This is a genomic window from Marinobacter sp. CH_CUG1437-1, assembly GCF_037029655.1.
Taxonomy (GTDB): domain Bacteria; phylum Pseudomonadota; class Gammaproteobacteria; order Pseudomonadales; family Oleiphilaceae; genus Marinobacter; species Marinobacter salsuginis.
Window position 1 is genome coordinate 1 of the sequence record NZ_JAYMEW010000004.1, and the last position, 57,671, is coordinate 57,671.

Here is a 57,671-nt window from a genome sequence, read left to right on the forward strand (position 1 = left end):
AAAGTTACAAGCTAGACTATGAAAGGTGGGTCAATTTTATTGGCCAAAGGTGGGTCAAAATAAATGGCCATTGACACCATAGTTGAACTGGTGCACGGGGCGGGCACCAGTCTCATGTAGAATTTCTTTCCAGCCCGCCCTGTGAGGCTGAGTCCAATCGGCGTAAACCCTCTGTATAGCTACGTCACCATTTTTCTCTACTTCCCGGACGACCCCTTTAAAGTCCTTAGGGCTAATGTTTTCGCCGTCAACAAGTACTGCAAAAGTTTTACTTTTCATTGTCGTCGTCCTTGCATCAGTGGTCTGCTTCAAAACAAAGGCGGAAGCCTATTTTTATGTGTTTGGCTTTTCCGGTGCTACTGGCTGGAACAAGATCTCGATTCAATGAATCTGATCCATAGATAGAAACTAGAGATTTCGAACGGACGGCTGCTGCCATTTTTCCGTTCGGGTTTTCATATAGCCACTCTGCGAAGTTGTCCGAATTCACAAAATGTAGCCCTTGTTGATTGCTAACGAGCTCGGGTTGATTTCTAAACCTACACTGTAGATTCTGGAAAGATGTCTCATTCATATAGGGAGGGTGCGCACCGTAATTCCGGCCGGATGATTCGTCAAAAAACTCCAAAAGCTCGTTGGACCTTGAGTCAGGTGCACCCGCTAAGCCCCTTGGCACTCGTCCAGAAGTTGGACTGCGAAGTTCTAAATACTCAGCGATTTTCAGCAGTCTTACAGGAAGCTGATAGACGTCTTCAAAGTACTTTGCGTAAGCACAAGCATCAAACCATGTCACGGTTGCCGGGGCTTCGAGTTGGTCCACATTCATACTGACAAGCCTGTCCATCTTGAATGCATTTTCCAGGCGTTCCCGCGCGCTGAAATAGTCGGACCTCTGGTTTGAAAACTTAGCGAGCTCTGAAATGGGAACGAGATTGGAGACGTAAAGACGTTTGCCGTCGAGCTGGACGATATTAAAGGCCAGAGGGCAGTCTTTTTTTACTTCTGATCGTGCTGAGGGCGGATGATAAAGTTTGCGCTTTAAGAGGGAGGCTCGAAGTATTTCAAGTTCGCCCGGATAGTCAGCTAGCGAGCCGCCACCGGCATAATAATCTTGCTCAGCGAGATGCTCGGCCTGCTCACGCCATCCGCTGAATTCGAAATAGTACCAGCGCAGGAAATGATAAGCTTCATTCATCTGTGCGGGAACATCTGATCTCTTTAGAAACGGGTCGTAAATCTGATGCTCGAAGGCCGCTGAGCGTAGGCCTGGAACGACAAAATCGTACTTTCCATCTGCTCCTTTAAGAAACACCAAGCGATCATTAAATGGAATGACTTCGACCCAGCCTCGTTCGCTACTTTCTATTTCTTCGCGAAAAAGGTCCGCCAGTTTAACTGTTCCTTGGTATTCCTCCGCGAAGCAATCAGGATCATAACTTTGAGGACAATACAGCTTTGGTAAAGAGCTGTTATCCGAGGCTGGCTCTACTAGAAAGTCTCCTAGCAGATTAAAGCTCGGATAAATGCACTCAAAATAGAAACCACTGACTACCATATCCCTGGTTCGCCTAGAGGAGTCGCCAAAATTAGAGTCGGGACCTTGCTTTGCCTTCCCTATTAACTCATAAAATCTGGTAGAGCCAATTGACGGGATCCCGCCGAATTGGCGATACATAGTCCTATTGAACGTCCATTTTCCATCATCATAATGAGCGTGATAGTCAAAGTTATGACCGGTAAATAGCTTTTTGGGAAGAGGCGACCCCGATTGAAATAGCCGCCCGCAAACCTGCTCGACTGTTAGTTTAAGCGGGACCATTGCGTCGGCGGGCTTTCCGGCTGGATGCAACAGATCAGCCCTGAAATGCAGGCCGTTATGCTCCATGAAAGGCTTTATGGAATCAGAGTAAATTTCGCGATATTCCGAAAACCCGCCTTTAAAGCCGAGCTCTTTGACTACGAGGTTGAGCAACGAATTGTGTTTGATTTTTTCGCGATCTCTCAAACAGTTCTTTGCTGAATTCTTGAGTTCTTCAGGGGAAAGTCCGCGCAGCGGCAGAATATGAAACTTCTTAGTGGGTAAATAACGAACGACGTTAGACATTTCTCATTCTCATTGTGATGCTCCCAGCATTGTTGAAAGCTGGAGTGCCTGAGCAAAATAGAAACGAGAACAAGTGAATCTGAGGAGCAAGAGAATGTTGCTTTTCAGAGGAGGGCTTTTGTTTGATGAGACACTAACACCAACCGCAGGGAACCCTATACCTTTCGAAGGATACTATCGGCGTTGATTGTGCTGGTCAACCCTTTGACGCTTCAGCGGAAGATAATCATAGTGGACTTCCCCCGATACGCGTGACACACCCTAGCCTCAAAAGGAGGACTTCGGAATCGGATCTGAATGTTCGCTTTGCGACCTTAGCAAACATTCACGGTCCGCGGGTATCCACCCTATCATGAGCACATTCTGGCTCAAGAAACTGATCAACCGGTACCGGTACTAAACGCTATCAGCGAGAGAATGAAAGGCTGATTTTCTGAGTGAAAATTAGCGCTTTGGTATGGCAAAAAGGGAGGGATTATTCGGGCCTTTGGCCCTCACCCCTTCGGGGCCGTCGTCGCTTTGCTCCGACGTTCCTCAGCCTGCTTTGCAGGCTTCGGTCGAACCCGCGAGGGTTCTTTCTACCCTGCCGATCAGCCAATAAAAAACCCCAGCATTTCTGCTGGGGTTTTGTATTGGCGGAGAGGGAGGGATTCGAACCCTCGAAACGCTATTAACGTTTACACACTTTCCAGGCGTGCGCCTTCAGCCACTCGGCCACCTCTCCAATAAACTGTTTCAAATCAGCGACGTCGTCGCTCATTTGAGGGCGCAAACTTTAATGGTTTTATGGGCGGTTGGCAACTCCCTGGCGGAAAATCGTCGAAAAAATTACTGCCTGGGCGGTTTTGTGTTTACCGGTTGAACAGATTCAGGGCTATCGTTAACACAATGCCGACAGGAATCATCAAAGCAATCGGGAGATAATAAAAATGCTGATGAAAGCCGAGCAATCGACACTGGTGCTCATCGATGTTCAGGAGAAGCTGATGCCCGCCATCAGCCACGGTGATGAAGTGGTGGACCGGTGCATCGTTCTGGCCACCATTGCCGGGCTTATGGAGGTTCCTGTGTTGGGAACCGAGCAATTGCCTGACAAGCTTGGGCATAACGTTGAAGCCATTCGGGAACTGTGTAACACGACTCTGGCCAAGCACCATTTTGATGCCTGCCCGGATGGTCTCGTTGATCAGCTACCCGAGGGCCGACAGCACATTGTCATAGGCGGTTGCGAGACCCATGTCTGTATGATGCAGACCGCTCTGAGCCTGATTGATGCGGGTTACAAGGTCTGGGTGGTGGCGGATGCGACCGGGTCCCGTAACGAGTTTGATCGCGATGTTGCGCTGGACCGCCTCAGCGAGAGCGGCGCCAGGATCGTAACGCTTGAAATGGTGGCGTTCGAATGGATGCGCCATTGCAAGCATCCGCAGTTCCGGAACATCCAGGCCCTGATCAAATAGAGGCATCCACTGTGCGGCCGCATTCGTAGACAATCGCTTCAGTCACAGGTGGTTTCGAGGTTCACAATGCTCAATATGGACTTTTCCAGGAAGGTTGTCGTTCGCACCACCGAGGAGGATTGGGTTCCCAGCCCCGCCGGAGGTGTTCTGAGAAAGCCCCTGGCCCGTGAGGAGGCCGAACGTGGGCATGCCACCAGCGTCGTCCGATACGAGCCCGGAGCCTCCTTCAAGCGACACGAGCACCCCCTGGGCGAGGAGATCCTGGTGCTGGAAGGCGTCTTTTCCGACGAGACCGGGGACTATCCGGCCGGCACCTATTTGCGCAATCCGCCCGGCAGCGGACACGCCCCGTTCAGCAAGGAAGGTTGCACCCTCTTGGTCAAACTTCATCAGTTCAATGAGCGTGACCAATCGACGGTGCGCATCGACACCCGCAATACTCCGTGGCTCCCGGGTATCGGAGGGCTAGAGGTAATGCCTCTACACGAGTTCGAGCACGAGCACGTCGCCCTGGTGAAGTGGCCGGCCAAGGAGATCTTTCAGCCCCATCGACACTTCGGCGGTGAGGAAATTTTTGTGCTGTCCGGAGAATTCTGTGACGAGCATGGGCGCTACCCCGCCGGCACCTGGATTCGCAGCCCGCATATGAGTCAGCACCACCCGTTCGTGGATGAGGAAACGATTATCTGGGTAAAAACCGGTCATCTACCGATCGAAGCGCATTAAAAAAGGGCCCCGGAGGGCCCTGAAGAGGCTAAGAGATCGCTGTGCGTTGCCAGTTGTGCCTGCTGAATGCGTCGTTGCTTGCGCCCTCTGACATCGGGCTGAAGAGTGCCTCTTCGTCCGCAGGGACCGCAAACACGTGATACGCCTCAGGGCCAAATGGATCCAGAGCGGTGTCGACATACTCGAAACTGTCTGGCACGGGTTCACCCGAGAAAGCGACACGGAACTGGCGATCCAGGGTCGGTGTGGTCACGCTCAGGGGCTGCTCTACCCAAAGGTAAACGGCCTTGTGGGGCACGATGTATTCGCTGCGCACCACCCTGTAACCCTCTTTGAGCGTGAGCGTGGTCGGCTCCTTGCCCGGTTCCAGACGGAATTTGTGGATGGTTTTCATAGCTGCTGCTCCTCTTCGGGTTGCTGCCTTTCACAACTCCATCATGGACAGGAACAGGAATCGATAAAATAAGCTTTTGTGAGCTTTTAACTTCGACATTTTCGATGTACTTAGGCTTCTCTGCTGTCAGCATGCGCCTCAACGATCGCCCTAACACCTTCGTGGGCAGTTTTTCGGCCCCGGGTGATGGCAAACAACTCATCCATTACCTCATCGATTGAGGCAATCTGCTCTACCTCATACTGACGACACACCTCCTCACGGATTGATGTTGGTGCGGCAAAAACGCCATAGCCCTGGCTGCCAAAAACTTTGATCAGGGCGCTATCGTCGACACGGGCAACGAGTTTCATGCGGACCCCGTTCAGGGAGAACCAGTTCATCAACCGCTCGAAGTAAGGGGCGTCGGTGGCGTTGGCCAGCAGCGGCTGCCCATTGAGGGATTCCGGAAACCCTTTCCTCAGCTTTTTCGCGAGCTTCGGTGCGGCATAGAGACTCATGCTGGACCCCGAAAGGGGATGCACTGTGAGGTTGCCATCTTCTTGCAGTTTCGGCATGCGGTCAGTCAGCACAAGGTCCAGCTCCTTGCGTTTCAGGCTCAGCACCAGGTCCTCGGTCCGGCCCGTCTGGCATTCAAGCTGAACGGAGCGCTCACCTGCCATGGCCGGTTGCAGCAGGTAATAGGCAATCAATTTGTGAATGGAAGCCGATACGCCGGCGCGCAGGGTCAAGGGACGCTCGGAAGGATCAAGCCGGAGGGTCTCAGCAAGCTCGCCAGTCAGGGCGAAAATATCATCGGCGTAGCCGAGAATCAGCCGGCCAAGGTCCGTGAGAATAAGCTTGCGTCTCTCCCGGGAAAACAGGCGACCACCCACCGACGCCTCAAACGTCGCCAACTGACCGCTGAGCGTCTGCGGAGCCAGCTCCAGGACCTCGCTGGCGCGCGCGATCGACCCTTCCCTACTGATTACCCAGAAATAATACAGGTGGCGAAGATTCAACTGTTCCATGGATCTGCCCTGTCAGCGTCAGGAGGGCCGCGGAATTTTGAGAATCTCACCGAAGGTGACATATTCGCTCCCACCCAGGCGGCCAATGGGATCAATCGCAGCGCCGTCGAAGGTCAGACGGTTCTTGTCATCGTAACGGGCCGCAGCATCCGATACCCAGACCCGGGTAACCTTCCCGAATACCAGCGACTGCGGCGCTGCACCAATTTCCTTGATGTCATAAAGCTCGCAGGCAAAGGCGACGTGACAGTCCTTGAGCCGGGGCAAGCCTGTACCCTCGAAATCCACCAGCTCCAGATCAAGATTTTTGAGCTCCGATTCGCCATGGGGCAGCGTTCGTGAGGATTCCGTAACTGCCTCTGCGAGATCCCGATGGGCGATGTGAACCACAAAATGCGTTCTTGCCTCAATGTTGACCCGGGTGTCCTTGGAAACACCCTCCGCCGGCTTTTTACCAACCGAAATCATCAGCAGGGGTGGATTGCTGGTAATAGGCGTGAAAAAAGAGAACGGCGCCAGATTGAAGTCGCCGTCCGGATTTTCACTCAGCACCCAGGCCACCGGTCGGGGGATAACCGTCTGGGTCAGGATGTGGTAGGCGTCCTTCGGATCCATACCCTCGAAATCTATCAGCATTATTCTCTCCCTTTGACGGCGGCTTCGGGCGCTCGTTCGCGCAACAGCCACAGAGTCATCAACAATCCGTGAATTATGAGGAATGGCACTGCAACCATAACCAGGCCGCCCCACCCCAGCCAGCTCAGAATAGCGCCGGCAGACAGCGCAGCGGTGGCCTGGGAGCCAAAGACCATCATGTCGTTCAGACCCTGAACCCGGAAACGTTCGGCATCCCGGTACCCCCGGGGCAGCAGCGTTGTGCCGCCAACAAAAAGAAAATTCCAACCGACACCCAGTAACAGAAGGGCTGAAAGATAATGATGAAAACTAACGCCACTGGCCGCCAGGCCGATGCAGCCCAAATACGCCAGCAATCCCGCAGCCATCATCAGCGGTATGCCCACGACACGGGTCAGCCAGCCGCTGATCAGCGAGGGTAAATACATGGCCATGATATGAAGCTGGATCACGCGCTTGGCGTCATCCAGATCATGCCCGGCCATCTCGGTCATACTCAGCGGCGTTGCTGTCATTATGAAACTCATCACCGCATAGCCAATGGCGGCCGCACTGATGGCAGCCCAGACCAGTGGGTTGCCGAGAATTTCCCGCAGGGGGCGCCCGCCGCCGGGTTTTGATTCCTGAACACGCTCGGCGCCGGCCCGGTAGCCAGCGCCAAGAATCAACAGGGCTGCGGCCTGAACCACGGCGAGCCCAACCCAACTGATCAGAAATGGATACTGCTCGGCTGCGCCGCTTCCCAGCCCTGCCACTTCCGGCCCGAGCCAGGCCGCAACCAGACCACCCAGCAGCACACGGGCGGCGGCAGAGCCGGCCATACCCGGTGCCACGGATTCCATGGCGGCAAACCGGTATTGGTGAACAACCGCAAGGCCGGTACCACCGACCACAGCCGCCAGACACAGCAGTGAAAAAAGACCAGACCAGGAGGCCAACGCTCCGAGAAGACCGGCGACGATGCCCATGACCGCACCGAGCAGCATCACGCGCTTGCGCCCCATGCGTTCCATCAACCAGGTTGCCGGTTTGATGGCCAGTACAGTACCGACCACCACCAGACCGACGGGCAGCGTTGCATATTCAGGCGCCGGAGCCAGCAATCGTCCCTGGATGCTGCCGATAAACACAATAAAAGGCGCGGTGCACATGGCGAGCGCCTGGGCAGCAACCAGGACCCAGACATTAAGGGGCATGGGCTACTTTTTCCTGTAGATGATTCCGGGATGGCACTGCACCATCTCGTAGAGGTGAGGCAAACCGTTCAGCGATTCGGAGGCACCCAGAACAAGGTAGCCGCCGGGATTCAGGGTGGCGTGCATCCGGGTAAGGATGTCCTTCTTGAGATCTGCGGAAAAATAGATCAAAACATTCCGGCACATCACGATGTCGAACTTGCCGAGCATGTAGCGCTCAAGCAGGTTCAATTCCTTGAACTCCACCATACTCCGGATTTGCGGCTTGATTTGCCAGCCGCCGTTCAGGGACGGGGTGAAGAACTGCTTTTGTCGCTCCGGTGACAGGCCCCGGCCAATGGCGATCATCTCGTATTCACCCTTGCGGGCGACTTCCAGAACGCTTTTGGAGATATCCGTGGCCGTGATTTTCACGTCGCGAAGCTTCCCGGGCCTCGCACGCCGGAATTCTTCCACGATCATGGCGATGGAGTAGGGTTCCTGACCTGTTGAGCAGGCCGCCGACCAGATACGAAGGGGTTGGGCGGTTTTGCGCTCAGCGAACTCGGGAAGCAGTTTTTCCTGGAGAATCCGGAAAGGGTGATTGTCGCGGAACCACAGGGTTTCATTGGTGGTCATCGCATCGATGACCACCTCCTTCAGGCCGCCCCGCCCGGGACGCTTGAGGCGATCAAGGAGTTCACCCAGGGTATTCAGACTGTTCTCTTCGAGAATCCTGCGCAGCCTGCTTTTTACCAGGTACTGTTTGTTCTCGCCGAGTAAAATCCCACAGGCATCCTGCAGGAACGATTTGAAGGCTTCATATTCCTGTGGCGTTATTTCCGCTTTCATTGGATCTCTGTTCTGAGTGAATCTTCGAGCGGCGCCATCAACCCTGGTCGATGATCTCCATTACCCGCTCCGCCAGCTCGTCCGGACTGAACTTTGCCATAAAGTCGTCGGCCCCGACCTTCTTCACCATCGCCTGATTGAACACACCACTGAGGGAGGTGTGGAGCATGACAAACATGTCTGCAAGGGCCGGGTCACCTTTCACCTTGGTGACCAGGGTATAACCATCCATTTCCGGCATCTCGACATCGGAGATAATCAAAGAGAAATGATCCCGCGCCTTTGAACCGTCAGAAGTCACCTCCTTCAGGTATTCGAACGCCTGCTTGCCGTCGTTCTTTGTGATGACTTCCATCCCGATGGCCGTCAGGCAGCGCTCGATCTGCCGGCGGGCCACTGAGGAGTCGTCCACGACCAGCACCGGGAGATGCCCCGGGACGCGCTCGGCACTCTTGCTCAGAACCGCCTCGGTGACATCCTCACCAAGCGGAGAAACTTCTGCAAGAATCTTCTCTACATCAATGATTTCGACCAGCTTATCATCAATTTTGGTAACAGCGGTAAGGTACACATCGCGCCCTGCTCCCTTGGGCGGAGGCAGAATGTCTTCCCAGTTCATGTTCATGATCCGGTCGACGCCGGTGACCAGGAAACCCTGTGTCTTGCGATTGTACTCGGTAATGATGACAAAGCTGGTAGCCAGCTCTTCCTGGGGAATGCCGGGCAAGCCAATGGCCATGCTCAGGTCAATGATGGGGATGGTCTCACCGCGGCTGTGAGCGACGCCACGAACAACAGGCCGACTGTTGGGCAGTGACGACAGTTTCGGACACTGCAGTACTTCTTTCACCTTGAAGACGTTGATCCCATAGATCTGCCTCCCCCTTAAGCGGAAAAGAAGGAGCTCCAGGCGATTCTGCCCTACCAACTGGGTTCGCTGGTTAACACTGTCCAATACCCCTGCCATTTCGATTCTCCTGGCCTGCCGGAATTACAACGGCATATATCTTGCTGGTCACTGAATAATAGCGTGATTGACGGAAAGCCGTCATATCAGCGGCGGATTAGCCCGTTTAACGGCCACTGCCATCGAATCCTTAGCCTGATTCGGGCTTTTCTGCCTTGTTGTTGACAGCATAGGACAAACTGCTACGTATGCGCACCACCAAATTCGCTCTGATACTGCTAATGTCTTGCTTGAGCGCCCCGCTGCTGGCTGACACAACCGCTGAACAGATTCGCCAGGCGACACTGGAATTTCTTGACGGCTTTGCCAGAGAACAGGCCGCAGAAGGCTACACCGTATCCTTTGAACCGGGCTCCATCGACGACCGACTTGCACTCGCGGAATGCGAGAAGCCCTTGAGTGTCGAATTCAGTGGAGATCCCTGGAAAAGCACCAGCCCTTCGATGCAGGTGGCCTGCGAAGGATCAAGGCCCTGGCGGATGTTTGTGACGGCTCCCGTTTCCATCCACGGGCCGGCCCTTGTGGCGGCAAGACCGCTGACACGGGGAGAACGGGTAACCGAAGGCCTCCTCGCCAAGCAGTCCGTTGAAATCAATGCCTCCCGGCGCGGCGTCATTACCGACGCGAAACAGGCCATTGGCATGGAAGTGCGCCGGTCGGTCAACGCAGGCTCGCTGATCACGCCGGATATGCTCTCTGCGCCAAATGCCGTGGAACGGGGCGACCATGTTATCATCACCGCCAAAACGGGCGGATTCTCAGTGCGTTCGCGCGGGAAGGCCCTTGCCAGCGCAGGGGTTGGCGAACAGGTTCTGGTTGAGAATCTGCGATCCTCCCGCACGATCAAGGCCAGCGTTGTTGCGCCAGGTCATGTCGAAATCCCGATGTAAGCCCGCCTCGGCATGAGCTTGCCGGTGCGGCAAATCCCTGCCGGAAACCCGGTAGAAAAAAAGAGACGAAAAAACTACTGAAAATTACTAAAGGTTTTCGCGGCCCCGCCGTTAAGAAGACATAAACTCGAGTAAGCGCTGCATTCACGTGGCGCGACAGGCAAGCAGGTACAGATATGTCAGTTGACTTAAATGGAATTGGCCCCGGCCAGGTCAACACCCAGAGAACCACGGCCGACAAGAGCGCCGGCACCCAGAATACCCAGCCGGCGACCAACGAACAGGCGAAAACCCAGGCCCAGGGTGCCCGGGGCGAGAACGTCAGCCTGAGCAATCAGGCCAAGAATCTCAAACAGCTTGAACAGAAGCTTGGCGATTATCCGGAAATGGATGACGACCGCATCGAACAGATCCGCTCCGCCCTGGAGAACGGAACCTACAAGATTGACGCCGAGAAACTGGCCCAGAAAATGCTTGAGATGGATGAAAGCATTTTCGGGTGAGTAAACCATGGCCGCAATCGATGATCTGAAGACCCTTCTTTCCCAGGATGTCAGTCAGCTGGAGACGCTGGCTGATATTCTCGAAAAAGAAAAGACATGCCTTGCCAGTTCTGACCTCCGCCAGCTGGAAACTCTGACCAAAGAGAAAAACGAGCTTCTGGGTGCCGTTCGCGAACGCGCCAAACAGAAAATCCGGACATTGGTCCAGATGGGATACCGCCCGGAAAGCGGCGAGCCTTCCCGCTTTATCCGCAGCGCCGGTTTTTCTGAGCTGTTCCAGCTCTGGCAGGAAGCGGACCAGAAACTCCGGGCCTGTCAGACGCTGAACCAGACCAACGGTCGGGTGATCAGCCATCTGCAAAAACGCCTGTCACGGCTCACCGACATATTCCGTGGCGCCACCGGTCAGCAAAAGCTGTACGGTGCCCAGGGGCAGCAGACCACAGTTTCCAGCAGCACAGTGCTTGCCAGCGCCTGAGCAGGGCCCTGGCAAGCAACGCTTTTTACTTCATCGGGTATAGATTGTCATCTGGGAGTCCGGATGGAAACGGATGTCGTGGATACTCACGTTACCCATTGAGGTACCCTGGCTACCGCTGACCCGGATATTGTCCATGCGGATTTCCTCGATGCGCTCGGGGAATGCAAGCATCAAGGCGCCATCATCCCTAATCCGATAGCGAGGCTCACCGTCGCGGTAGTGGACACCGGAAATTGTCAGGTCCGAGTCGAGAAAGTTGAGGACCGGTACAAAAATATTGGCGGTAAGTTTCAGCCCCTCGATGACATCTGGGGATCCGTCTGCGCCCTGTTCGCCGTCACCCGCCGGATTCTCAACCATATCGCGTACAATACCGATACGCTCCAGCAGGTTCGGGTCTCCCTGACCTGAGACGGCCGCCAGCTCGGTCTCGCTCAGTGGAGCGAGGTTACCGCGCTCATACAATTCACCAGCCTCCAGCGATGCCTGGGACGCTTCGGCCGAATTGCTCGCCGCAAAGGTGACCAGGGGCTGGAATGGCAGCGTTACCGCTGTGACGAGCGCCGCAGCGTTGCGATACCGGGACTGGTGCTTTAGGACCCGGTGAAGTTCTTTTTCGCTGATCCAGCCAGCCTGGATGAACACCTCACCCAGGCGCTGTCCGGTTTCGCGCTGGAGCTTCAGGCCCTCATCCAGTTGTTTCTCGGACAGGTAGCCGCGATTAACAAGCAGCCGCCCGAGGCGTGACTTTTCTTCAAATCCCTGACGGATTCTCACCCAGTGTCTCCTCTTGAACAGTGAAAACCGTACAACCCGGCCCGGCCAATGTGATCCATGATTTCCGATACCCGGAATGTTAGACGATCACAGCGCAATGTGCGTGGATACAGTCACCGTTTTACCATCCCCTTCTGGTAAGATCTGGCACCTGATAACAGAATTCGCTGAATTGTCGCAGCTAAAACGCCTGCGCATAACAAAGAGAGCGGTTGCAAATGACAAACTTGGTAAAACCCCTGAAAACTGTGACACCCGTACTGATGATGGCTCTCGCCTTGCTGGTGCCGGCCTCCTGGGCAATGGCCCAGAGCAATGAGCAGCCCGCCAACGAGCCACTACCAATGGTTCGCATGGTGACCAGCGAGGGCGTAATCGAGCTCCAGCTGCGACCGGATGTCGCCCCGGATACGGTTGCCAATTTCCTGCAGTACGCCCGGGAAGGTTTCTTCGACGGCACCATTTTTCACCGCGTTATCCCCGGATTCATGATCCAGGGCGGCGGGTTTACCGAGGAGCTGTCCCGGAAATCGACCCGCGCCCCGATCCGCAATGAAGCCACAAAAACCCTGCCGAACCTTCGTGGAACCATTGCCATGGCGCGAACCAGTGCGCCCGATTCTGCAACGTCACAGTTCTTTATCAATCTTACGGACAACGGGTTTCTGAATGCCGGCGTCCGCGGCCCGGGCTATGCGGTTTTTGGCAAGGTCACCCAGGGCATGGGTGTTGTCGATGCCATCGCCCGCAAACAGACCACCCGGAAACAGGGCATGGCCGACGTGCCGGTGGAACCTGTGACCATCGAAACCGTCACCGTGGTTGAATCCGAAGGCTGACACCGTGAACCGGCCATTGCAGCCCCCTGCGATCGAGCCAGCTGAACTGGTCTGGCACGACGGGGTCCCGGAATCAAAGCGGTTTGGCGATGTTTACTTCAGCCGGGACAACGGCCTGGAGGAAACCCGCCACGTTTTTCTGCAGCATAACCAGTTGCCGGAGCGCTTCTCGCAGATTCCCCGGGGCGGGAGCTTTGCTATTGCCGAAAGCGGTTTCGGAACCGGCCTGAACTTTCTGGCAGCCTGGCAGGCCTGGCGCCACCATGCGCCAACCCATGCTGCTACCCTGCATTTTGTCTCGGTGGAACGTTTCCCACTCACTCGGGAAGACCTGACCCGCTCCCTCGCCTTGTGGCCCGAGTTAAAGGTGCTCGCTGACGAACTGCTTCTGCATTACCCACCTCTGGTGCGAGGGGTTCACCGACTGGTTCTCGACGGAGGGCGGGTTCGACTGACGTTGTTTTTCGGCGACATCAATGACGCCTGGGAAGCCCTGGATTTTAAAGCCGACGCCTGGTTTCTGGACGGCTTTGCTCCGGCCCGCAATCCGGACATGTGGCTGGAGAACACCATCCGCCTGGTTCGCGCGCATAGCAAGCCGGGCACAACGCTGGCTACCTTCACTTCCGTCGGTCGGATCCGTCGGGCTTTCCTCGAAGCCGGATTCCACATGGAGAAAACCTCCGGATACGGCCGCAAGCGGGAAATGCTGAAGGGAGTGCTTGAGGCGTCGGCCCGGGCTGAACCCGAACAACACGGGACCATCGCCATCATTGGAGCGGGCATTGCAGGCTGTACGCTGGCACGAAACCTTGCAGAGCGGGGTTTGCCCGTCACACTCGTTGATTCCCATGGGCCGGGAAATGGCGCGTCCGGAAACGCCCAGGGCGCACTTTACGTAAAACTGGGAGTTGAGTTCAACGACCAGACCGAACTGGCCCTCACGGCCCTGACCTTTGCCCAGCGCTTTTACAACAACTGGCGCAACCAGTACTGGCATCCGACTGGGCTGCTGCAATTGGCCCACAGCCCCCAGGAAGAGGCCCGACAGGCGAAATTTCTCGATCGCAACGAATACCCCGGGGATATTCTATGGCCGGTGAACCGGGCTCAGGCCAGCGAACTTGCCGGCGTTCCGACGCAAACAGGCGGTCTCTGGTTTCCCGGCAGTGGCTGGCTGGAGCCGGGAAACCTCTGCAAAACACTGACTGACCACCCGCTGATATCGACCGCCTTCGGTACTACCGTTAGCGGGCTCCGGCCCTGCAACGGGCAATGGCACATATTCATGGAAGACGGATCGCCCATCGTGGCCGACCGGGTGGCCATCTGCTCAGGTCATCTCAGCCCGGAACTCATTCCGACAGAGGGACGCTTTCGCCTGAAAGCAATACGGGGCCAGGTTTCACACCTTCCGGCACCAGCCATTATCAGCCCCAAGGCCGTTATCTGTGGTAACCGGTACCTGAATCCGACGCTCGGTGAGATCGCCGTGACTGGAGCCACCTTTGATCTTCGCGACAACAACCCGTTGCCGACGATCGAAAGCCATAACGAAAACTTGCAGGAACTCGGCTCAATGCTGCCGTCCCTGTTTTCTTCCACAAGCGAAAAACCCGGTGGCGCGGATCTGGACGGCCGGGTCGCCTTTCGATGCACCACCCACGATTACCAGCCCGTCGCCGGCCCGGTATACGATGGCGAAAGCGCTTCTCTGGATGGTCTCTTTCTCTTCACCGGCCTCGGCAGCAAAGGCCTGACCTACGCTCCGCTGCTGGCCGAGTATCTGGCGGACCAACTGACCGGGCAGCCTGCCTGCCTCCCGGCGAACCTGGTCAGACGGCTGGAAACACGGCGTCTGTACCAGACTGATATGGCGGTTTCGTAATAAACTACCTCTGAAGTTTCCGGTCAGACTGCCGTTAACCGTGGAAAGAGTGGCATAGTCACGGAGAGAGCCCATGTCCATTTATGTCAGCGAACCCGGCCGACCGGTCGGCACCCGGCTACCGGAGACATTCCGGGCAAGGCCCGTGGGCGATGTCACGGAGCTGGCAGAAACCAAGGCGATCAATCCCGGCAGGAGCGAGGCAACAGACGCAGAGTTTCAGCAGGCGGCTAATGCCGGTCGGTACAAGGCTTTGGAAGAATATGGGGCAGCGGCAGCCGGCGAGCGTCGCGAAGACCGCGCTTACCTGCCCGTATCCCGTATTTCATCACCGGCACTTTACTCGGTGCAGGCTTCAGCAACCATTTCCGAAGCGCTGTCAGTGATGGATGAGCATCAGGTTCATCACCTGGTGATCATGGCGGAAAACAACGTGGCTGGCCTTGTTGATCTGCGCTGGCTCCTTGGTTGGCTGCACGAACACGACGCCAATGCCATGACCCAGAGCCTGGTTCACATTGAGCTTCCCGCCTTTCTGACGGCCTCTCCCGAAACCGATGCCCACCAACTCGCCAGGCTGATGCTGGCCCATCAGCTCAATGCCGCACTGGTGGTAGACGCCAGTGGCGCAGCCGCGGGCATCGTAACCAGTACAGACTACCTCAAGCTATACGCCAGCTCTGGGCGACACGAGGGGACAGTTTAGCGCCCCCGGCCAGCTAGTTCAGTGGCGTCAACAGCTGACCCTCGGGGCTGAACAGGAGCACGTACCAGTCACTGCCGGTTCTGCTGAGCGCGACGATCTCATCCTCCCGGTAATTCGTCAGAGCGAGGATTTCCGAGTTGTCCACGGCAAGCTGATAGCGCCAGTCGTTTCTGAACCCGGTGTCTTCACCCTCAGTCTCCGCTTCCGGAACCAGCGATACCCGGGCAACGATGCCCTGCTCCATACCCGACACAACGCCTTCACTGGCAAAATCTCCGTCCGTGGACCCTGCAACAACCAAGTCACCATCGAAACCGGTCAGGCCCTGAAGTGTTTCAGTAGCCTGGTCGTTCTCATCATTCAGGGAAAAGGCACGACTCACGAGGCCTGAGGAGGAGTAACCCAGAAGGAACCCTGCCGTACTGGAAAGCAGCTCCCGCTCCAATTCAGGGTCCTCTTCCTCCTGCTCCAGCACAGAGTACGCTCCGTCACTGGCACCTATCAGCCAGAGCGTGCTGCCCTGGAACAGGCCATTGGAGACCGGTTCATCCCCGGCAGTACCCACCTGTTTGACACTGAGCTCGCTGGTTGCACTGGACGCGGTGTAGAAGAAAGCATCAATGCCTCCTATTACCGGAACGCCTTCCACAGAGCCCGCCGCGGAACCAAATAACCCGGGGCTGATAGACTCGATACTGCCGCCTGCGACGCTGTCATCGGCAGCCGACCCCACCTGGCGGGTCCAGGCCACCGCGGGCTGCTGGGTATTGCCGTCAAGCTCCGTATCAATACGCTGCAAAAAGCTGTCCGTACCGCCCGCTGCCTGCTGCTGATCAAAAACACCATCGGTTTCACCTGCCAACACCACATAGCCGGTGTCCCGGTTTATTCCGGCCCAGCGCACCTGATCGTCGGCATCCGTCCCGGTCCGGGTCTTCCAGGTTGGAACGTATTCGCCACCGTTGGAGGCGGAATCAAACCAATACAGGGAGGTTACAACATCCTTGCCACCGAGTGCGGTGGTGCCCGCGACCGGTTGATCGGTGCTGTACGCGACGACAAATTCAAATCGGTCTACTCTGGTGCCACCCTCGGTCACCTTACGCTGTACCACGTTAATGACCGGTTTTGGCGAAATCAGGCTGTCACCGGCAGAGGAAATGGCCAACTGCTGTAACTGGGCACCGCGCTGGTCGAAAATCCGCACCAGTACCCTATTGTTATCCTGAGTGTCGAAGCCCGCGACAAACAGCCTGCCGTCGTGCCCCATGGCAAGGTCCGTGGCAACAAAGCCATTACCGCCGTTCAGCGCGAGGGGCGTTGTCAGCTCGTTGAGGCTGATACGGAGCAGGTTGTCAGATGCAGCCCGGGCGTAGTCCTCGCGGCCAGCCTGAAAGCTCTCATTGATACCAAGCAATATGAATCGGTCACTGAAGGCCGGATTGGCGTAGCTGCCCGCGGGCACCCGGATCCGGAATGGCACTTCGTCGGTTCCCTCGGGGAAAACCAGCTCGTCGTTCTCAACCCAGTTACCGCCTTCCAACCGCTCGATAACGAACTCGGAATCAAGCCTGGCCGTAGAGTCTTCGGTATGGCTGAGTTTGGCAAAAATATCCCGGTCTCTGTCGCCGGAAAGCTTGGCAACATACTCGCGCACATCACCCACGTTCAGGGTATCCCTGCCCCCACCTTTTACCGTTTCGAGGGACAGGACGGGCTCGTTATCCTGAATCGAAAGATTGGTGACGACGCCACCGTTACCGCTTCCGAGGCCCGCCAGACCGGAGCGCACTTCGGTGAGAGCGAGCCTGAGGGATTCAACCGGCTCAGCAAAACTGTCCTCGACCACTTCCAGCGGCAGATAACACTCGGTAATACCTGGCTCAAGGGTGATGACACCCCGGGTATAGAAGCCCTGGTCATCGAGCTCATAGTCGATGTAGTCGAGTTCATTCTCACCGATTTCGTCCAGCGAAACCGGACTGTTACTGCCCAATCCAACGATGTCCTTGCCCAGAATGGCATCACCAGCGTTGGAGGCACTGTAATCGCAATTCTGGTGTGGAGGCGAGAATCCGACGTCGCAGCTGGAGGCGTCATAATCGGACAGCAGCTCAAAGGCGACCGCAACCCGGGTAACCGACGGTTGATCGAGGATTACCTTGACGAAAACGCGGCGCGTCGGAAGTGTCAGATCTTTGGTGCCGGAGACCGAGCCGTCGTCGTTGTAGAGATTAATGGTAAAACTGTGCTCACCGCCGGTCTCCAGATCCGGCAAGGCGCATTGTTCGCGATTGCTTGCCGGAATCTCCGGGCTTTCGCCCTCCGTGAACGGCTCGGCATCCAGGGACATCACGTTGTATTTAACATCGATATCAAACGGTTGGGCGCCCGCCATGCGGCCATCGGTTGTTACCAGGTTGATATCTTCAGTTTTGCCCAGGTCTGCCTCTCCCCTGCTACCACCTGTAAGCCCAGGAACGCCACGCATTATGATGCCCTGCCGGGCTTTGTTACTGGTGTCTTCGAGCGCCAGCCAGGACGGCGCGTTGGTCAGGGAATAGTCAAGGATGTCCTCGCCACCGTAAGCCCCGAAGTTGTAGGAGTACTCAACGCCGAGATAGGCAAACACCGGGGGCACGCCGAGAATTGTGGGCTGATCGGGATCTTTTTCCGTCTTGCAGCCAGAGAGCCCGAGCGAAAGCAGGGCCAGAAAGACAAGTTGGCGAACGGGATGAATGCGGGAGTATAAATCGGCGCCCATGGAAAAATCCGTTTCAATCGTTGTTATTGTGGTAGCGACCGCCGGGTGAAGCAGAAACACCGGGCGGTTTACACACCGTTACAGAACAACGCCATGGTAGCCAATTTGTTACGCAGGGGATCTGCGCGAGTTCTCAGATTCGGTTAGCCCGCATCCACGCCATGTTCCTGCAGCAGAGCAACCAGGCCCGCCTCATCCAGGACAGGAACCTCCAACTGTTCGGCCTTCGCCAGCTTGGAACCCGCGGCCTCGCCCGCTACCACGCAGGCGGTCTTTTTGGAGACGCTTCCGGCCACCTTGGCTCCCAGAGACTCCAGCTTTTCTTTGGCTTCGTCACGAGTCATTCCGGAGAGCGTGCCCGTCAGCACCCAGGTCTGGCCTTTCAGGGGCTTATCCCCTTTCTGGATCTGCTCTTCCTGCCATTCCACGCCGGCGTCCCGCAGCGCATCCAGGGTTTCCCGGTTATGGGTCTGTTCGAAGAAGCTGCGGATATGACCAGCGACAATCGGCCCGACATCGGGAACTGACTGCAGGCTTTCTTCATCGGCGGCGGCAATGGCCTCGAGAGTCCCGAAGTGCGAAGCCAGGCCCTTGGCGGTGGCCTCCCCCACCTCGCGAATCCCAAGCGCGTATAGAAAACGCCATAGAACGGGTTTTCTGGCTTTATCGATGGCAGCGACCAGGTTGGCGGCCGACTTCTCCCCCATCCGCTCAAGTTTGACCAGATCATCGGTGGTCAGGTGATAAAGGTCGGCCACGGTTTTTACCATGCCCTGATCAACCATGATGTCGATCCATTTGTCACCCAGCCCTTCAATGTCCAGGGCTTTCCGGGAAGCATAGTGACGGATGGCTTCCTTGCGCTGAGCCGGACAGAACAGGCCGCCAGAGCATCGGGCTACCGCTTCCCCTTCAATCTGGATAACGTCGGAATCGCAGACCGGGCAATGGGCAGGCAATTTCACTTCCCTGGCGCCCGACGGACGCTTTTCGGGAACCACCTTGACCACCTGGGGTATCACATCACCGGCGCGACGGATAAACACGGTATCGCCGATGCGAACATCGAGCCGGCGGATTTCGTCCATGTTGTGGAGAGTGGCGTTGCTGACGGTCACGCCACCGACAAACACAGGCTTGAGACGGGCCACCGGGGTAACGGCACCCGTTCGCCCCACCTGGAACTCCACATCCTCAATAACGGTGAGCTCTTCCTGCGCCGGGAACTTGTGGGCAATCGCCCAGCGCGGCGCCCTCGAGACATAACCCAGGGCATTTTGCTGGTCAAGGCGGTTCACCTTGAACACTATGCCGTCAATTTCATATGGCAGCGTGTCCCGCTTGGCCATTAGCTCGCTGTAGGCCTCAAGGCACTCCTCCACGCCTTTCGCCTTGCGCATCTCGGGATTGATCCGGAAACCCCAACTCTGAACGCGCTGGAGGCCATCCCACTGGGTATCGGGCAACAGGCTCTCGTCCGTCACGGCAACACTGTAGGCGCACATTTCCAGCGGACGCTTCGCCGTGACCGTGGACTTTTTCTGCCTGAGACTGCCAGCCGCCGCGTTCCGGGGGTTTACGAAGGTTTTCTCCCCGCGCTCGGCCAGTCGACGATTCAGTTGCTCGAAACCGTCCTTGGGCATGTAAACTTCGCCACGGATCTCTACAAGATCCGGCACATCTTCGCCCCGCAGCTTCAATGGCACCGAAGGAATCGTTCGGATATTGGCGGTGATGTCCTCTCCGGAGTAACCATCACCCCGGGTGGCGGCAGTGGTGAGGGCGCCATTCTCGTAGTGCAGACTGACCGCCAGCCCATCGAGTTTGGGTTCGCACACGTATTCCACATCTTCGCTGATGCCCAGCCGGTCCCTCACCCTCCGATCGAATTCCCGCAGTTCATCCTCATTGAAGGCGTTGTCGAGCGACAGCATAGGCAGCCGGTGAACCACCTCCTCAAAACTGGTTTCCGCGGCACTGCCAACCCGCCGGGTGGGCGAGGTATCTGAGGCCAGCTCCGGATAATCGGCTTCCAGGGTCTGCAGCTCACGGAACAGCCTGTCGTATTCCGCATCGGGAATACGGGGATCGTCCAGCACGTAATACCGGTAGTTGTGATCATCAATAACCGAACGGAGTTCTTCTACACGCTGGGTAATATCGGGCGTGGCTTTGCTCATGGACTGGCACTCTCGTTTCTCAAAAAAATGCCCGGAGCGAACCGGGCATCGGGCCATCTGTTACCGCCTGGTTTCACACTTTCTGGGAACGTTGCTTACGCTCGAACTCGCGGATTCTCTGGCGGCAGTGCTCGATAGTTTGCGGGGTCATCACGCTTCGGCGCTCGTCTTTCAGTTCCCCGCCAAGGTTACGTACCACTGCCTGGGCGGTTTCGAGCATGAAGTCGAATGCCTGCAGCGCATTGGTGGGCCCCGGCATACTCATGAAAAAGCTGATCCCGGGCGTGGTGAGGGCCGGCATATCCCCGGGTTTGAATGTGCCGGGTTCCACGGCGTTGGCAACACTGAACTGAACGGGACTAGTGGTATCGGATTCTTCATGGCGATGGTATATGTCCATGTCTCCGTGCTCCAGACCGCACGCTTCGAACAGCTTCTTCAACGCCGGCCCCTTGAAGTCCTCGTCGCTCTTCGCCAACACGTTGATGACAATCACTTCTCTGGCCTCGGGGCGATTCGCGCCCGCCAGAGGTTGACCGGCCGACGGTCGGGAGGGCTCACGCCGCGCAGTGTCCTCTTCCACTTCGGTCGTGACCGTTGGCGGGACGGCTTCCGCCTCGTCTTCAATGGCGCCCCAGCCGGATTCGAGCTCGGTTTCCTCAGGCTCCTGACTGGAAAGTCCGAAATCGGGCTCCGACTCAACGGACTCTTCGTAGCGCTCAGCCGTCGGTTCGGTTTCCGTTTGTGGATCCGGTTCTGACGATTCGGGCTGCTCCGATTTGGCAGCGGCAGTGACAGGACGGGTCGGCTTGGGTTTCGGAGAACCGAATCGGCTGGGCTTTTCGCGCTTCACATAGCCCCGTTCTTCGAGGGTATCGCGGGAAATGGTTCTTGCTCCGCCATTGGGCAACTCGGGGTTGTACTCGTCGTCGAGTGGCGAATCCTCCAGCTCGTCGGCGCCCATACCGGATGAAATCGCCATGGATTCCTTCCGGGCGCGCCGCATCCGGCGCACGCCATCAATGACAATGCCGATTATAACCAGGGTACCGATGGCAATTAACCATTCCCTAAGTGACATAGTGCTGCTGTCCTGTTTGCAGATCCCGTAACGTTGCTACTCTAAGAAAAGCCCGTAATGAATACAACGCACACCCGGGCCAGATGGCGTTTTTGTCATGGTTGCCCGATTTCTGAACAGCCTCAAGCCTCCGCGAGAGCTTCGGCTTCGTCCACGTCCACCGATACCAGCCGCGAACATCCCGGTTCATGCATGGTGACCCCCATCAACTGATCCGCCATCTCCATCGCAATCTTGTTGTGGGTAATGTAGATGAACTGAACCTGCTTCGACATCTCCTTGACCATGTTGGCATAGCGACCCACGTTGGCATCATCCAACGGTGCATCCACCTCATCCAGCATACAGAAGGGTGCCGGGTTCAGCTGGAAAATCGAGAACACCAAAGCGATCGCCGTGAGGGCCTTTTCACCACCTGACAACAGATGGATGGTACTGTTCTTCTTGCCAGGTGGCCGGGCCATGATCGCAACGCCGGTTTCCAGAAGATCCTCGCCGGTAAGCTCCAGATAGGCATTACCACCTCCAAACACCTTCGGGAAGAGCGCCTGGAGGCCGCCGTTCACCTGATCAAAGGTTTCTTTGAAGCGTTGACGGGTCTCCCGGTCGATCTTCCGGATCGCATTGTCGAGTGTTTCCAGGGCTTCCATCAGATCTTCGTGCTGGGAATCCAGGTAGGTCTTGCGCTCGCTTTGTACCTGGTACTCCTCGATAGCCGCGAGGTTGATGGCGCCCAATCGTTGTATCCGGTTGCCGATGCGCTCCAGCTCGTCAGCCCAGTCTTTCTCATTCGCACCTTCAGGCAACTGCGACAGAATGTCCTGGAGTTTTACGTCCAGCTCCTTGAGCTGCTCGATATGATTGCCAGAGCGGATTTCCAGGGCCTGGGATTCCATCTTCAACTGTTCCAGCCTGGACCGGACTTCCTGGATGCGGTGATCGGTGCCGCTTCGGCCCTGCTCTTTCTCCCGGACCTCACGGTCGATCTCTTCCAGGGCGTCGCGCGCCGCGCCCAGCTTCTCCTCTTCCGCCAATCGGCGATCCAGCAGGCCTTCAAGCTGCATCTGCAGATCTTCAATGGGTTCCTCGGCGCTTTCCCGGGATTCCCTCAGAATCTCCAGTCGCTCATCGATACGCTCTTTCTGCAACTGCATCCGGTCAATCGTCTGCCTCAGACCGTCCCGCTGACTATGCAGAGTCTGGAGCTGCAGCTGCAACTGATGCGCGTGGTCACGGTCATGCCGGGCCTCCTGGCGCAGACTGTCGAGGTTCTCGCGCAGGCTGTCCCGCTGCTCGAGAAGCCGTTCTTTTTCTTCATCGCTGTCTTCACTGGACGCCAGCGCCAGTTGCCATTCTTCCCGGGCCTCCTGCAGGCTCTCTTTCTGGCCCTCCAGGTTTTCAGAGACATCCTCGATATCGTCCCGGATTCTCTGCAGACGGGCGTCAATCTGTTCGGCTCGGGCTCGCAGGCCGCTGACCCTGGACGACAGCGAGCTCAGCTCGCGGTCTGCCTCGCTCAAACGGGCCTGGGCCTCATCCCGGGCAGATTCGGAGCGCTCTGCACGCTCGTGCAATTCGTCCAGTTTCTCGCTGGCCGCCTCCAGTGCTTCCTCAGCCTCTGTCAGTTGCGAAGCCAATTCGGTAACTTTCTTTTGTCGTTCAATCACCCCGACCTGGCCTGCGTCGGAGTCCGGCATCAATACCCAATCCCGGGACACCCAGACGCCTTCCGGGGTCATCAGGCTCTGCCCTTGCTGGAGGCCGGCTCGCATACCCATGGCATCGGAAACGGTTTCCACCGCGTCAATGCCGTGAAGCAACGAGGCAATTCCGGGCACACCGGAAACCTTGGCCGCCAGGCCCGTTGTTCCAGCATTACCAGACGCCCCGGCTTCAACGAGTGCCAGGCCCCTTGGCGCTTCTCTCATCGCCGAGGAGAGCTGGTCGATGTCGGGAAGACACAGGCCCTGGGTAAAACGCCCGATAACCTGTTCAACCGCAAACTCCCAGCCATCGGCAATATCGAGCTGGCTGGCTACCCGGGGCATATCGCCCAAATCGTTCCGGGAAAGCCAGGATTGCAGGACATCATCTCCGGCCCCCATCTGTTCATCCAGAAGCGCCTGCTGAGACTCAAGAGAGGCGCGAAGGCTCTGGACCCGTTGGCGCTCCTCCGAGACGGCCTGCTCGGCGTCACGCTGATGCTGCCGGGCGTCGTAGAGCTCATCCTGGATCGCCGCAATGCGCTCAGCCGCTTCTTCCCGTTTAAGCTCCAGTGTTTCTTGCTGTTCCAGCAGCTCCTCAAGTTCCGCCCGATCCATCTGGCCTTCCAGCAATTCCTGCTCATCCTGCAGTTTGCGTTGCCGAGTGAGCAGTTGCTCAATGGCGTCTTCGAGCGAGCGAATCCTGGACTGGGCCAACTCGGCCTGGCGCCGGGCATCCGACGAGCGGGCGCTGAAATCTTCCCATTGGTGCTGCCAGTCGCTCATGGCGTCTTCGGCCTGCTGCAGTTTCTCGCCCGACTCTTCAGAGCGTATCGCCAACGCTTCCTGTTCGGGCTCCATCATGTCCAGCTCTTCCTGGATACCCGCCAGCTTGTCCTCGTCTTGCTCCAGTTCCCTGGCCAGTTCGCGCTGGTTGGCCATGGCCTGATCCAGTTCCGCGGCCATCTGCCGGCTCCGTTCGCGCTGGTGCTCAAGACTCTGTTCGATACGGGCGATATCCGCGCCGGCCTCGTAATAGCGTGCCTGGGCCCGATTGAAATGTTCGGTCCGTTCCTGATGATTGTCCCGGAGGGATTCGAGAGAGGTCTCAAGGCTGACGCGTTCGGTCAGGTATTTTTCGAGCTCAAGCTCGGTGTCCCGGATCTTGCCCCGCCAGGCCTGCAGGTCATTGTCGAGGGATTGCCAGCGCAGTACCGTCAGTTCGGCTTTCTTCTGGCGCTCTTCCTGCTTGTAAGCCTTGTACTTTTCCGCCGCTGCCGCCTGGCGCTCCAGGTGCTGCAGTTGTCGGCCCAGCTCCTCCCTGAGGTCGGTCAGCCGTTCCAGATTTTCCTGGGTCCGACGGATGCGATTCTCCGTTTCCCGGCGACGTTCCTTGTATTTTGAGATGCCGGCCGCTTCCTCAATGTAGATCCGGAGCTCTTCCGGTTTTGCCTCGATCAGGCGGGAGATCATGCCCTGCTCGATAATGGCGTAGCTCCGCGGGCCAAGGCCAGTCCCCAGGAACAGATCGGTAATGTCCCGACGCCGGCACTTGGAGCCGTTCAGGAAGTATTCGGATTGCCCTTCGCGAGAAACCCGGCGGCGAACAGAGATTTCGTTGAATTTCGCAAATTCACCCGGGGCCGAACCATCGCTGTTATCGAACACCAGTTCTATGGAGGCCTGACCTACCGGCTTTCTTGCGCTGGAGCCGTTGAAGATAACGTCTGTCATGGACTCGCCGCGCAGGTACTTGGCGGAGCTTTCCCCCATCACCCAGCGCACCGCGTCGATGATGTTGGACTTGCCACACCCATTTGGCCCGACCACGGCTGTCATGTTCGATGGGAACGGCACGGTGGTTGGATCAACGAAGGATTTGAAGCCAGCCAGTTTGATGGACTTCAGACGCATATCAGGCGCTCGCCTCCTGCCGGAGAATCGTCAACACCTGCTGCCGCTGGTGTTCGCCAAAGGCCTGTATGACCGCTTGCAATCGTTCCGCGTCGTCATCAACGGCAGCCTCGGCCAACTGCCGGAAGAAGGTCGCGGTTTCCCCAATTTCTTCCCGGAAGTGCTCCAGCGCCACAAAATAGGTTCGGCTGATGGCCGGCCGGAAGTTCTCGAGAGTCTCCTCAAGAAAAGGGTTCTCAACCAGCCCGTAGGCGTAGCGCATTACCCCGAATCCGGCGTCGATGACCTGCTCGGCAGCGTCTGCGCTGGTGGCGTTGAGGGCGTCAATGACCGCCTGCAGTTCACGGACCTGCCCCATGACACCGCCAAGCTCTTTGCCGGACCAACGTTCAAGTACCTTTCGTCCGAGCATACAGAGAAGATCGATGTAGATATCATAGAGGCTGTTGACGCTCTCCGGCGTCAGGCTGGAGACAACCGCGCCCCGCCTCGGGAAAATTTCGATCAGATGGCGGCGCTCCAGAATAAGTAGCGCTTCCCGCACAGAGCCTCGGCTGACATTCAGTTCACCCGACACTTTCAGTTCCTGAATGCGTTCGCCGGGTTTGAGATCTCGCGTGATGATTCTTTGCCCCAGATGCTGGGCAATTTGTTCAGACAGACTTTCCGGGGCCTGAAACCTCATAAAGTTGGTCACTCATTCCTGAAGACGGCACGATTTCAAACGCAGAAGTTTACCACAGGGAATCTATAGCCCCACCCCTTGTCTGACATTTTGAGCGGTCAGGAACGCATCCCGGCAAATCACTGCCGGTTTTTTGACAGCAATTCCTGAACTACCGCGGAAAAATCATAAATTGAGTGAAAAATAGTTCATTAGCATCTGTTTTTGTTGTTATTTTTTAAGTAGGCACGGTTTCTGCTTTTGACCCCGAAAGCACTGTAAATTTCTGCGACAGAGTGAACCGTAGTGAAAAACATACCGTCGATCCATCAGTCTCCTTCCCAGCCCCAGAAACTGGCTGCGCTGCGTCAGGCACATCAGGACTGGACCAATACGCCGGATGTGCTCGCAAGACTGACACGACGGCTCTCGACTACCCTGTCGCTGGAGCAACAGTTGGCCATCCTGGCCGAAGAACTGGTCGCCATTATCCCGTTCAGTTCCCTCAACTACCGCCACCGGATCGGTAAACAGGATTTCGTCTATGCCACCGGAATGGGCGGCCCGCACCGCTGCGAGTATCGTCTGAGCCTTGAGGGCGTCAATTACGGGACTCTTGTGCTGCAACGCCGTCAGAGGTTCACCGAACAGGAGCTTGAAGGCATCGAGATAATTCTGGGCGCTGCCATTTGTCCGATTCGTAACGCCTGCCAGTACGTCGCCATTGAGCAGGCGTCTCTGACCGATTCCCTGACCAGCATTCCCAACAAACGCGCCCTGGATGACGCGCTTCAGCGCTCCAGCCTGTTGTCGGAAAGACATGGCGAACCATATTCACTTGTGCTCTGCGACCTGGATCATTTCAAAACGATCAACGACACACATGGTCACGTGGTAGGCGACCATATCCTTCAGATCGCGGCGGCGAAAATCGAGAAGTCCATCCGCACATCTGATTCAGTGTATCGCTTTGGTGGCGAGGAATTTGCCATCCTGCTGCCGCATACCTCGGAGCAGGATGCAAAAGATGTGGCGGAGCGGGTTCGCAAAGCGATCGCGGCAATCCGGGTGGATGGCGGAGAAAAGGAGCTGAAAGTCACAACCAGCTGCGGCGTTGCTACGTTTCTGCCCCAGGAAGCCCCGCAGGCCTGGCTGGCCAGGGCTGACGAAGCGCTCTATCGTGCCAAACACCAGGGTCGTAACTGCACCCGGGTGTTTGCCACCATTTCGTGACGCTTAACCCCGCGGCGTCTTGCTTCGGGCTCTCTCTGGCCTGGGAGCACGCCCGGCGGGCCTGGCGGGCTTGGTGTCGCTGACCGCCCATTTATTCCCAGGAGTTTTCTTTCCGGACCGGCCAGGGCTCTTGCGCCTCTGGCGATCGTGGGCTGCCTTTTCGTTTGGCGTTTTCTGGGGAATCTCGACCGACTCGAGACCAACGGTTCGACTGAGGGTATCTACCGCCCGCTGATCCAGCTCTTCCCATTTTCCCACGGTCAGCCTGCTTGGCAGGAAGATCGGCCCGTAACGCACGCGTTTCAGCCGACTGACGCGAACGCCCTGGGATTCCCACAGGCGACGCACTTCCCGATTGCGCCCTTCCAGCAGGGTAACGTGGAACCAGCGATTCATACCGCTGCCACCGGCCGGAGAGATATCGGTGAACTTGGCCATGCCATCTTCCAGGAGAACGCCCTGAAGCAGTCGCTCGATCATGGCGTCGTCCACTTCCCCAAAGATACGTACCGCATATTCCCGGTCAATCTGGTTGGAAGGATGCATCAGCCGGTTTGCCAACTCTCCGTCTGTGGTAAAAAGCACCAGGCCAGTGGTGTTGATATCAAGCCGGCCAATGGAAATCCACCGATGCTCTTTAAGACGTGGCAAACGATCAAACACCGTCGGTCTGCCCTCAGGGTCTTTTCGGGTAGTGACCTCGCCCTCGGGCTTGTTATAAATCAGCACCCGGCGCATCACTTCAGCCGCGCCGGACACTTCCAGTCGTTTGCCATCGAGCTCGAAACGGTCCTCAACGGACGCCTTCTGCCCTGGTGCCACCGGTTGTCCATTGACCAGGAGACGACCGGCTTCCATCCAGCCCTCGATTTCCCGGCGCGAACCAACACCCGCCCGGGCGAGCAATTTCTGAATACGCTCAGGGCCGCCCTGACTGGCTGTGTCACGGGCGGGTCTGGCTGGTTTGTTGGGGCGTTCTGCCGCCATGTAATCAATCCTTAGTTTCTGACTGACACCCGAATGGCGTCAGTGAAGTGTCTGGCTCGAAGATTCGTCGTCGTTCTCGGCAGTCGTGGATTCGAACTCGATCTCACCCTGCATGTTCTTCTCAATTTCCCGGCCGATTTCTTCAAGATCGCGGACTTCATTCAGGGGCGGTAGCTGGTCCAGGCCCGTGAGATTAAAGTAATCCAGGAATTGTTTCGTGGTCGCGTACATGGCCGGCCGCCCCGGGACATCCCGATGCCCAACGACGCGCACCCACTCTCGCTCAAGCAGTGTACGAATGATATTGCTGCTTACCGTAACACCCCGGATGTCCTCGATTTCACCCCGGGTGATGGGCTGTCGGTAAGCAATCAGTGCCAGGGTCTCCAGCAAGGCCCGTGAATAACGCTGGGGCTTTTCCTCGAACAGTCGACCCACCCAGGGCGCATACTCCTCACGCACCTGGAGTCGGTAGCCACTGGCGACCTTTTTCAGCTCGAAGCCTCGCCCTTCACAGGCCGCTTCAAGAAGCACCATGACGTGCTCCATGACCTGTCGCGCCGGCCGCTCCCCTTCACTGAACAATTCCCGCAGCTGGTCAAGAGACAGCGGTTTGCCCGCCGCCAGCAGGGCGGCCTCGGCAATTGCCTGGATTCTCAGCAGGTGCTCTTCGTTCATGGTGTCTGATCCGTATTTCCGTGCTTCCGACTTCCAGGGGCCCTAACTTGCCGCCCTGGCGCGAACATGAATCGGCCCGAGAACTTCCGCCTGAACCACCTCGATCAACTGCTCCTTGACCAGCTCAAGCGTCGCCAGGAAGGTTACAACAACCCCCAGCCGCCCCTCTTCGACCGTGAACAGGCTCTCAAAGGTCACAAAATGGTCATCCTGAAGCACCGAAAGGATTGCCGACATGCGTTCACGGGTGGACAGCTTCTCACGCTCAACATGGTGACTGGTGAACAGGTCTGCGCGCTGTAAAACACCCTGAAGGGCCAGCAGCATCTCCCTCAGATCCACATCGGGATGGGGCTGACTTGACGGCATCCTGGGCAGGGCGGCCGAGGCTGCGAAGTTATCCCGCTCCAGCCGCGGCAGTTCGTCGATATCCTCGGCGGCCTGCTTGAACCGTTCGTACTGCTGAAGCCGACGAATCAGTTCGGCACGAGGATCGACCTCTTCTTCATCGTCGCTTTCCTGGCGAGGTAACAGCATCCGCGATTTGATTTCCGCCAGGGTGGCCGCCATCACCAGGTATTCGGCAGCCAGTTCAAAGCGCATGGCCTCGACGGCGCCGATGTAATCCATGTATTGCCGGGTAATCTCGCTGACGTCGATGTCCAGTATGTTCATGTTCTGGCGACGTATGAGGTACAGCAGAAGGTCCAGCGGGCCTTCAAACGCTTCAAGGAAGACCGCCAGGGCATCCGGCGGAATGTACAGGTCCTTGGGAAGATCCACCACCGGCTTGCCGGACACCAGCGCCAGGGGCGATTGCTCCGGGCCGGCGTCCTGAGCTTCCGGCGTCGCCTGATCGGTGGATTCTTCGGTCATAACCTTTCTCTCCGGATCGGTCCCGCGGCTCTGTGCCCGCGGGACCGATTCCTGCGGATTCAGCGGTAATGAAGCCCCATGGCCGCCCGGACTTCCTCAAGGGTATCTCTGGCAGCATCGCGGGCGTGTTCGCGACCTTCCTGGAGAATGGAATGAACCAAGTCCGGGTTGCCCTCATACTCACGCGCGCGCTCGTGGAGCGGACGCTGCTCTTCGACAATCGCGTCAATCAACGGCTTCTTGCAATCAAGGCAGCCAATGCCGGCACTGCGACAACCGGTCTGTACCCACTCCTGGGTGTCCGCGTCCGAATAGATCTTGTGCATCCCCCACACCGGGCATTTCTCGGGTTCACCCGGATCCGTACGCCGGACTCGCTGGGGATCGGTCTGCATGGTGCGGACCTTCTGGGCAACGCTGTCCGGCTCCTCCCGCAGTCCAATATAGTTGTTGTAGGACTTGGACATTTTCTGCCCATCCAGACCCGGCAACTTGGACTCCGGTGTCAACAGCGGCTGCGGCTCTGGCAGAATCACCTTGCCACCACCCTCGATGTAGCCGTACAGACGCTCGCGATCGCCCAGGGAGATGTTCTGCTGTTCTTTCAACAGCGCACGAGCAGTTTCCAGGGCGTCCATGTCGCCCTCTTCCTGGTAGCGCTTCTTTAAATTGCGGTACAGCTTGGCGTTTTTCTTGCCCATCTTCACGATGGCGCCTTCTGCCTGCTCCTCGAATCCGGGCTCACGACCGTATATATGGTTGAAGCGACGGGCGATCTCCCGGGTGATTTCAACATGGGACACCTGATCGGCACCGACCGGTACCTTCCCTGCCCGGTAAACCAGAATGTCTGCACTCTGAAGCAACGGGTAACCCAGAAATCCGTAGGTCGCCAGATCCTTCTCCCGCAGCTTCTCCTGCTGGTCCTTGAAGGTCGGCACACGTTCCAGCCAACCGAGAGGCGTAATCATCGACAGCAACAGGTGCAATTCTGCGTGCTCGGGTACCTGTGACTGAATAAACATGGTGGACGAACCCGGGTTCACACCGGCCGCCAGCCAGTCAATGACCATGTCCCAGACGCTCTGCTCAATGCCGGAGGGGTCGTCATAGTTGGTGGTCAGGGCGTGCCAGTCCGCCACAAAGAAAAAGCATTCGAATTCATGCTGGAGTTTAACCCAGTTTTTCAGCACACCGTGGTAGTGGCCAAGGTGAAGCTTGCCGGTCGGACGCATGCCGGACAAAACCCTTTGCTGGGAATCTACAGAACTCAAAGCACGAACTCCTTATTTGATATTGGAACCGCCATCATAGTTCAGGCGACCCGGCATTATAAATAAAAAACCCCCGCTCTGCAGGGCAGAAACGGGGGTTTTTGCTCAAAGAAGGCCAGCTTACCAGCCAGTGACTTCCTTCAGGGCCTGGCCGATCTCGGCCAGACTGCGGACGGTGCGAACGCCAGCGTCTTCCAGGGCGGCAAACTTCTCGTCTGCAGTACCCTTACCACCGGAGATGATGGCGCCAGCGTGGCCCATGCGCTTGCCCGGAGGCGCAGTAACACCAGCGATGTAGGAAACCACCGGCTTGGTGACGTTCTGCTTGATGTAGGCCGCGGCTTCTTCTTCGGCGGTACCGCCGATCTCACCAATCATCACAATGGCTTCAGTCTCAGGATCTTCCTGCAGCAGGGCCAGAATGTCGATGAAGTTGGAGCCCGGGATCGGGTCGCCACCGATACCGATACAGGTGGACTGACCGTAGCCGAAGTCGGTGGTCTGCTTGACCGCTTCGTAAGTCAGGGTACCTGAGCGGGACACGATACCAACCTTGCCCTTCTTGTGGATGTGGCCAGGCATGATGCCGATCTTACACTCGTCCGGAGTGATAACACCCGGGCAGTTGGGACCAATCATGCGAACGCCCTTGCGATCCACGTATTCCTTAGCGTACAGCATATCGATGGTCGGGATACCTTCAGTGATACAGACGATCAGCTGAATGCCGGCATCCGCGGCTTCGATAATAGCGTCTTTACAGAAAGGCGCCGGTACGTAGATAACGGTCGCCTCTGCGCCGGTTGCTTCAACGGCGTCACGAACGGTGTTGAACACCGGAAGGCCGAGGTGCTCAGTGCCACCCTTGCCGGGGCTAACGCCGCCAACCATCTTGGTGCCGTAGGCAATTGCCTGCTCTGAGTGGAAGGTGCCCTGTGCGCCGGTAAAGCCCTGACAGATAACCTTGGTGTCTTTGTTAATCAGGATGCTCATTATTTACCCCCTGCGGCTTTAACAACTTGCTCTGCCGCATTCGACAGACTGGTAGCGGCAATGATGTTCAGGCCGCTATCGGCGAGTACCTGAGTACCCTTCTCCGCGTTGTTGCCTTCAAGGCGAACCACAACAGGAACCTTGACGCCGACTTCCTTAACGGCACCGATGATGCCTTCTGCAATCATGTCGCAGCGAACGATACCGCCGAAGATGTTGACCAGAACCGCCTTGACGTTGGAGTCAGACAGGATGATCTTGAATGCTTCGGAAACACGCTCCTTGGTTGCACCGCCACCAACGTCCAGGAAGTTGGCAGGCTGGCCACCAGAAAGCTTGATGATATCCATGGTGCCCATTGCCAGACCAGCACCGTTGACCATGCAGCCAATGTTGCCTTCCAGGGCCACATAGTTGAGCTCCCACTTGGCCGCTTCCGCTTCCCGGGAATCTTCCTGGGAGGGATCGTGCATCTCGTGGATCTTCTTCTGGCGATACAGGGCGTTACCGTCAACACCAACTTTGGCGTCGAGGCAATGCAGGTCACCGGCCGGGGTGATAACCAGCGGGTTGATCTCTACCAGCGCGAGGTCGCACTCTTCGAACAGCTTGGCCAGGCCAATGAAAATCTTGGTGAACTGACCGATCTGCTTGCCTTCCAGGCCCAGCTTGAAGGCCAACTCACGGCCCTGGTACGGCTGAGCGCCAACCAGCGGGTCGATTTCGGCTTTCAGGATCTTCTCGGGGGTCTCTTCGGCAACCTTCTCGATCTCAACACCGCCCTCGGTGGAGGCCATGAACACGATGCGACGGGTGCCACGGTCAACGACCGCGCCCAGGTACAGTTCCTGGTCGATGTCGGTGAGGGATTCAACCAGAATCTTGCTGACCGGCTGGCCATTTTCATCAGTCTGGTAGGTTACCAGGTTCTTGCCCAACCACTTTTCGGCAAACTCACGGATCTCGTCTTTGCTTTTGACCAGCTTAACGCCACCAGCCTTACCACGGCCGCCTGCGTGCACCTGGGCCTTCACTACCCAGCCATCACCGCCGATTTCGTCAGCAGCTGCTACTGCTTCCTTGGGAGTATCACAGGCAATGCCTTTGGATACGGGCAGGCCATATTCAGCGAAAAGCTGCTTGCCCTGATATTCATGCAAATTCATAGTTAATGTCCCGAATTAAAAAATTCCTGGTTTGCGTTACTTCTTCTTGCGGCGGTTGGCGATATGAATCGCGCCACCACCGACGGCCAGAGCTGCTTCGTGCACGGACTCGGACAGAGTCGGATGTGCAAAGCAGGTCAGGGCCAGATCTTCGGCGCTGGAACCGAATTCCATGGCGATTACGCCCTGGGCAACGATTTCAGAGGCCTGGGGACCAACTACATGGAAACCGACAATGCGGTCAGTTTTTGCGTCGGCAATGATCTTGACCAGACCGGACGCCGAGTTTGCAGCCATCGCACGACCGTTGGCCGCAAACGGGAAGGTACCTACGTTGTACTCTTCACCTTCTGCCTTCATCTGCTCTTCGGTTTTGCCAACCCAGGCAACTTCCGGCGAGGTGTAGATCACGTTGGGGATGCAGTCGTAGTTGACCTGGGGCTTGTGCCCGGCAATGCGCTCGGCAACCATGATGCCCTCTTCGGACGCCTTGTGGGCCAGCATTGGGCCACGGACCACGTCACCGATAGCCCAGACACCCGGCGCCTCGGTCTTGCAGTTGTCATCCACGAAGATGAAACCGCGCTCGTCCATCTGCACACCGGAATCCTCGGAAAGCAGGTTATCGGTGTACGGACGACGTCCAACGGCAACAATCAGCTTGTCAAACTTGGCTTCTTGCTTGCCTTTGGAATCTTCATAGGTAACGTTGACCAGCTTGCGTTTGACTTCAGCGCCGGTCATGCGAGCACCCATGACGATGTTCAGGCCCTGCTTCTGGAACTGCTTGAGTGCGTCCTTGGCAACCTGCTGATCCACCGCCGGCAGGAAGGTATCCACCGCTTCAAGGACCGTCACCTCGGAGCCCAGACGTGCCCAGACGCTGCCAAGCTCCAGGCCGATAACACCGGCACCGATCACACCCAGACGCTTGGGCACTTCGGTGAACTCGAGGGCTCCCTCGGAATCCACGATGTACTCGCCATCGAACGGCGCAGGCGGAATCTGGATCGGCTTGGAGCCAGTGGCCAGAATGATGTTTTCGGCTTCGTAGGTCTTGGACTTGCCGTCCTTGTCAGTTACTTCCACTTTGCGGTTGGCCAGCAACTTGCCGTGGCCGTGGATGGAGGTAACGCCGTTGGACTTGAACAGGCCGGCGATACCGCCGGTCAGCTGCTTCACGATACCAGCCTTGCGCTCCATCATCTTGCCGATGTCCATCTTGACATCCTTGGCGATGATGCCCTGCATCTCGTAATCGTGGGTGGTTTCCTCGAACTTGTGGGAAATCTCCAGCAGTGCCTTGGAGGGAATACAGCCCACGTTCAGGCAGGTACCGCCAAGTACCTGCGCCTTGCCGTCTTCGGCGGTCCAGGATTCGACACACGCGGTCTTGAGACCCAGCTGGGCAGCCTTGATGGCAGCAACATAGCCGCCCGGGCCCGCACCAATAACAATGACGTCGTATTTATCAGACATAGTTAATCCCGTTTTCCGATACGTTTAAAGTCGACTCAGACGTCCAGCAGAATACGTGCCGGGTCTTCAAGCATTTCCTTGATGGCAACGAGGAACTGCACCGCTTCCTTGCCATCAATCATTCGGTGGTCGTAAGAAAGCGCCAGGTACATCATCGGCAGAATTTCCACCTTGCCGTTCACGGCCATCGGACGCTCCTGAATCTTGTGCATGCCCAGGATTGCAGTCTGTGGCGGGTTCAGGATCGGTGTGGAAATCAGCGAGCCGAAGATGCCGCCGTTGGTAATCGTAAAGGTACCACCGGTCATGTCTTCAATGGCCAGCTTGCCCTCTTTCGCCTTGGTGCCGTATTCAACGATCTTCTTCTCGATGTCGGCCAGGCCCATGGCGTCGGAATCGCGGAGTACCGGAACGACCAGACCACGATCCGTGGATACGGCCACGCCGATATCCTGGTAACCGTGGTAAACCATGTCGTTACCATCAATGGACGCGTTCACCGCGGGGAACCGCTTCAGGGCTTCGGTGGCCGCCTTGGTGAAGAAGGACATGAAACCAAGCTTGATACCATGACGCTTTACAAAGCTCTCCTGGTACTGCTTGCGCAGTTCCATGATCGGCGCCATGTTCACCTCGTTGAAGGTGGTCAGCATGGCTGCGCTCTGCTGCGCGTTGACCAGACGCTTGGCGATGCTCGCACGCAGGCGGGTCATCGGCACGCGCTTCTCTGGACGTTCGCCCTGGCTGACGTTCACTTCCGGCATACCCGCCGCAGGCTGGGGCGCGGAAGCACCACCGGAGGACTTGGCGCTGTCCACGTGGTTCTGAACGTCTTCCTTGGTTACACGGCCATCTTTGCCGGTACCCTGGATGCTGTTCGGATCAACGTTGTTTTCCTCGGCCAGCTTACGCGCTGCCGGGCTCAGAATCGCTTCGCCGGAAGCGGCTTCACTCTTGGCCTCTTCTTTCGGAGCCTCTTCCTTGGCCTCTTCTTTCTTGCCCTCGGCAGGCTTGGCCTCGCCCTTGGCACCTTCCTTGAACTTGCCGACTACCTCACCACTTTCAACGGTATCGCCTTCGTTCTTGATGATTTCTTCGATCACGCCGTCAGCAGGCGCAACCACCTCAAGAACGACCTTGTCGGTCTCGATATCGACAATCAGCTCGTCACGGGAGCAGGCTTCACCCGGCTGTTTGTGCCAGGTCGCGACAGTACCTTCCGCGACCGACTCCGGGAAAACGGGGGCTTTAATCTCAGTTGACATTACAGATCCTTAGTTCGGTAGCTCGTCAAATTTCAAACGCGTCGTTAACCAGTTTCTTCTGCTCTTCAATGTGGACCGACATATGGCCACAGGCAGGAGCAGCCGAAGCGTCACGACCGGCATACTGAAGGTACAGCTTGGGATTCAGGCGGTGCAGCGCATTACGCATGTGATGCTGGCTGCAATACCAGGCACCCTGGTTCATCGGCTCTTCCTGACACCAGACAACGTGCTTGAGCTTGGTGTACTCGCTCAGGAGCTCGTCAAGGTCGTCTCCGGGGAAAGGATACAGCTGTTCGATCCGGACAATGGCGACGTCTTCACGCTCGTCCGACTTCTTCTTCTCGAGCAGATCAAAATAGACCTTGCCGGAACACAGGATCAGACGGGTGACTTTCTTCGGATCGGACGGCTCTTTCTCAGGCAGCACGGTCTTGAAGGTACCGGTGGTCAGATCGTCAAGATCGGACGTCGCTTCCTTGTGCCGCAGCAGACTCTTGGGCGTGATGGCAACCAGAGGCTTGCGCAGCGGGCGCTTCACCTGGCGACGCAGCATATGGAATACCTGCGACGGCGTGGTCGGCACGCAGACCTGGATATTATGTTCGGCGCTCAGCTGCAGGAAACGCTCGAGGCGTGCAGAGCTATGCTCCGGCCCCTGCCCTTCGTAGCCATGAGGCAGCAGCAGGGTCAGGCCACAGAGGCGCCCCCACTTGTGCTCACCACTGGTCAGGAACTGATCGATCACGACCTGGGCACCGTTGGCGAAGTCGCCAAACTGTGCTTCCCAGACCACAAGGCCATCAGGCGCCGTGGTCGCATAACCGTACTCGAACGCCATAACGGCTTCTTCCGAGAGCAGCGAGTCGTAAATTTCGAATTTCGGCTGGTCTTCCGACAATTGCTCAAGGGCAATATGAGTCGAGCCGTCTTTCTGGTTGTGCAGAACCGCGTGGCGATGCGAGAAGGTGCCGCGGCCAACATCCTGGCCGGTAATGCGGATCGGATGCCCTTCGTTGAGCAACGTCGCATAGGCCATGACTTCACCGTAGCCCCAGTTGATCGGCAGGGCGCCGGCGGTCATTTTCTCGCGGTCGGACACAATCTTGGAGACCTGGCGCTGGATACTGAAACCTTCAGGGACCGAGGTCAGTTTCTTGCCCAGCTTCTGGATGGTCTTCAGCGCAACGCTGGACTTGCACTTGGCCGTCCACTCGTGGCCCAGGTACGGTGTCCAGTCTACGTAGAGCTCCTTGTTGGGCTCCTTGACCAGGGATTTGACCACGTGCTCGCCATTGTCCAGGGCGTCACGGTAGTCGTTCTCCATCTGCTTGGCTTCTTCCTCGGTGATAACACCGGCTTCCACCAGTTGGTCAACGTACAGGTTGCGAGTGGTCTTCAGCTTACGGATCTTCTCGTACATGACCGGCTGGGTTGCGGCCGGCTCATCCGCCTCGTTGTGACCACGACGACGATAGCAGACCAGATCGATCACCACGTCGTTCTTGAATTCGTTGCGGTAGTCCATGGCCATCTGGGTCACGAACATGACCGCTTCAGGGTCGTCCGCATTCACATGCAGGATTGGCGCCTGAATCATCTTGGCCACGTCGGTGCAGTACTCCGTGGACCGCGCATCTTCCTGCTTGCTGGTGGTGAAACCAACCTGGTTGTTGATAACAATATGAATGGTGCCACCAACGCCAAACCCACGGGTCTGGGACATCTGGAAGGTTTCCATCACAACGCCCTGGCCGGCAAACGCCGCGTCACCGTGCATGATGATTGGCACTACCTTGCTGCCATCCTCGTCGTTGCGACGGGTCTGGCGGGCCCGAACGGAGCCTTCAACCACCGGCGAAACGATTTCCAGGTGCGACGGGTTGAAAGCCATCGCCAGGTGCACTTCGCCACCTGGTGTCATCACGTTGGATGAGAAGCCCTGGTGGTACTTCACGTCACCTGAACCGGAATCGGCCAGTTTCTTGCCTTCAAACTCGTCGAAGAGTTCTCTCGGATTCTTGCCCAGAGTGTTGACCAGGACGTTCAGGCGACCACGGTGCGCCATACCCAGAACGATTTCCTTGGCGCCGTAGGAACCGGCACGCTGGATCAGCTCGTCCAGACAGGGAATGAGACTTTCGCCACCCTCAAGACCAAAGCGTTTCACACCCGGATAACGGGAACCCAGGTACTTTTCGAGACCTTCGGCAGCCGTCAGTCGCTCAAGGATGTGCTTACGGGTGTTGTCCTCGTATGCGGGACGTGAACGAACCGGCTCCATGCGTTGCTGGAACCAGCGCTTGATGCGGGTATCGACAACGTGCATGTATTCAGCGCCAATGCTTTCGCAGTAGGTCTGGCGCAAACCATCGACAATATCTCCGAGCTTCATGGTCTCGGAGCCGAGGTTCAGTGAGCCGGTCTGGAACTCGAGGTCACGGTCAGAGTCGGACAGTTCATGGAATTCGGGATCGAGGTCTTCAACCTTGGGACGTTGCCAAACACCGAGCGGGTCCAGCTTCGCTTCCTGATGGCCGCGGAAGCGGTAGGCGTTAATCAGCTGGAGAACGCGAATCTGTTTTTTGTCCGCATCCGACGTCGCACTGGCGGGAACGCCGCCACTGGCGAGAAAGCGCTGGTTACGGGAGATGTGTTCGAACTGTTCGCGGATGGAAGAGTGGACAATGTCACGGCCTTTGTAGCCATCGACACTGGGGAGTTTGTCGAAATAGCTGCGCCACTCTTCGGGAACGGCATTGGGGTCTGTCAGGTAGGTTTCAAAAAGCTGTTCAACATAGGCGAGATTTCCACCCTGAAGGTGGGAAGTCTGCCATAACTGCTCCATTATGCTTTCGTGCATCTTGAATAGCTCACCTTGGGCTGGTGCGGGGAGCCCGATATGGTCGGCCAGGGGTATATCTCAGTCAATACGGGTTTTTACGGGATCGACTTTGGCCACCACACCCGACATGGATGTTTTCCATTCCCCGGTGGTTTTTGTACTCAGCAAAACAGGGAGAAAACTTTATAAGTTCCCGCCACGGCTTGCGTAGTGTGCACCCGGGTAAGACTTTTGACTATAAGCCTTTGGTTGAAGGCCCCGCAAACTTGCGAGGCCTTCCGGGTACTAACCTGATCAGAACAGTATAGCGTCTGTCGCAAATCCTGCTGCTTAAGTCGCCCTTTGCAGCAGAAGATTCCGAATGTGGCCGATAGCCCTTGTGGGGTTCAGACCTTTCGGGCAGACACTGACACAGTTCATAATGCCCCGGCAGCGGAATACACTGAACGGGTCATCAAGGCCGGCAAGTCGCTCGTCCTGGGCTGTATCCCGGCTGTCCGCCAGGAAACGGTAAGCCTGAAGCAGGCCAGCAGGACCGATAAACTTGTCCGGGTTCCACCAGAACGACGGACAGGACGTGGAACAGCAGGCACAGAGAATACACTCGTACAGGCCATCCAGCTTCTGGCGGTCTTCCGGAGACTGCAGCCGCTCGATCGCGGGAGCAGGCTTGTCGTTAATCAGGTAAGGCATGACCTTTTCGTACTGCTTGTAGAAAAGACTCATATCTACAACCAGATCACGAATAACCGGCAGACCCGGCAGCGGACGCAGCACCAGCTTGTCGCCCTTCACCACCTGGGAGACCGGCGTAATACACGCCAGGCCGTTCTTGCCGTTCATGTTCATGCCATCAGAGCCACACACGCCCTCCCGGCAGGAACGACGGTAGGCCATTGAAGGATCCCGCTCCTTGATCAGGTTCAGCACATCAAGAACCATGAGATCCTTGCCTTCCGGAATATCAACATCCACGTCCTGCATGTAAGGCGCGTTGTCAGTCTCCGGGTTATAACGATAAAGGCTTACTAACATTTTCGGAGTCCCCCTTAGTAAGTCCGGACCTTCGGCTCGAACTTGTCCACCGTCTTCGGTGCAAAGTTCACATCACGCTTGCCCACACGCTTTTCCAGCGGGAAGAACATGGAGTGCTTCAGCCAGTTCTCATCATCACGCTCGGTGTAGTCGTTCCGGGCATGAGCGCCGCGACTTTCCTTCCGCTCAAAGGCGGAAACCGCTGTAGCCAGGGCAACCTCGTAGAGGTTATCCAGCTCGAGCGCTTCGATACGGGCGGTGTTGAAGGCGTTGCTGGTATCGGCCAGCTTGGTGTTGCGAACACGCTCACCAATCGCTTCCAGCTTCTTGAGACCCTCTTCCATGCTCTTGCCGTCACGGAACACGCCGAAGTACAACTGCATGCAGTTCTGCAGATCCTTGCGGACCTCTGCAACGCTCTCGCCCTCGGTTGCGTTGTTCAGGCGGTCAAGCCGCGCCATGGCACGCTTGATATCGTCCTCACTGGCACCGTCTACCTCGAAGCCGCCGCGAAGCTGCTCTTCAATGTGCAGGCCAGCTGCGCGACCAAACACCACCAGGTCCAGCAGAGAGTTACCACCCAGACGGTTGGCGCCGTGTACCGATACACACGCTGCCTCGCCACAGGCGAACAGCCCGGGGATTGGCTTGTCTTTTCCGTTTTCATCCTGGGTCAACGCCTGACCACCAACGTTGGTCGGAATGCCGCCCATCATGTAGTGACAGGTAGGCACGACCGGGATCGGCTCTTTGACAGGATCCACATGCGCAAAGGTGCGGGACAGCTCACAGATGCCCGGCAGGCGCAGGTTCAGGGTCTCTTCACCCAGATGATCCAGCTTCAGCAGAACGTGGTCCTTATCCGGACCGCAGCCACGACCTTCCAGAATCTCGATCACCATTGCCCGGGCGACAACGTCACGGCCCGCCAGGTCTTTCGCGTTCGGCGCATAGCGCTCCATGAAACGCTCACCCTCGGCGTTGATCAGGTAGCCACCCTCACCCCGACAACCTTCGGTCACCAGCGTTCCCGCTCCGTAAATGCCGGTCGGGTGGAACTGCCACATTTCCATGTCCTGCATCGGGAAACCGGCACGCAGTGCCATACCGATACCGTCGCCGGTGTTAATCAGCGCGTTGGTTGTGGAGGCGTAAATACGTCCCGCGCCACCGGTAGCAAGAACGGTCGCTTTGGATTTGATGTAGGCGACTTCGCCGGTCTCAACCTCAATGGCAACCACACCAACGACCTCATCCTTACTGTTCTTGACGAGATCTACCGCGTACCACTCGTTAAGGAAGGTGGTTCCGCCCTTGATGTTGGCCTGGTACAGAGTGTGAAGCAGGGCGTGACCGGTACGGTCAGCAGCGGCACAGGTACGTGCTGCCTGAGTCGGGTTATCAGGGCCTTTGGACTGACCACCAAACGGACGCTGATAGATACGGCCCTGCTCGGTGCGCGAGAACGGAAGACCCATGTGCTCAAGCTCGAATACCGCCTGAGGACCAACGGAACACATGTACTCGACGGCATCCTGGTCGGCAATGTAGTCCGAGCCTTTAACCGTGTCATACATGTGCCAGCGCCAGTCGTCATTCGGATCAGCACTGGCGATCGCACAGGTGATGCCACCTTGGGCAGAGACCGTATGAGACCGCGTCGGGAAAACCTTGGTGATACACGCGGTATTGACGCCGGACTCGGTCAACTGGAGCGCGGCACGCATGCCGGAACCGCCGCCGCCGATAACAATTGCGTCAAAGGACATGGTCTTGATATTAGCCATCGATTAAAGCCCCCAAAGAATCTGAATGCCCCAAACCACATAGACGAACATGGTCAGCCCACAAGCCGCCTGCACGATAAACCTGGGACCCATGGCCTTGATATAGTCGGTCGTCACCGTCCAGAGCCCCACCCAAGCGTGAGCACCGATTGAAAGCAGTGCCATCAGGGTAAAGATACGGAACCAGGTCTGGTCGAAAAGCGCACTCCAGGTTTCGTAGTTGACGTCGGAGGTCAACAGAAAGCCGAGCAGGAAAATTGTATACAAAGCAAGTACGTAGGCGGTTACCCTCTGGATCAGCCAGTCATAGACACCACTGCGACCCAGGTTCGTGACGCTGTTTACCATACCCAGACTCCTGCCAGAACGATGAGAATGACGGAAACCACAATCGTGATCTTCGAGGCGAGGCGGCCGCTCTCGAGCTCTTCACCAATGCCCATATCCATGAACAGGTGCTTGATACCCGCAACCAGGTGGTACAACAGAGCAGACAAGATGCCCCAGATAATCAGCTTGGCAAGGAAGCTGTCCAGCAGTTCATTGACACGACTGAAACCCTCTTCCCCCGACAGGGAAAGCTGAAGCCCGTAAAGCAGGAACGCAACACCAACAAAAATGATGATGCCGCTGATACGGTGCAATATGGACGTAATGGCTGGCAGCGGAAAATGAAACTTGCCGAGATCGAGATTTACTGGTCGTTTGCTATTCACAGCGCTCTCACACTCTCTCTTGGTTCCGCGGGACCGGAAAACCGGGTGCGGATGGTTGGTATGTAAGGATCGGCGTGCAGATACGAAACCGGCACACGATTGGCTCAGAAGGGAGATAACCTCACCGGCAAACCACTATTTACAGGCAGCGGGAGAAGGTTTATCCCCAATTCCGGGCTAGGGATTATAAGGAGTACCCTAACCAATTACAAACCTGCAACGTCGCTCAAGCCGCGTATTTCAGGGGGTTAAGCCAGCTATAAGGATGATTGACAAATCCTTTTCCATCCCCAATCCGTTGTTATTCGGGATATCCCTGATTTACAGCGAATGTCAAATTCTGGGTTTTCCCGACTCTTCCATTGACAAAAAAAGCCAACGCCCTATATTTTGCCGCCAGTTTTGCGATAATACGCGCCTTCTAGCGCATCCATAACTGTAGATAAAGCTTTCAAAGCTGATAAATAGGAGAGCACCATGACCGACAGGAAAGCCACGCTCTCGGTGGGGGACAAGTCCATTGAGCTACCGATTTATTCCGGCACCGTCGGCCCTGACGTTATCGACGTACGAGGCCTAGTCCAGGAAGGCGTTTTTACATACGACCCCGGATTCGTATCGACCGCAGCCTGCGAATCGGCCATAACCTACATCGACGGTGCAAATGGCGTTCTCCTGCACCGCGGCTACCCGATCGAACAGCTCGCGGAACACTCCGACTACCTTGAAGTCTGCTATCTCCTGCTTCACGGCGAACTTCCAAGCGCCGAGGAGAACCAGAAGTTCCACGAGACCATCAAAAACCACACCATGCTGCACGACCAGATGCGGAACTTCTTCCAGGGTTTCCGTCGTGATGCACACCCGATGGCCATCATGTGTGGTGTGGTCGGCGCCCTGTCCGCCTTCTACCACGGCGAGATGGACGTAGCCAGCCAGGAGCAGCGGGAAATTACCGCTCACCGCCTGATTGCAAAAATGCCGACCATTGCCGCCTGGTGTTACAAGTATGCCATTGGACAACCTTTCATTTATCCGCGTAATGACCTTTCTTACTCCGAGAACTTCCTGCAGATGATGTTTGGCGTTCCTTGCGAGGAGTACAAGCCGAACCCGATCCTGGCCAAGGCCATGGACAAGATTTTCATCCTGCACGCGGATCATGAACAGAATGCCTCAACGTCGACGGTGCGCCTGGCCGGCTCTACCGGCGCCAACCCCTACGCCTGCATTGCCTCCGGCATCGCGGCTCTGTGGGGCCCTGCCCACGGCGGCGCCAACGAAGCGGTTCTGGACATGCTGGCCGAAATCGGAGACGAATCCAACATCGAGAAATTCATCGCCAAGGCCAAGGACAAAGACGATCCGTTCCGTCTGATGGGCTTCGGACATCGGGTTTACAAGAACTTCGACCCGCGCGCCAAGGTGATGGCAGAAACCGCTCACGAGGTTCTGACCGAGCTAGGCCTGGAAAACGACCCGCTGCTGAAGATCGCCCAGCGCCTGGAAAAAATCGCGCTGGAAGACGAGTACTTCGTAAAGCGCAAGCTTTACCCGAACGTCGATTTCTACTCCGGACTCATCCTCAAGGCCATCGGAATCCCGACTTCGATGTTCACGGTTATCTTCGCCCTGTCGCGGACCATCGGCTGGTTCTCGCACTGGAACGAAATGGTCAGCGGCGACTATCGCATCGGCCGTCCGCGCCAGCTTTACACTGGCTCGGATTCCCGGGATTATCCGGCGAAATAAGCCTGATTTCTCGGGCAACGCATGGAAAGGCCGCTGATTCAGCGGCCTTTTTTATTGCGTGCCGCCCCGACCTTCTGTGCTAAGTTAACCCGACAAAAACATAAGAGGAGAAAGCAATGACTACAGCAGCGTTTATCGGCCTCGGCGTAATGGGCTATCCAATGGCCGGGCACCTGGCCAAGGCCGGGCTCAACGTCAGGGTCTGGAACCGAACCAGCGCCAAAGCCGAGCAATGGGCAAGCGAATACGGGGGAACCAGCTGCACCTCCATTGCCGAGGCCGTGAAGGGCGCGGATATAGTACTCACCTGCGTTGGTGCGGATATCGATCTTAAAGCAGTTTACGAAGGCGATGAAGGCATCCTCGCCAATGCCTCCGAAGGTGCAGTTCTGGTCGACCACACCACGGCTTCTGCCGGCATTGCCGAGTATCTTGCTAAGGCTGCCAGTAAAAACAACATGGGATTTGTGGACGCGCCTGTATCCGGCGGCCAGCAAGGCGCTGAAAACGGCAAGCTGACCATCATGTGCGGCGGCTCGGAACAGGACTATGCGAAAGCCGAGCCGGTTATGGAGCACTATGCGCGCGCACTCAACCGAATGGGCCCAGCTGGCAGTGGCCAGAAAACCAAGATGGTTAACCAGATCGCCATTGCCGGTCTTGTACAGGGCCTTTCAGAGGCGCTGCACTTTGCCGAGCAGGCTGAGCTGGATGTGGCAAAAGTGGTGGATGTGATTTCGAAAGGGGCAGCCCAGTCCTGGCAAATGGAAAACCGCTCGGCAACGATGATTGCGGGTGAATTCGAACACGGCTTCGCGGTTGACTGGATGCGTAAGGACCTGGGGATTTGCCTGGAAGAGGCACGAAAAGTGAACGCGTCTCTGCCAGTCACCGCTCTGGTGGATCAGTTCTACGCGGATGTGCAGTCCATGGGGGGCAAACGCTGGGATACATCCTCTTTAATCCAGAGACTCAGGAAGTTCCGGTAAGTCTCTGAAGCTGGGGCCGGATGAAAGCTCTCACCCGGCCCCGAATCCACAGGCACTACTTTTTCTTGTCCTGCGGCTGCCACTTTCCGTTCACATACCACGCGGACCAGCCCGTCGCCTTGCCTTCCTTCTCGGACATGACGTACTGCTCCTTGGTCTTGCGGCTGTAGCGAATCACCGTCGGATTGCCTTCAGGATCACGCTCGGGCGCATCCATCAGGTAATCATACTTCGGATCAATTTCCTTCCGGTGTGGTTTGATCTCCATCACCAGAGGTGGTCGCGTTTCCCGATTTTTCGGGAACTTGCTGGCGGCCAGAAACAACCCGGACGCCCCATCACGAAGAACGTAAGTGTCATCCACCTTCTGGCACTGAAGCTCCGGCATGGGTACCGGATCCATCTTGGGCGGAGCTGGCTCGCCATTTTTGAGCAGCTTACGGGTGTTCTTGCACTCGGCATTGGTACAACCGAAATACTTTCCAAACCGCCCCGTCTTCAGCTGCATCTCAGAGCCGCACTTGTCGCACTCCAGGGTCGGACCATCGTAGCCCTTGATGCGGAACGTGCCCTTTTCTACCTCGTAGCCAGAGCAGTCCGGATTGTTACCGCAAACATGCAGCTTGCGGGTTTCGTCCACCAGGTAACTGTCCATGGCGGTGCCACACTTGGGGCAGCGGCGCTTCTTGCGCAGCAGCCGGGTTTCGCCCTCGCCTTCCACGTCATCGTCAGCGCTGACCACTTCGTCGCCGGACACGAGATTGATGGTGGTCTTGCAACGCTCCTTCGGTGGTAATGAGTAACCGGAGCAGCCCAGGAATACACCCGTACTGGCCACACGAATCTGCATATTCCGACCGCAGCTCGGACACGGAATATCAGTCTCGGTGGGCGTGTTGGCACGCATGCCGCCGTCTTCACCACTTTCTGCCGTTTCCAGTTGCTGCTTGAAACGGCCGTAAAAATCATTCAGGACTTTCTTCCACTCGACATCCCCTTCGGCAATCTCGTCGAGCTCATCTTCCATCTTCGCGGTGAAATCGAAGTCCATCAGATTCGGGAAAGATTCTGACAGGCGCTCGGTCACAATCTCGCCCATCTTCTCGGCATAGAAGCGGCGGTTCTGCAGCCTGACATAGCCGCGATCCTGAATCGTGGAAATAATCGACGCATAGGTCGAGGGACGGCCAATGCCCTGCTTTTCTAGCTCTTTGACCAGGCTCGCCTCGGTGTACCTGGGCGCAGGCTTGGTAAAGTGCTGGCTCGGGTCGAGTTTTTTCAGGTCCAGCACTTCATCTACCTGAATATCAGGCAGGGCGATGTCTTCATCTTTCTTGGCCGCCTGGGGCGCGGCTTTCAGGAAACCGTCGAACTTGATAATCCGGCCCCGGGTGCGCAGCTCATAATCGCCGTTAGCAACGACTATCGAGGTGCTGAGGAACTCCGCATCGGACATCTGGCAGGCAATGAACTGGCGCCAGATCAGGTCGTAGAGCTTCTCCGCGTCTTTCTCCAGGCCACTGATATCCGAGGGCCGGCGACTGACTTCCGTTGGCCGGATGGCTTCGTGGGCTTCCTGGGCGCCCTCTTTACTACCGTAAACCCGGGGCTTTTCCGGCAGGTATTTATCGCCAAACTGCTTCTGAATATAGGTGCGGCAACTGTTGATCGCATCCTGACTCAGGTTGGTGGAGTCAGTACGCATATAGGTAATAAAGCCAGCTTCATATAGACGCTGGGCAAGCATCATGGTCTTTTTGACACTGAAGCCCATGCGGTTACTCGCCGCCTGCTGCAGCGTGGAGGTAATAAACGGAGCCGACGGGCGGGAACGGGTTGGTTTGTCTTCCCGCTTGGCAACCTTGAACGTACCCGCCTTGAGGCGGCTGACGTGCTCGCTGCTCTGCTGCTCGTTGACCGGGCGATAAGGCTTGTCGTCATGGCGGGTTACTTCAAAGCGGACCGGCTGATCTGCCTTGGCGGACGCGAGATCGGCGTGTAATTGCCAGAACTCCTCCGGAACAAACTTCCGGATCTCCCGTTCCCTCTCAACAATCAGCCGTACGGCGACTGACTGCACCCGACCGGCAGACAGGCCCCGGGCAATCTTGGCCCAAAGCAGGGGCGACACCATGTAGCCTACAACCCGATCCAGGAAACGTCGGGCCTGCTGAGCATTCACCCGGTTATTGTCAAGATTCCCGGGATCCTTGAAGGCTTCCTGAATGGCACGTTTGGTGATTTCGTTGAACACTACACGTCGGTATTTCTCGGGCTCGCCACCGATCGTCTGCTGAAGGTGCCAGGCGATGGCCTCCCCTTCGCGGTCCAAATCCGTTGCCAGATAGATATGGTCTGCTGATTTGGCGAGACGCTTGAGTTCGCTGACCACCTTCTCCTTGCCGGGAAGGATCTCGTAACGCGCACTCCAGTCCTGATCCGGGTCGACGCCCATCCGGGCGACCAGCTGCTCACGGGCCTTGCGCTTTTTATGCACCGCCTTTTCTTCCGGGCTCATCTTCCGGGTGAGCGCAGCCTGCTTGGCACGCTCCTTGGGATCGGTTTGGGATCCGCTGCCACTGACGGGAAGATCACGAATATGCCCGACGCTCGATTTGACGATGAAGTCAGAGCCCAGGTACTTGTTGATGGTCTTCGCTTTCGCTGGTGACTCGACAATTACGAGACTTTTACCCATATCGGAGTTCTGTATCCTTGGCGATAAATCGGTCAATTAATCAGCAAACCGTAAACTCGCTGTAAAATCAGTCGGCTAGAAAACACTCATACGCCGCCAATCTGTATAGGCTCACTGTTTTACAGGGTCAAGAATAGCAAGACAACCCATTCTTTGGTTTCAATCCTGCTTTTTTTCACATTCGGGAACCCGGTTCAGGCCGCCGATTGAAACAGAAAGGCCCGGCATTTGCCGGGCCTTCTGAAACCGCGTACTGCAACCTCCTTAACGGGTTACAGACGCTCCCAGACCGTCGCGATGCCCTGGCCCAGACCGATACACATGGTGGAAACACCAAGTTTACCGCCTTTGGCCTGCATCACATTCAGCAGGGTTGTGGAGATACGTGCACCAGAGCAGCCCAGCGGATGGCCAAGGGCAATCGCGCCGCCGTTCAGGTTCACCTTCTCTTCCATAACGCCCAGCAGCTTCAGGTCCTTGAGAACAGGAAGCGACTGTCCGGCAAAGGCCTCGTTCAGTTCCCAGAAGTCGATATCTTCAACTTTCAGGCCTGCGCGCTTGAGCGCCTTTTTGGTGGCAGGCACCGGACCATAGCCCATGATTGCGGGATCACAGCCGGCAACGGCCATGCTGCGAATCTTGGCAATCGGCTTAAGTCCCAGGGCCTCAGCCCGTTCTGCGGACATCAGTACCATGGCGGCGGCACCGTCGGTCAGCTGGGAGGAAGTCCCGGCAGTCACAGTACCGTTCTTCGGATCGAAGGCCGGCTTCAGCTGGCTCAGGGATTCAGCCGTGGTCTCCGGACGAATAGTCTCGTCCTGCTCAATCAGCACCTTGAAGCCATTCTCATCGTGACCTTCAATCGGCACGATTTCGTTCTTGAAACGGCCTTCTACGGTCGCTTCATGGGCCAAACGGTGGGAGCGAGCACCGAACTCGTCCTGCTGCTCACGGGTAATCCCGTGCATCTTGGCCAGCATTTCCGCAGTCAAGCCCATCATGTTGGACGCCTTTGCGGAGTACTTGGAGGCCGCCGGATTGTGGTCGAAGCCTTCGGTCATGGGTACGTGCCCCATGTGCTCGACACCACCCACGAAGAACACATCACCGTTACCGGTCATGATGGCCTGCGCGGCAGTATGGATCGCACTCATGGCCGAACCACACAGACGGTTCACGGTCTGAGCAGCAGACTCGTGGGGAATGCGGGTCAGCAGGGAAATCTGACGCGCCACGTTGAAGCCCTGCTCCTTGGTCTGGTTTACACAGCCCCAAATAACATCTTCAACTTCTTTCGGGTCGAGCTTCGGGTTGCGCTCAAACAGTGCTTCGATCAGATTGGCGGACAGGGTCTCTGCACGCACGTTCCGGAAACAACCGTTTTTGGCACGACCCATCGGAGTCCGCACGCAATCGACGACGACAACGTCTCTCGGATTAAGGCTCATAGATCTTTCTCCGTTCGGAAATCTCGTTCAGGGTTAGCCAAAGAACTTTTTGCCAGTCTTGGCCATTTCACGCAGCTTCTCGGTCGGGTGATAAAGAGGACCAAGGTCTGCAAACTTGTCTGCCAGTTCGACGAACTTGTCTACACCCATATCGTCGATATAGCGCAGGGCACCGCCACGGAACGGCGGGAAGCCGATACCGAAAATCAGGCCCATATCAGCATCTGCCGGATCTTCGACAATGCCGTCTTCCAGGCAGCGAACGGTTTCCAGGCACAGAGGAATCATCATACGGGCGATGATGTCTTCTTCGCTGAATTCGTTCTTACCCTGAACAACCGGCTCGAGCAGCTTGTAGGTCTCTTCGTCGACAACCTTCTTCTGCTTGCCCTTGCGGTCCAGTTCATACTTGTAGAAGCCCTTGTCGTTCTTCTGTCCGTAACGGTTGTTATCGAACATCACGTCAATGGCGGTTGTACCTTCGTGCTTCATGCGGTCCGGGAAGCCGTCTGCCATCACTTCACCGGCGTGCTTGCCGGTATCCATGCCGACAACGTCCAGCAGGTAGGCAGGGCCCATGGGCCAGCCGAACTTTTCCATAACCTTGTCAACGTGCTGGAAGTCAGCACCGTCACGTACCAGGCCGATAAAGCCGCCGAAGTACGGGAACAGAACGCGGTTAACCAGGAAGCCCGGGCAATCGTTAACAACGATCGGGGTCTTGCCCATGGCCTTGGCGTAAGCCACGGTGGTCGCGATCGCACGATCACTGGTCTTTTCGCCACGGATTACCTCAACCAGCGGCATCATGTGTACCGGGTTGAAGAAGTGCATACCGCAGAAGTTTTCCGGACGCTTCAGGTTCTTCGCCAGCAGATCGATGGAAATCGTCGAGGTGTTGGAGGTCAGGATAGTGTCCTCACGAACCGCATCTTCGGTTTCACGAAGAACCGCGTCTTTCACCTTCGGATTCTCAACCACGGCTTCTACAACCAGGTCGACATTCTTGAAGTCACCGTAGTTCAGGGTCGGCGTGATGCTGTTAAGCACGTCAGCCATCTGATCGGGCTTCATCTTGCCCTTCTCGACCCGTTTGGTCAGAAGCTTCTTGGCTTCCTTCAGGCCCAGGGCGATACCGTCCTGGTTGATGTCCTTCATGATGATCGGCGTGCCTTTCAAGGCGGACTGGAACGCAACGCCGCCACCCATGATACCGGCGCCGAGTACGGCGGCCAGGTTCACGTCATTGGCTTCTTTTTCCCAGGCCTTGGCCTTCTTCTTGAGCTCCTGATCGTTCAGGAACAGGCCAACCAGGCAAGCCGCAACGTTGGTCTTGGCCATCTTGGCGAAGCCTTTGGCCTCTACCTCGATTGCCTTGTCACGGGTCATACCGGCATGCTTCTGCATGACCTTGATGGCCTCGACCGGCGCCGGGTAATTCTTGCCAGCCTTGCCGGCCACGAATGCCTTGGAGATCTCGAATGCCATCATGCTTTCCATGGCATTAAGCTTGATCTTGCCCTTCTTCTCTTCGCGACGAGCTTCGTAATCCAGCTTGCCTTCGTTGCACTGGTTGATAATGCCAACCGCTGCATCCACAAGCTTGTCGGACTCGAGCACGGCATCCACAGCGCCGACTTTCAGTGCCGCATCTGCACGGTTCTCGGTGCCGCCACTGATCCACTCAACGGCGTTGTCTACGCCTACCAGACGGGACAGACGCACGGTACCGCCGAAGCCAGGGAAGATGCCCAGTTTCACTTCCGGAAGACCAACCTTGGCCTTCTTGTCCATCACCCGGTAGTCGGTCGCCAGACACATCTCGAAACCGCCACCCAGGGCCATACCGTTGATCGCGGTAACGGTGGGGAACGGCAGATCTTCAACGGCGTTGAAGACTTCGTTGGCCTTGAGGTTGTTGGCTACCAGATCCTCTTCCGAGCCCGCAAACAGCTCGGTGAATTCGGTAATATCGGCACCAACAATGAAGCTGTCCTTGGAGCTGGTCACTACCAGGCCCTTCAGGTTCTTCTGCGCTTTAAGTGCGTCAGTCGCGGCGCGGAGCTCTTCAATAGTAAGACGGTTGAACTTGTTCACTGACTCGCCCTGCAAGTCGAAGTTCAACTGAGCGATCCCGCCTTCGATCTCTTTAACCGTGATGGCTTTACCTTCGTAAATCATCAACTGATCTCCAGTCTGTGTTTGGAACTGCTTCCAGCCGAGCGGTGCTTTTGGTTTACCGGCGCGGCTGTTTGTGCAGCGAGATTTCGGTCACTGCCCGATCATCCGATCCAAAAATTCATACAGTCGTTTGAATCGTGAGGGCACACGATGAAAAAAAACGGCGCGTTTGTCAATTTGTTTCTTTCGGGAGGGTTGCAAAAGTCCCCAAAATGCCGGGGGCAACCGAAGAAATTGGAGCGGAATTGTTATGTTTCAGTGAACTGGAAGCCACTGCTCAGGGAAATTAGGAACTTCGTCACGCAAATTTCAAAGTTATTTACATTTACGGGCGACAACGCCGCCAAAACTGCTTGATTGGCTGACGCAGTTACTTTACCTTCGATCTACGACTTTGGTCCACAATAATAAAACCGCATTACGGAGACCCATCCGATGAAAGACGCCAACCCGCGGATACGCTCCCTCGTAGCCGTATTTATTTTCCTTGCACTGACGTCCATGGGCGCCCGCGCCCAGGATAGCGCCGACGGATTTCTCTCCGATCTTCATAATTTCCGGGTCAGCAATTACGTAGCTCTGGATGCGTACTACCGTTTCAGTGGAACCGGGGACACCGACACCCTGAACGAGATCGTACAGGGCATCAACTCGGCCAATGACTCCATGAACTCCGTTGCTGGCAGCGACTCGGGAGTACTGTCGGCCGAGGAGCTGGAGGGGCTGAATCAGGAATTCGACAAGTTCAAGAACCTGATGCGAGACAATATCAACGATGTGCGTAATCAGGGTTATCCGGATCTGCGCCTCGTCTCCGATATGGCCAACCAGGCGCTGACCATGAACGAAAAAGCCACCGAGCTTTACCGGGTGGCACAGGAGAGCTCCCAGACCGACACCAATCCGAGGGTTGAAGCGGCCCGGTCGGCTGCCGTAAAGATGGCCCAGATGATGGCCAAGTACTCGGTCAGGACCAACTCCTCGGTTGCCCAGACCTTCCAGGGTTCTTCCACCGAAACCCCGCTGGACGAGCAGGCCCGGGAGCTGGACGAATTGCTGGCTTCGGTCAAAAAGGGCGAGGGAACACAAGAACTTAAAGCAGTAATTGACGACATCTCATCCAAGTGGCAATTCATTCGCGGATCCTACATCAACTACAACGAAAACAACGTGGGTTTTGTGATCGACCGGTATTCCAAGGGCATCCTCAAGGGCCTGGCCACAACCATTGAACTTCTTCAGGGTAACGCCTGAACACCTACCCCGTTTTCTGGCAGGCGTAATTGCCTGCCAGAAAAGCAGTTTTCCGCTTCTGTTTTTGATACCCGTCAGTTTCCCGCTACACTTTCCCGACCGAATTTAAGGTACTATCCTCAGAACAATACCCCGTGTGCGAAGGAGCGAAACGATGTCTGCCTATAAAAAGATGCTTGTTGCCATTGATCTCACTGAAGAGGCGCCTCAGGTGCTGGACAAGGCAAAGGCCGTGAGCGAAGCCCATGGTGCCGAGCTGATGCTGGTCCACGTGGTTGAGCCGGTCGGGTATGCCTATGGTGGTGACATCCCGATGGACCTGACGGAACTGCAGGATCAGCTCGACAAAGCGGCGCGCGAGCAGTTGGGAACCTACGGGGATCAGTACGGCGTCGCAAAGAACAATCAGGTAGTGACGGTCGGTCGCCCGGAATCAGAAATTCACCGGCTCGCCAAGGAGCAGGAAGTGGATCTGGTGATCGTCGGCAGTCATGGGCGAAAGGGTTTCCAGCTGTTGCTGGGCTCAACCGCCAACGGGGTCCTTCATGGAACCGAATGCGATGTTCTGGCAGTTCGAATCCACTAACGGTTCGTAAATAGAAGGCCCGGGTCTTACCCCGGGCCGGCTCAATGGGACAGCGGTTATCAGGCTCCCTCCCCGCCCATCTTAGCCTCGAGTTTGCGCAGCTGGCTTTCCAACGAAAAGCTGACGCTTGAGGCCATTGAAAAGAAGTTCAGCAGCGCCTTCAGGTTGCTGTCTCCCTTGCAGACCGAGTGGATACGCTGCCACAGGGCCTGGTTAACCAGTTGCAGCCGCTGATTCCTCTCCACAAGCCCTTTCAGCTCCCAGTCCGGGGTCTGGTGATTCCGTTTCGCAAAATACTGCTGCAACAGGTAGTGGGAAACACTGCGCATGATGAATTCGTCGGTATTTGCAAACGGCAGGTGATGAACAGCCATCGGCTTGAGCTCTGACAGCACCGGACACCCGCTGGTCGCCATCTTCAATCCAAGCAGCGAACGGAGCGCCTCCTCCAGGGCAGTCTGCTTCACATAGCTGCGGCGGTCATCCGTTACCTTTACTTCAACCTTCTGATAGGCGTCCTCATCCCGGAAGGCCTCTACAACAGGCAATATCTCTGTTGCTGCCGGGCAGTGAGGAGATTCCGACGCTTTCAGCGGGCAGTTGCTACACTGGCAATGCTCCAGTTTTGTCCATGAGGGCAGCGAGCCCGAGGGCCGTGACGGTTTGTCCGTCACTTTGAATTCTACAGTACGGCCGTCCTGAAATTTGAAATCGTAGTGTACGTTCATTGGTTTGCCTGTTCTTCCAGCTCCATCCACCGCTCAATGACCTGCTCCAGACGGCTTTCCTTTTCCGTCAATGCTTCCAGAGTGGCCGAGACTTCATCCGGTGGGCCTGAATAAAAATCAGCCTGGGAAATTCTTTCCTGCAGGCCGGCGACTTCCTGCTCGAGTGCCTCAATCTGCGCTGGCAACTGTTCGAGCTCCAGTTTGAGCTTGTAGCTCAGCTTAACGGGTTTGCTTTTCTGGGGCTGCTCTCCCGCTTTTACGCCATCCGCAGCTTTCGGTGATTCGGCCTTGCCGGTATCGCCAGGGCTTTTACCGGTTTTATCCTGCTTGTCCGGCCGATTGCCGGTCGCTTCCGATGGGAAACAACCGCCCTGTCGGCGCCAATCGGTATAGCCACCGACGAACTCACGCACTTTGCCCGATCCATCGAGGAAAACCGTTTCGGTGATCACATTATCAAGAAACTCACGGTCGTGACTGATCACAATCACGGTGCCGGCAAATTCCGCCAGCTGCTCCTCCAGCAACTCCAGCGTTTCCACATCAAGATCGTTGGTGGGCTCATCAAGCACCAGGATATTGGCGGGCTTGCTGAACAGCTTCGCCAGCAGCAGCCGGGCGCGCTCCCCCCCGGAAAAGACGCTTACCGGCGATCTGGCACGTTCCGGTGTAAAGAGGAACTCCTGCAAATAGCCGAGCACATGCTTGCTCTGGCCGTTGATTTCGATGAACTCCCGACCCTCGGACAGGTTATCCAGTGCGTTCCTTGTCAGATCCAGCTCACCTCGCAACTGATCAAAGTAGGCAACCTGAAGATTGGTTCCCAGACGAATGGAACCCTCGGTTGGTTCCAAATCTCCCAACAGGAGTCGCACCAGGGTGGTCTTGCCCGTGCCATTCTCGCCAACGAGCCCAATCTTGTCCCCTCGCAGAATGGTAAGGTTCATATCTCGGATTACCGGGCTGCCACCCGGATAGGCAAAGCCCGCGTCCCTGGTTTCGACCACCAGCTTGCCGGAACGCGCCGCGTCCTCCACCGAAAAGCTCGCAGTGCCACCCCGAACCCGGCGCTGGCGGTGTTCTTCGCGCATGGCTTTCAGGGCCCGAACACGCCCCATATTACGGGTCCTGCGGGCCTTGATACCCTGCCGAATCCAGGCCTCTTCCTGCTTCAGACGCTTGTCGAATAAGGCATTCTGCCGCTCTTCTTCTTCCAGCGCCTTTTCTTTCAGATCGAGGTAGCGATCATAGGTGGCGGCAAAGCTCACCAGCTTGCCCCGGTCGAGCTCCACAATCCGAGTCGCCATACGACGGATAAACGCACGATCATGGCTGACGAACAACATGGCGCCGCGGAATTGCCCAAGAGCCTCTTCCAGCCAGGCAATGGCGGGTACATCCAGATGGTTTGTGGGCTCATCCAGCAACAGTATGTCCGGATCGGCAACCAGCGCCTTGGCCAGCAAAACCCGGCGCTGCCAACCGCCGGACAGGGTATTCAGTGTCTGGTCCGGGTCGACGCCGTACTGTCCAAGAATGGTGGTAACTTTCTGATCGAGGCGCCAGCCATCCAGTGCCTCCAGGCGCTCTTGAACCTGCATCAGCCGGTCGAGACTCGCCTCATCGGCCTGCTGGGACAGTTGATGGAATTCAGCGAGCAACTGGCCCGTTTCCGGAAAGGCGCCAGCGACCACTTCATAGGCGGTACGGGAGTCTTCCGAAGGCAGGTTCTGCGGAAGTACTGCCAGAACAGCGCCGTCGTCGAGACGCACCACGCCACCGTCGGGTACCACTTCCCCACTGACAATCTTGAGCAGCGTGGATTTTCCCTCGCCGTTGCGCCCCAGCAAACATACGCGCTCGCCGGCATCAATGACCAGGGAGGCCTGATCCAGCAACGGATGCATTCCATAAGCCAGGGATACTGAGTCCAGCGTTAACAGTGGCACGTTTGGTTCTACTCCGATTTATTGACAGTTACGGGATCACCCACCCGAATAATGCCCGGTGATTCGTGAATGGCGTTCTGGCCAAAGATGACGCCCTCCTGGGTTCTCCGATAGCCCGAGAGCGTCCTGAGTGGTTGCAGGGCAGCATCCTTCTGGCCCGTCGAGGGATCCACGGTGGTCATGACACAGCGCGAACAGGGTTTGACCACACTCAGGCGGTTGGCGCCGATGTTCAGGCTCTGCCAGCGGTCTTCCTCCCAGGCCTCAGCACCCTCAACCACTATGTTAGGACGGAACCTGCGCATCTCTACTGGTGCGTCGAGCCGGTTATTCAGCTCTGCCAGGGAGGCGGTATTGGTCACCAGAAACGGGAACCCGTCAGCGAAGCCCACCCGCCGATATTCATCAACCCGGCCCGCATCAACACGGCGAAAGGAACTGTCCGGCATAAAGACCAGGCGAACGGGCTTGCCGCAGAAGCGGCTCAGGGCGTCGTTTGCATCCGACAAACCCCTCTGGGCCTTCACCCAGTCTCGCCAGACCAGAACCCGAACCTCTTCCTCTGTGGCAGTCAGGGCAAACTCGCCCTCATCGGGAATACTAATGACCACCCGGTCATCATCCAGACGGGTTCCTACCCGGGCGAGTTCCGGATGCTCTCTCTGGGTAACAAACCGGCGATCATCATCGACGATCATCCACCGGCGATCCCCAACAGGCCCGAAACCATCGGTATTGAAACAGGAAACTTCAATGCCAGACAGGGATTTGACGGGGTACACGAACAGCGAATGGACCTTCATGACGGGCAGCCTCCCCCAAAGAATCAGGATACGCAACAGGCTGCTGAGTATACCTGACCACACACCCTGGCGCCGAGTTTGGCGGTGCCCGAAAACGAAAAAACCCGGTCCTTTTCAGAACCGGGTTTTTTGAATCTGGAGCGGGAAACGAGATTCGAACTCGCGACCCCAACCTTGGCAAGGTTGTGCTCTACCAACTGAGCTATTCCCGCAATGCTGATCGGCTGTAACCGACAACGGAGGCGTATTCTACGGATCCCGACGAAGGCGTCAACCACTTTTTTTCAGGTTTTTTCCAGCCAGCGTTTTGTTGCCGCATTTCAGGAACCCGGAACTGTGCAGCCACTCCTGGTCGGGATAGTACTTGAACACCAATTGCCCGCCCTTCAGGTTGTCTACCACCCGTTTGACGATCTGGTTATCCACGGCCGGGCACCCGTGGCTTCGCCCGATGCGGCCGTATTTGCTGACCCAGTCATCATTCACGTAGTCGGCGCCATGAATCACGATGGCACGCTGCCTGGCAAGATCATTGATCCCCGGCTCAAGACCATCGAGCCTGAGCGAGTAACCGTGTTTTCCGAAGTAGGATTCCCGGGCCTGGAAAAGGCCGATGCTGGACTGATGGCTGCCCTCTACGTTGGAGAAAGCAGTCGATTCAAAATTCCCGGAGTTCTTGCCGTGTGCAACAAGATCACGCAACAGCAACTCTTCCTTCTCCAGGTCAAAGATCCACAGCCTCTCCTGACTGGAGGGCAAGGAGAAATCGATAACCGCCAGGCGCTCGGGCATTTGAACGCCGTTGGACACAGCGCAACGGGAAGCATTGATCGCTGTCTTGAGAACCACTTTGTCTATTTTCGGCGCGACTTCACTGAGGCGATCAAGAAGTTGCTCGTCAAGCGAAGCGCCAAACGATGAAAAAGGTAGCGCAGCACACACGGCCAAAAACAGCCCTGCAGTCGAAAATCGCCGCGTTCTATGCATTACATATCCCCGATAACTTAATGGAAAGCCCAACGTTGTCTTGCGGGCCTGTCACAATTCAGTGTTGCGCATTTTATCAGGGAAAATTGCCAACCCCGTCAGAATGTACGTTTTTTATACAAAACTTTAAGGAAACTGCGATCATCTTACTGACCGAACCGTCGCCCACCTTCCAGATAATTCTGCTCCTCTGGTGTTGAGGTCCTGCCCAGGGCCTTGTTGCGGTGGGGGAAACGGCCGTACTGCTG

Annotated in this window: 48 protein-coding genes and 2 tRNA genes (1 of these 50 running past the window's edge); 13 read left to right on the top strand and 37 right to left on the bottom strand. The window is 56.8% G+C overall.

The genetic code is table 11. The features are described from left to right. Positions 1–54: 54 nt before the first annotated feature. The 3 genes from WA411_RS12060 to WA411_RS12070 form a co-directional block, all read right to left on the bottom strand. Entirely contained in the window at positions 55–279 is a 225-nt protein-coding gene (locus tag WA411_RS12060) for an NYN domain-containing protein (RefSeq protein ID WP_291907415.1), read from the bottom strand. Positions 280–295: 16 nt separating this feature from the next. Continuing rightward, the gene (locus WA411_RS12065) at positions 296–2,104 is read right to left on the bottom strand and encodes a hypothetical protein (protein WP_291907418.1); all 1,809 of its coding nucleotides are present in this window, start codon (positions 2,102–2,104) and stop codon (positions 296–298) included. A 633-nt stretch (positions 2,105–2,737) separates the two neighbouring features. Further along, positions 2,738–2,828, bottom strand: a tRNA-Ser gene (locus WA411_RS12070). A gap of 205 nt (positions 2,829–3,033) precedes the next feature. On the opposite strand from WA411_RS12070, the gene WA411_RS12075 reads away from it, so the two are divergent. Then, positions 3,034–3,564, top strand: a complete 531-nt coding sequence (locus WA411_RS12075) for an isochorismatase family protein (RefSeq protein ID WP_069185030.1) — start codon at positions 3,034–3,036, stop codon at positions 3,562–3,564. A gap of 66 nt (positions 3,565–3,630) precedes the next feature. Next, positions 3,631–4,290: a cupin domain-containing protein gene (locus WA411_RS12080; protein WP_291907426.1), complete on the top strand. Its 660-nt coding sequence runs from the start codon at positions 3,631–3,633 to the stop codon at positions 4,288–4,290. Between the two features lie 28 nt (positions 4,291–4,318). On the opposite strand, the gene WA411_RS12085 is transcribed toward WA411_RS12080, so the two are convergent. The 6 genes from WA411_RS12085 to WA411_RS12110 all read right to left on the bottom strand — a co-directional run bounded on the left by WA411_RS12085 (position 4,319) and on the right by WA411_RS12110 (position 9,324). Further along, on the bottom strand, positions 4,319–4,684 hold the full coding sequence (locus WA411_RS12085; protein WP_291907429.1) for a DUF7352 domain-containing protein: 366 nt from the start codon (positions 4,682–4,684) through the stop codon (positions 4,319–4,321). 110 nt (positions 4,685–4,794) lie between these two features. Further along, entirely contained in the window at positions 4,795–5,694 is a 900-nt protein-coding gene (locus WA411_RS12090) for a LysR family transcriptional regulator (protein ID WP_069185027.1), read from the bottom strand. An 18-nt stretch (positions 5,695–5,712) separates the two neighbouring features. Continuing rightward, positions 5,713–6,330, bottom strand: a complete 618-nt coding sequence (locus WA411_RS12095; RefSeq protein ID WP_291907434.1) for a flavin reductase family protein — start codon at positions 6,328–6,330, stop codon at positions 5,713–5,715. Further along, entirely contained in the window at positions 6,330–7,526 is a 1,197-nt protein-coding gene (locus tag WA411_RS12100) for an MFS transporter (RefSeq protein ID WP_291907437.1), read from the bottom strand. The genes WA411_RS12095 and WA411_RS12100 overlap by 1 nt, the downstream gene beginning before the upstream one ends. A gap of 3 nt (positions 7,527–7,529) precedes the next feature. Then, positions 7,530–8,357, bottom strand: a complete 828-nt coding sequence (locus tag WA411_RS12105) for a CheR family methyltransferase (RefSeq protein ID WP_069185024.1) — start codon at positions 8,355–8,357, stop codon at positions 7,530–7,532. A 37-nt stretch (positions 8,358–8,394) separates the two neighbouring features. Then, on the bottom strand, positions 8,395–9,324 hold the full coding sequence (locus tag WA411_RS12110) for a chemotaxis protein CheV (RefSeq protein ID WP_222464376.1): 930 nt from the start codon (positions 9,322–9,324) through the stop codon (positions 8,395–8,397). Between the two features lie 188 nt (positions 9,325–9,512). Here WA411_RS12110 and flgA point away from each other — a divergent pair, with 188 nt between their 5' ends. The 3 genes from flgA to WA411_RS12125 all read left to right on the top strand — a co-directional run bounded on the left by flgA (position 9,513) and on the right by WA411_RS12125 (position 11,195). After that, positions 9,513–10,214 carry a flagellar basal body P-ring formation chaperone FlgA gene (gene flgA, locus WA411_RS12115; RefSeq protein WP_291907445.1) on the top strand — a complete coding sequence of 234 codons (702 nt, stop codon included), beginning with the start codon at positions 9,513–9,515 and terminating at the stop codon, positions 10,212–10,214. A gap of 176 nt (positions 10,215–10,390) precedes the next feature. Then, positions 10,391–10,717: a flagellar biosynthesis anti-sigma factor FlgM gene (gene flgM / locus WA411_RS12120; protein WP_069185021.1), complete on the top strand. Its 327-nt coding sequence runs from the start codon at positions 10,391–10,393 to the stop codon at positions 10,715–10,717. 7 nt (positions 10,718–10,724) lie between these two features. Next, on the top strand, positions 10,725–11,195 hold the full coding sequence (locus WA411_RS12125; protein WP_209397802.1) for a flagella synthesis protein FlgN: 471 nt from the start codon (positions 10,725–10,727) through the stop codon (positions 11,193–11,195). 30 nt (positions 11,196–11,225) lie between these two features. Here the strand turns inward: WA411_RS12125 and WA411_RS12130 are convergent, their stop codons facing one another. After that, positions 11,226–11,975: a pilus assembly protein PilB gene (locus tag WA411_RS12130; RefSeq protein ID WP_291907453.1), complete on the bottom strand. Its 750-nt coding sequence runs from the start codon at positions 11,973–11,975 to the stop codon at positions 11,226–11,228. A 263-nt stretch (positions 11,976–12,238) separates the two neighbouring features. Here WA411_RS12130 and WA411_RS12135 point away from each other — a divergent pair, with 263 nt between their 5' ends. From WA411_RS12135 to WA411_RS12145, 3 genes are all read left to right on the top strand, one after another. Continuing rightward, complete coding sequence (locus WA411_RS12135; protein WP_418766811.1) at positions 12,239–12,814, top strand: peptidylprolyl isomerase; 576 nt, start codon at positions 12,239–12,241, stop codon at positions 12,812–12,814. A 4-nt stretch (positions 12,815–12,818) separates the two neighbouring features. Next, positions 12,819–14,702, top strand: a complete 1,884-nt coding sequence (gene mnmC, locus WA411_RS12140; protein WP_291907455.1) for a bifunctional tRNA (5-methylaminomethyl-2-thiouridine)(34)-methyltransferase MnmD/FAD-dependent 5-carboxymethylaminomethyl-2-thiouridine(34) oxidoreductase MnmC — start codon at positions 12,819–12,821, stop codon at positions 14,700–14,702. Between the two features lie 73 nt (positions 14,703–14,775). Further along, on the top strand, positions 14,776–15,408 hold the full coding sequence (locus WA411_RS12145; protein WP_064228111.1) for a CBS domain-containing protein: 633 nt from the start codon (positions 14,776–14,778) through the stop codon (positions 15,406–15,408). Between the two features lie 13 nt (positions 15,409–15,421). On the opposite strand, the gene WA411_RS12150 is transcribed toward WA411_RS12145, so the two are convergent. The 5 genes from WA411_RS12150 to WA411_RS12170 form a co-directional block, all read right to left on the bottom strand. Beyond that, positions 15,422–18,172, bottom strand: coding sequence for a hypothetical protein (locus WA411_RS12150; RefSeq protein ID WP_291907463.1), 2,751 nt, complete (start codon positions 18,170–18,172; stop codon positions 15,422–15,424). A 143-nt stretch (positions 18,173–18,315) separates the two neighbouring features. Then, positions 18,316–20,352, bottom strand: a complete 2,037-nt coding sequence (gene ligA, locus WA411_RS12155) for an NAD-dependent DNA ligase LigA (RefSeq protein ID WP_291907466.1) — start codon at positions 20,350–20,352, stop codon at positions 18,316–18,318. 73 nt (positions 20,353–20,425) lie between these two features. Beyond that, positions 20,426–21,433 carry a cell division protein ZipA gene (zipA, locus tag WA411_RS12160; protein ID WP_291907469.1) on the bottom strand — a complete coding sequence of 336 codons (1,008 nt, stop codon included), beginning with the start codon at positions 21,431–21,433 and terminating at the stop codon, positions 20,426–20,428. 122 nt (positions 21,434–21,555) lie between these two features. Next, positions 21,556–25,050 (bottom strand): chromosome segregation protein SMC, encoded by a 3,495-nt coding sequence (smc, locus tag WA411_RS12165; protein WP_291907471.1) that lies wholly within the window; start codon positions 25,048–25,050, stop codon positions 21,556–21,558. A gap of 1 nt (position 25,051) precedes the next feature. Then, on the bottom strand, positions 25,052–25,735 hold the full coding sequence (locus WA411_RS12170) for a GntR family transcriptional regulator (protein ID WP_064228107.1): 684 nt from the start codon (positions 25,733–25,735) through the stop codon (positions 25,052–25,054). A gap of 285 nt (positions 25,736–26,020) precedes the next feature. On the opposite strand from WA411_RS12170, the gene WA411_RS12175 reads away from it, so the two are divergent. Then, a complete protein-coding gene (locus WA411_RS12175; RefSeq protein WP_291907476.1) occupies positions 26,021–26,947 on the top strand; it encodes a GGDEF domain-containing protein in 927 nt (308 codons plus the stop codon). 3 nt (positions 26,948–26,950) lie between these two features. Here WA411_RS12175 and rluB read toward each other — a convergent pair whose 3' ends face one another. The 13 genes from rluB to sdhC form a co-directional block, all read right to left on the bottom strand. Further along, positions 26,951–27,934, bottom strand: coding sequence for a 23S rRNA pseudouridine(2605) synthase RluB (rluB, locus tag WA411_RS12180; protein WP_291907479.1), 984 nt, complete (start codon positions 27,932–27,934; stop codon positions 26,951–26,953). Positions 27,935–27,973: 39 nt separating this feature from the next. Beyond that, positions 27,974–28,612 carry an SMC-Scp complex subunit ScpB gene (scpB, locus tag WA411_RS12185; protein WP_069185010.1) on the bottom strand — a complete coding sequence of 213 codons (639 nt, stop codon included), beginning with the start codon at positions 28,610–28,612 and terminating at the stop codon, positions 27,974–27,976. Between the two features lie 42 nt (positions 28,613–28,654). Further along, positions 28,655–29,488 carry a segregation and condensation protein A gene (locus tag WA411_RS12190; RefSeq protein ID WP_064228103.1) on the bottom strand — a complete coding sequence of 278 codons (834 nt, stop codon included), beginning with the start codon at positions 29,486–29,488 and terminating at the stop codon, positions 28,655–28,657. A gap of 59 nt (positions 29,489–29,547) precedes the next feature. After that, complete coding sequence (locus WA411_RS12195; protein ID WP_083231878.1) at positions 29,548–30,762, bottom strand: tryptophan--tRNA ligase; 1,215 nt, start codon at positions 30,760–30,762, stop codon at positions 29,548–29,550. Between the two features lie 120 nt (positions 30,763–30,882). Beyond that, positions 30,883–31,755, bottom strand: coding sequence for a succinate--CoA ligase subunit alpha (sucD, locus tag WA411_RS12200; RefSeq protein ID WP_064228102.1), 873 nt, complete (start codon positions 31,753–31,755; stop codon positions 30,883–30,885). Continuing rightward, positions 31,755–32,921, bottom strand: a complete 1,167-nt coding sequence (gene sucC, locus WA411_RS12205; protein ID WP_064228101.1) for an ADP-forming succinate--CoA ligase subunit beta — start codon at positions 32,919–32,921, stop codon at positions 31,755–31,757. Before sucC ends, sucD begins: the two co-directional genes overlap by 1 nt. 36 nt (positions 32,922–32,957) lie before the next feature. Then, a complete protein-coding gene (gene lpdA, locus WA411_RS12210) occupies positions 32,958–34,400 on the bottom strand; it encodes a dihydrolipoyl dehydrogenase (RefSeq protein WP_064228100.1) in 1,443 nt (480 codons plus the stop codon). 35 nt (positions 34,401–34,435) lie between these two features. Next, on the bottom strand, positions 34,436–35,665 hold the full coding sequence (odhB, locus tag WA411_RS12215; RefSeq protein WP_064228099.1) for a 2-oxoglutarate dehydrogenase complex dihydrolipoyllysine-residue succinyltransferase: 1,230 nt from the start codon (positions 35,663–35,665) through the stop codon (positions 34,436–34,438). Between the two features lie 25 nt (positions 35,666–35,690). Then, positions 35,691–38,528, bottom strand: coding sequence for a 2-oxoglutarate dehydrogenase E1 component (locus WA411_RS12220; protein ID WP_064228098.1), 2,838 nt, complete (start codon positions 38,526–38,528; stop codon positions 35,691–35,693). 312 nt (positions 38,529–38,840) lie between these two features. Then, positions 38,841–39,545, bottom strand: coding sequence for a succinate dehydrogenase iron-sulfur subunit (locus WA411_RS12225; RefSeq protein WP_064228097.1), 705 nt, complete (start codon positions 39,543–39,545; stop codon positions 38,841–38,843). 14 nt (positions 39,546–39,559) lie between these two features. Next, a complete protein-coding gene (gene sdhA, locus WA411_RS12230; protein WP_064228096.1) occupies positions 39,560–41,332 on the bottom strand; it encodes a succinate dehydrogenase flavoprotein subunit in 1,773 nt (590 codons plus the stop codon). 3 nt (positions 41,333–41,335) lie between these two features. Continuing rightward, the gene (gene sdhD, locus WA411_RS12235) at positions 41,336–41,680 is read right to left on the bottom strand and encodes a succinate dehydrogenase, hydrophobic membrane anchor protein (protein ID WP_064228095.1); all 345 of its coding nucleotides are present in this window, start codon (positions 41,678–41,680) and stop codon (positions 41,336–41,338) included. Further along, positions 41,674–42,048, bottom strand: a complete 375-nt coding sequence (sdhC, locus tag WA411_RS12240; RefSeq protein ID WP_064228094.1) for a succinate dehydrogenase, cytochrome b556 subunit — start codon at positions 42,046–42,048, stop codon at positions 41,674–41,676. The genes sdhD and sdhC overlap by 7 nt, the downstream gene beginning before the upstream one ends. Before the next feature lie 477 nt (positions 42,049–42,525). Here sdhC and gltA point away from each other — a divergent pair, with 477 nt between their 5' ends. Further along, positions 42,526–43,800 carry a citrate synthase gene (gltA, locus tag WA411_RS12245; RefSeq protein WP_069185007.1) on the top strand — a complete coding sequence of 425 codons (1,275 nt, stop codon included), beginning with the start codon at positions 42,526–42,528 and terminating at the stop codon, positions 43,798–43,800. Between the two features lie 116 nt (positions 43,801–43,916). Next, positions 43,917–44,789 (top strand): NAD(P)-dependent oxidoreductase, encoded by an 873-nt coding sequence (locus tag WA411_RS12250; RefSeq protein WP_291907498.1) that lies wholly within the window; start codon positions 43,917–43,919, stop codon positions 44,787–44,789. Positions 44,790–44,844: 55 nt separating this feature from the next. Here the strand turns inward: WA411_RS12250 and topA are convergent, their stop codons facing one another. The 3 genes from topA to fadB form a co-directional block, all read right to left on the bottom strand. Further along, the gene (gene topA, locus WA411_RS12255; RefSeq protein WP_136632038.1) at positions 44,845–47,487 is read right to left on the bottom strand and encodes a type I DNA topoisomerase; all 2,643 of its coding nucleotides are present in this window, start codon (positions 47,485–47,487) and stop codon (positions 44,845–44,847) included. 272 nt (positions 47,488–47,759) lie between these two features. Next, complete coding sequence (gene fadA, locus WA411_RS12260) at positions 47,760–48,935, bottom strand: acetyl-CoA C-acyltransferase FadA (protein WP_069185005.1); 1,176 nt, start codon at positions 48,933–48,935, stop codon at positions 47,760–47,762. 33 nt (positions 48,936–48,968) lie between these two features. Beyond that, positions 48,969–51,116 (bottom strand): fatty acid oxidation complex subunit alpha FadB, encoded by a 2,148-nt coding sequence (gene fadB, locus WA411_RS12265; protein WP_153634638.1) that lies wholly within the window; start codon positions 51,114–51,116, stop codon positions 48,969–48,971. Positions 51,117–51,551: 435 nt separating this feature from the next. Between fadB and WA411_RS12270 the strand changes: the two genes are divergently transcribed. Continuing rightward, positions 51,552–52,370, top strand: coding sequence for a hypothetical protein (locus tag WA411_RS12270; protein WP_069185003.1), 819 nt, complete (start codon positions 51,552–51,554; stop codon positions 52,368–52,370). A 154-nt stretch (positions 52,371–52,524) separates the two neighbouring features. Next, complete coding sequence (locus tag WA411_RS12275) at positions 52,525–52,956, top strand: universal stress protein (RefSeq protein WP_069185002.1); 432 nt, start codon at positions 52,525–52,527, stop codon at positions 52,954–52,956. Positions 52,957–53,015: 59 nt separating this feature from the next. Here WA411_RS12275 and WA411_RS12280 read toward each other — a convergent pair whose 3' ends face one another. The 6 genes from WA411_RS12280 to WA411_RS12305 all read right to left on the bottom strand — a co-directional run. After that, entirely contained in the window at positions 53,016–53,684 is a 669-nt protein-coding gene (locus WA411_RS12280; protein ID WP_136632041.1) for a DUF6901 family protein, read from the bottom strand. Continuing rightward, on the bottom strand, positions 53,681–55,633 hold the full coding sequence (locus tag WA411_RS12285; RefSeq protein ID WP_291907502.1) for an ATP-binding cassette domain-containing protein: 1,953 nt from the start codon (positions 55,631–55,633) through the stop codon (positions 53,681–53,683). The genes WA411_RS12280 and WA411_RS12285 overlap by 4 nt, the downstream gene beginning before the upstream one ends. An 8-nt stretch (positions 55,634–55,641) precedes the next feature. Further along, positions 55,642–56,436, bottom strand: a complete 795-nt coding sequence (locus WA411_RS12290) for an MOSC domain-containing protein (protein ID WP_291907504.1) — start codon at positions 56,434–56,436, stop codon at positions 55,642–55,644. A 136-nt stretch (positions 56,437–56,572) separates the two neighbouring features. After that, positions 56,573–56,648, bottom strand: a tRNA-Gly gene (locus WA411_RS12295). A 58-nt stretch (positions 56,649–56,706) separates the two neighbouring features. Next, positions 56,707–57,423: a murein L,D-transpeptidase catalytic domain family protein gene (locus WA411_RS12300; protein ID WP_291907506.1), complete on the bottom strand. Its 717-nt coding sequence runs from the start codon at positions 57,421–57,423 to the stop codon at positions 56,707–56,709. Positions 57,424–57,569: 146 nt separating this feature from the next. Beyond that, a protein-coding gene (locus WA411_RS12305) for a DUF924 family protein (RefSeq protein WP_069184998.1) crosses the window boundary here: on the bottom strand, positions 57,570–57,671 show its end. It continues 501 nt past the right edge of the window; only the last 102 of its 603 coding nucleotides appear in the window; its start codon lies beyond the right edge, outside the window — the gene reads right to left on this strand; the stop codon is at positions 57,570–57,572.

Excerpts from the sequence above, each read along its gene's own strand:
- WA411_RS12060 (WP_291907415.1), bottom strand. The coding sequence starts at position 279 with ATGAAAAGTAAAACTTTTGCAGTACTTGTTGACGGCGAAAACATTAGC.
- WA411_RS12065 (WP_291907418.1), bottom strand. The coding sequence starts at position 2,104 with ATGTCTAACGTCGTTCGTTATTTACCCACTAAGAAGTTTCATATTCTG.
- WA411_RS12075 (WP_069185030.1), top strand. The coding sequence starts at position 3,034 with ATGCTGATGAAAGCCGAGCAATCGACACTGGTGCTCATCGATGTTCAG.
- WA411_RS12080 (WP_291907426.1), top strand. The coding sequence starts at position 3,631 with ATGCTCAATATGGACTTTTCCAGGAAGGTTGTCGTTCGCACCACCGAG.
- WA411_RS12085 (WP_291907429.1), bottom strand. The coding sequence starts at position 4,684 with ATGAAAACCATCCACAAATTCCGTCTGGAACCGGGCAAGGAGCCGACC.
- WA411_RS12090 (WP_069185027.1), bottom strand. The coding sequence starts at position 5,694 with ATGGAACAGTTGAATCTTCGCCACCTGTATTATTTCTGGGTAATCAGT.
- WA411_RS12095 (WP_291907434.1), bottom strand. The coding sequence starts at position 6,330 with ATGCTGATAGATTTCGAGGGTATGGATCCGAAGGACGCCTACCACATC.
- WA411_RS12100 (WP_291907437.1), bottom strand. The coding sequence starts at position 7,526 with ATGCCCCTTAATGTCTGGGTCCTGGTTGCTGCCCAGGCGCTCGCCATG.
- WA411_RS12105 (WP_069185024.1), bottom strand. The coding sequence starts at position 8,357 with ATGAAAGCGGAAATAACGCCACAGGAATATGAAGCCTTCAAATCGTTC.
- WA411_RS12110 (WP_222464376.1), bottom strand. The coding sequence starts at position 9,324 with ATGGCAGGGGTATTGGACAGTGTTAACCAGCGAACCCAGTTGGTAGGG.
- flgA (WP_291907445.1), top strand. The coding sequence starts at position 9,513 with ATGCGCACCACCAAATTCGCTCTGATACTGCTAATGTCTTGCTTGAGC.
- flgM (WP_069185021.1), top strand. The coding sequence starts at position 10,391 with ATGTCAGTTGACTTAAATGGAATTGGCCCCGGCCAGGTCAACACCCAG.
- WA411_RS12125 (WP_209397802.1), top strand. The coding sequence starts at position 10,725 with ATGGCCGCAATCGATGATCTGAAGACCCTTCTTTCCCAGGATGTCAGT.
- WA411_RS12135 (WP_418766811.1), top strand. The coding sequence starts at position 12,239 with ATGATGGCTCTCGCCTTGCTGGTGCCGGCCTCCTGGGCAATGGCCCAG.
- WA411_RS12145 (WP_064228111.1), top strand. The coding sequence starts at position 14,776 with ATGTCCATTTATGTCAGCGAACCCGGCCGACCGGTCGGCACCCGGCTA.
- WA411_RS12150 (WP_291907463.1), bottom strand. The coding sequence starts at position 18,172 with ATGGGCGCCGATTTATACTCCCGCATTCATCCCGTTCGCCAACTTGTC.
- ligA (WP_291907466.1), bottom strand. The coding sequence starts at position 20,352 with ATGAGCAAAGCCACGCCCGATATTACCCAGCGTGTAGAAGAACTCCGT.
- zipA (WP_291907469.1), bottom strand. The coding sequence starts at position 21,433 with ATGTCACTTAGGGAATGGTTAATTGCCATCGGTACCCTGGTTATAATC.
- smc (WP_291907471.1), bottom strand. The coding sequence starts at position 25,050 with ATGCGTCTGAAGTCCATCAAACTGGCTGGCTTCAAATCCTTCGTTGAT.
- WA411_RS12170 (WP_064228107.1), bottom strand. The coding sequence starts at position 25,735 with ATGAGGTTTCAGGCCCCGGAAAGTCTGTCTGAACAAATTGCCCAGCAT.
- rluB (WP_291907479.1), bottom strand. The coding sequence starts at position 27,934 with ATGGCGGCAGAACGCCCCAACAAACCAGCCAGACCCGCCCGTGACACA.
- scpB (WP_069185010.1), bottom strand. The coding sequence starts at position 28,612 with ATGAACGAAGAGCACCTGCTGAGAATCCAGGCAATTGCCGAGGCCGCC.
- WA411_RS12190 (WP_064228103.1), bottom strand. The coding sequence starts at position 29,488 with ATGACCGAAGAATCCACCGATCAGGCGACGCCGGAAGCTCAGGACGCC.
- sucD (WP_064228102.1), bottom strand. The coding sequence starts at position 31,755 with ATGAGCATCCTGATTAACAAAGACACCAAGGTTATCTGTCAGGGCTTT.
- sucC (WP_064228101.1), bottom strand. The coding sequence starts at position 32,921 with ATGAATTTGCATGAATATCAGGGCAAGCAGCTTTTCGCTGAATATGGC.
- lpdA (WP_064228100.1), bottom strand. The coding sequence starts at position 34,400 with ATGTCTGATAAATACGACGTCATTGTTATTGGTGCGGGCCCGGGCGGC.
- odhB (WP_064228099.1), bottom strand. The coding sequence starts at position 35,665 with ATGTCAACTGAGATTAAAGCCCCCGTTTTCCCGGAGTCGGTCGCGGAA.
- WA411_RS12220 (WP_064228098.1), bottom strand. The coding sequence starts at position 38,528 with ATGCACGAAAGCATAATGGAGCAGTTATGGCAGACTTCCCACCTTCAG.
- WA411_RS12225 (WP_064228097.1), bottom strand. The coding sequence starts at position 39,545 with ATGTTAGTAAGCCTTTATCGTTATAACCCGGAGACTGACAACGCGCCT.
- sdhA (WP_064228096.1), bottom strand. The coding sequence starts at position 41,332 with ATGGCTAATATCAAGACCATGTCCTTTGACGCAATTGTTATCGGCGGC.
- sdhD (WP_064228095.1), bottom strand. The coding sequence starts at position 41,680 with ATGGTAAACAGCGTCACGAACCTGGGTCGCAGTGGTGTCTATGACTGG.
- gltA (WP_069185007.1), top strand. The coding sequence starts at position 42,526 with ATGACCGACAGGAAAGCCACGCTCTCGGTGGGGGACAAGTCCATTGAG.
- WA411_RS12250 (WP_291907498.1), top strand. The coding sequence starts at position 43,917 with ATGACTACAGCAGCGTTTATCGGCCTCGGCGTAATGGGCTATCCAATG.
- topA (WP_136632038.1), bottom strand. The coding sequence starts at position 47,487 with ATGGGTAAAAGTCTCGTAATTGTCGAGTCACCAGCGAAAGCGAAGACC.
- fadA (WP_069185005.1), bottom strand. The coding sequence starts at position 48,935 with ATGAGCCTTAATCCGAGAGACGTTGTCGTCGTCGATTGCGTGCGGACT.
- fadB (WP_153634638.1), bottom strand. The coding sequence starts at position 51,116 with ATGATTTACGAAGGTAAAGCCATCACGGTTAAAGAGATCGAAGGCGGG.
- WA411_RS12270 (WP_069185003.1), top strand. The coding sequence starts at position 51,552 with ATGAAAGACGCCAACCCGCGGATACGCTCCCTCGTAGCCGTATTTATT.
- WA411_RS12275 (WP_069185002.1), top strand. The coding sequence starts at position 52,525 with ATGTCTGCCTATAAAAAGATGCTTGTTGCCATTGATCTCACTGAAGAG.
- WA411_RS12280 (WP_136632041.1), bottom strand. The coding sequence starts at position 53,684 with ATGAACGTACACTACGATTTCAAATTTCAGGACGGCCGTACTGTAGAA.
- WA411_RS12290 (WP_291907504.1), bottom strand. The coding sequence starts at position 56,436 with ATGAAGGTCCATTCGCTGTTCGTGTACCCCGTCAAATCCCTGTCTGGC.
- WA411_RS12300 (WP_291907506.1), bottom strand. The coding sequence starts at position 57,423 with ATGCATAGAACGCGGCGATTTTCGACTGCAGGGCTGTTTTTGGCCGTG.